Origin of the sequence: Sulfurospirillum sp. hDNRA2 (genome assembly GCF_024206095.2) — a bacterium.
Taxonomy (GTDB): Bacteria; Campylobacterota; Campylobacteria; order Campylobacterales; family Sulfurospirillaceae; genus Sulfurospirillum.
This window is the reverse complement of record NZ_CP159800.1, coordinates 626,362-682,623: the sequence shown is the minus strand read 5'-3', so window position 1 is coordinate 682,623 and position 56,262 is coordinate 626,362. Positions and strand designations below refer to the sequence as shown.

Sequence of the window (56,262 nt, the reverse complement as noted above, 5' to 3'; positions counted from 1 at the left end):
TATTTTACGCCACCTAATGCCTTTAATACCACATCTTTATTCAACATTATTCAACCTTTGAGGTAAGTGATGATGGAATTTAACACAAAAAAGATAAAAAAAAGCTTTCAAAATGTATAATATCGTAACACTTCAGAAAAAAGGACAAAGTTTGCCCGATTTAACGCTTGTAATGTTGGGAGCGGGAAGTTCCTCACGTTTTAATCGGCGTGTTAAGAAGCAGTGGCTACGCATAGGCGACCTGCCTTTATGGCTTTTTGCCGCACAAAACCTTCAACAACATCTCCCTTTTGCCCGTACCATCGTCACGACAAGCCCCGATGAGCGTTTTTATGCCGAAAAATTCAGCGATGCTATCTGTTTCGTTGAAGGAGGAGAGACAAGGCAAGCCTCTTTGAAAAACGCACTCTTACATGTCGATACGCCCTACGTCTTGGTCAGCGACATCGCGCGAGCCTGCATCGATCAAGCGCTTTTGATGCGCCTTTTGGACGCCAAAGAGAGTGCCGATATCGTCGTACCGTACCTCAATGTCGTCGATACGGTCGTATACGAACACCAAACCATCGAGCGTGAAGAAGTCAAACTGATCCAAACGCCGCAACTCTCAAAAACGGAAGTTTTACGAAAAGCGTTGGAAACACCGATTGCCTATACCGACGATAGCAGTGCGATCAAAGCGATCGGAGGAAGCGTCGCTTACGTCTTAGGCAACGCGAATGCCAAAAAGCTGACATGTCAAGAAGATTTAGCCTCTTTAGCGTGCTTGATGGCTCCTTCTTTAGATCACTTTACGGGTTACGGGTTCGACGTCCATACGTATGAAGAAGGCAAAGCAATGATGCTCGGCGGCGTTGAAGTGCACCCCGACATCGGCTTTAAAGCACATTCCGACGGCGATGTGGCAATTCACGCTTTAATCGACGCGCTTTTAGGTGCAGCGGGAGCCGGCGACATCGGCGAACTCTTTCCCGATAACGATCTACGGTACAAAAATATCGATTCGAAAATACTCTTACGCGAAGTATGCTCCTTTTTAGCCAAAGTCGGTTTTACGATCACTCATTGCGATCTTACGGTCATGGCGGAATTTCCAAGGCTAAGCGGTTTTAAAGATCCCATACGCTTTTGCCTTGCCGACATTTTAGGCATTGCGCCCGTTCACGTCAACGTCAAAGCGACGACAACGGAAAAATTGGGATTCGTGGGCAGAAAAGAAGGTGTTGCGGTCAGTGCAACGGCTACGTTAAAATACTATGATTGGAAGAATAGATGAAGATTTTAATCGTTGAAAATGAGATTTACCTCGCTCAAAGTATCGCCTCTAAGTTAATGGAAATCGGACATATCTGTGAAATCGCTACCAGCATTAAAGACGCGCTCAAAGATGAAAAGTACGACGCAATTTTACTCTCTACGAATATTTCGGGACAAAATTTTTACCCCGTCATCGAAAAGCACCGTGTGTCCATTATTATTTTAATGATCTCCTACATCAGCAACGACACCGTCACCAACCCGATCAAAGCCGGTGCCTGCGACTATATTCAAAAGCCTTTTATGATCGAAGAGTTGATTCGCAAACTTCAACATCTCAACCAATTCAAAAGCCTCAAAAAAGAGAACGAAACTTACAAGGAGTATGTTAAGAACCTCTTTAGTAGCGCGCATTTAGAGCCTTTGGATAAAAAAACGAAATTTCCGATCTTGATTAAAACAAACTTTCAAAAACATGCCGACGCCCTTGTTTTTAACTATGCCAATTCTCAAAACGAAACGTTTAGTTTCATTTCGTTGATGCATCCTAACGCCTTTGAAAAGATGACCCGTGCCGATAGTGAGGAGTTACTCTACATCGTCGATCTTCAAAACCTCAAAAAGAGCGAAAAACTCAAAATCTACGCTATGATCGAAGGCAAACGTGCTATTATATGCAGTACCGACCCGAACGAAGAGAGCGACTTGAATACGATCGAAATCACCAGCGACAGTAAAATCTTGGATCAAGGCGATATTTTATGTATCGACGATTACGTGAAATACGTAATTTGTAATTTTCAACATAAATTCCCCGATACCGAGCTCTCGAAAAAATTAGGCATATCACGTAAAAGTTTATGGGAAAAAAGGAAGAAGTATGGAATCAACAAGAAAAAATAATCGGCAACTCTTCTTAGACAAAGAGTTTATCGCCACCCTAGCCCTCGCTAAAGAAGGCATCTTGCATCCCGTAGACAAGCTAATGAACAAAGCCGAATACGAAGAGGTCGCTCAAAGCGGCTATTACAAAGGAAAACCCTTCCCGTTTCCGTTTATCATCGCACCCGCCGGAGAAAAAAACCGAGAAATTCTCACCACCGCGTACAAAGGCGAACCGCTTGATTTTATCGTCGACGGCAAAATCAAAGGAACGATCATCGTCGATGAAGTCTTTGAAGTCGATAAAAAACGACGCATCGAACAAATTTTCGGAACGTACGACGTTTCCAATCCCGAAACGCTAACCTTTTTAAAACGTCTTGGGGACGTTGCCGTTTGCGGAGAATACGAACTCGTTTTCGACGATATTAAAAACGTTAAAGCCAAAATTGCCGATGCCAAAGAACAACTCGGCGCCAAAAACGTCTCGGCGATCATGATCAACGCCAATCCTTTTCACAGAGCGCATGAACGCGTGATGCGTATTACGTTGGAAAAATGCGATATGCTCGTGATTTTTCTGCTCAAACCTTACAAACAAGACATTCTCTCCTACGATTTACGCTTTAAAGCGTTGCAGTATTTTGTCGACAACTATTTGCCGAAAAATCGCGTCGTCATCGTCCCGTTTGAGAATACCTACCTTTTTTCAAGCTATAAAAATGCCGTCTTAGATGCTATTTGCGCTTCGAATTTCGGGTGTAACAAACTGATCTTAGGGCAAAATCACAGCGGTATCGGCGCGTACTACGACAAAAACGAAATGCGATCTATTTTAAATCACTACAAAGATTTAGAGATCGACGTCGAGATTATCACCGAATTTGTTTACTGTAACGAATGCAAAACGCTGGTGAGCACCAATACGTGTCCTCACGGCGCGCATCACCACATCAAGTACCATGCCGAATCACTTTTGGAAATTCTCAAAGCCGGTATGCTACCTCCCGCGATTTTTATGCGCAAAGATATTTCGGCACTGATTTTAAGCGAGCTCTTTAAAAAGCGTTTCGAAAATATCGGTAAAATTTACGATGCAATTTTCCCGAACAGCGGCTTGTTGGAAAACCATGACGAACGCGAATTTTACCTTGAGCTGATGCGCTTGCACCAAACTACTTCTTTAACGTAATCACTTTTCTTAAATACCAATACACAATAAGTAATCCCTTTAATTAGGGATTACTTATCAACCTATCTCACATTTTCAAACATTCTACCACATCTTAACGTACACAAATTGTACACAAAATTTATTTTATTAATACATTTATTTTTTATTTTTGTGTACAATATCTTTTAGAAAGCCGAAGGAAATGAAAATGGCAGATAATAGAGAATATAAAAAAGTAGCAAATGGAATCTATGAAACACATAGTCATGATGGCAACAAAGAGTATATCGCTACGTTTAGATGCAATGCTCAAAGATTCAATAAAAAGAATCTTACTAAGCTATTTAATGCTACAACTCTTTCTAAAGCAAAAACTGCATTATCTGATGTAAAAGCAGAAATTCGTAAAGGGAATAATCCTTTTGAAAAAATATCATATAAAAAAGATAAAAAATTTGTTGATTATATGAATGAAATTATAGACAGTAAAAAAGGTGAATACCAAAAGAACATTAAAGTATTTAGCGAAAAGCACTTAAAGTCTTTACACAAAAAAAGATTAGAAGATATTAGTCGCCTAGATATCATTGAAATTATCAGTAAGCTAAAAGAAGAAGGCTATGCTTCTAGTTATATAAACAACGTCAAAAGATATGTTGGTTTTGTATTTAACGAAGCTATGAAAAATGATATTATTCAAAAATCACCTACACAATTTGTAAAAGGTGAACCCAAAGCGCAAAGAGACGTAAGAACATTAACTAATAACAATCTTCAAACTGCAAAAGAATTTTATCAAGCTATCCTAGAAATTAAAAATTTTAAATACCGTGTTTATTTTCTGATGATTCTATTCACATGTAGACGAATGGGCGAACTCTTAGAGTTAAAATGGTCAGATATAGACTTAGACAATAATACAATATTATCACGAGCTGAAATTACAAAAACAAAAAGAATACAACAATGGTCTATACCTCAATCTCTTTTAGATGAATTACACAAATTAAGAAAACAATATCCAAAAGATATTTTTATTTTTCAAAGTGATTTTGTAACAAATGTATCAAATGGGAAAATGCCAAAACCAGTTAATAAAACTCTTATAGGCTTTGAAAAGAAAAAGTTTCTTGGTAATATTCAAAGCCTACGAGATAAAAAATTTCACACTCACGATTTTAGGCATTTAGGGAGTTCTCTTCTTATAGAATTAGATATACATCCCTTCACTATTCAAGAAGTACTAAGTCATCAAAATAAAAGCATCACAGGTATCTACTCAAGGTCAACCAAAGATAAAACTTTGGAAGCACTAGAAAAACTATATGACTATATTACTAAAGATTAATTTATCCGCCCATTTTGCTCAATGAGCTTTTTTAATAAATCATTAGTTTCTACATTTTTATCTCTAATGTCTATTAAAAGGTATAGAAAAAATGTAGTACTTACAACCCCTATCATAATAGCTAATGCTGTTAGAAGTCCAAGTAACCCTTTATGAATTACAATAGCTCCAGCAGAAATCATTCCTACAATAACAATTAATCCTAAAAGCTTTTCACCCATTTCTAAAATGAAATCTTTCATTGTTTACTCTCCTTTTGCTTTATAATTTTTCGTAAAAAAATTACTTTTCACTTTGCATTTTTTCTTCTTCTTTACACAATGCTAAAAATTTAATGATATTTCCTACTTTATTTTTATTTTCCCCTAATGATTCACTAATCTTTTGAACATTAGGTCGGTTTGTGCTCTTTGTTTGATACTCTGTTCTTTTAGAGAGTGCAATAACTTCTTTAATCAATTTAGTATTTTCAACATTATTACTATCGTTTCGCATCATATAAGGGGGATAAGGAATTTCATCTTGTATATATTTTACAAATTGTTTAAGTTTTTGATCCGTTGTCTCAGTATTAAAGTAAACCTCATCTCCCATAATATTCACATTGATTTTACTAAGTAGCTCTTTAGTGATGTTATTATAGTTGTAAACAAACTCATCCATTGTGCCACACCCAATAGTGCTACGACTAAGGTATTTTCTTTTAAGGCTTATTTCGACCCTTACAATAGCATTGATGGTTCTTACTTTACCCTTTTTAATATGTTTGTTATACCAATAAATTTTAAAATAAGGGTTATCATATAAAACATATTGGGTATTATGTTCCTTATTATTTTTTGGCTCTTTAAGTTTAATACGACCTAATGAATATTTCGTAAAATAAAGATAAAATTCTTTAATATTTAGAGACTTATTATAATCATCCATCTTGAAATCAATACAATAATCAATTCGATTGAGTATTAATTGTTTACCGTATTTTATAACTAAAGCTTTAATGAAATTCCAAATAGGCGCAGAAGCAAATTGATAACTTAAAATGCCACCAATCTCAAAGGTAGTATTAACATCCCCTCTTAATCCTCTTTGGTAAACATCTCTTTTATCAATAGAATTACCATCATCAAAAAAGATTTTGTTGGTCGTGAACCGTGAGATTATTTTATCTTCGATACATTGAAATAAAAAGCTTGTAAGATTATTTTTATTTTTTTCTCTAAGAGTAATATTAAAAGAGTCTATACCAGATATATTATAAGACGTATAAATTTTAGGAACTTCATCTAAAACATCATTCATAACTTTTACCTACCTAGTAGTGAGTTACTTATATCGATTATACGTTTGAAAAGGCTTTATATGGGCTTTGAAATACAATTTTATTGTTTAAAAAAATCACTGAAACTTTTTCGAAAATTCATTATATCATTAAAGCTAAATAATTTCATTTAATAAGAACATAATGGTTTTGCACACCTCATCAATTCGTAAAAATACTCTACAGTTTATGTGAAGCATTTTATAGTCTTGCCCTAATTCCCCTACAGCCTTAGATAAGATAAGCTCACCTAAGGCTCATATGGAGGCACTTAAACCACTGTTATCTACTTGATAGCATACCCGCTTTTGATGCTTCATTCTTACCAGCAAAATTTTGACATTCTGTTGGTATTGACACATCAGTCCCCGACTTGCAGGGTAATCCATTTGATGAGCGATACACACAAGAGCCATATTTATACCACATGTCATAACAATAAGATGAATTATTTGAAGTACTTACACTTGGAGTGTTTACATTGCTTCTTATATTAGGAGTAAAATAAGAATATGCAAAATACCATATAAGCGTCATTCCTCCTGCTATAGCAAAAAGGATAGGATTACTTTTCTTCCTCATTTGATTTGCTATTTCTTTCTTCTTTTTTAATTCTTCCTCTATAATTTTTTCCCACTCTTCTTGTTTAATTCGTTCTTCCTCAATAAGTCTTAACTCTTCCTCTCTTTTATTTCTTTCTTCTAATGAAATTGGAGAAGAAATGCCACAATGTGGGCATGTGAGTGCTTGGTCTGAAACTTGATTACCACATTCTGAACAATTTATCATTGCCATTGATTAACCTTTATAAAATAAATCTTAATAATATAATTCTATTGGTAACTGGTTTCGCACACCTGATTAATTCATAAAATTAATTTATTCTCTATAAAGTTTATGTGAAGCATTTTATGGTCTTTGCCTAGTTACCCAACATCCCTAGATAAACTCGCATAGGGCACATATGACTATTAAACCACTATTTTTTATTCGTAAAATTTTTTAAAAATTACATCGTCTATATGCTTCTTCCTCACCTATAGTACCTCTTTTATAACTTGAGGCACTGTCTAAATATACAACTTGGTTATTATTAATAACTACAAAAAATGGACTTGCCCCAGTATAACCACCCATTCTATTTTTCGCATTAACATACACACAGACTTTATAGCCATAATAGACTTTTCCATTCTGAGAGTAAGGCTGTTGATACCATCCTTTTTCAGGACCTGTCCAATTTGAAAAAATTGGGCTTGTTGGGTCAATTAAATTTGCAGTAATATATTCTGTTACTAATTCTTTATATTTTTCTGGATATATTCCATAATCCGCTTGTCTTATTTGCTCAGGAGATGGCGGTTGTCTACAACCAAATATAAAAAACAATATGAAAAATGAAATGATTAACTTTTGCATGAGTGCTCCTTAAAAATATTATTTTACTAGTCTAAGTATTTTATTGGCAAAAATATTAAAAGGGGCTTATTTACCTTTTATTTTGAAAACAAAGGGCTTTATTACCTTGTTGAGATATAAAGTCTCATTTTGTACCTTTCAAATAAAAAAAGGTTTTAAATGACTCAAAGGGATATGGCTGGTTTTTTTGGGATAGATGTTAAAACTCTTAGAAATTGGAAAAAAACAAAACCAAATTTATATAAAACACTTATAAAAGGTCTTGCTTTTGATGAGTTAATCAAAACAGAAGAAAATAATCTCAAAAAACTAAAAGAGTTAGAAGGAAAACTACAGAAAGATTAATAGCGACATTATCGTATTTAGCGATACTAATATACTTAATAGCCCATCGTCCTACGCAAACGAGTGTTTCTTAACTCAACCACCCCGTATATCATACTTATTTTAGATTTGTTTCACCTCATCATCTCATACCATCATTTTAACAAACTTAAAATCTTAGTTTATGTAGAATTACAGTAATTCAAAATCTTAATAAAATGGCTAATCATGGAAGAAGAAGAATTTAGTACAATAAGTTTTTTAAATCAATGGATAGCAGATAAAAATGCCCTGATTAGTGCTAAAAAGATTAGGATAGCTAGTCTTAAAGAAGCGAATGAGGCATTAAGTAAAAAAAATCAAGAATACGAAAATCTTTATGCTACATTACAAAGCCTAGCAAATGCTTACGATGCACTAAAAGATGAGATTGGCAAACCAAGAAATCACTTTGCTAAAAAAGAATTTGCGGAATATTGTGGTATGAGTGTAAGAACATTGGAAGAGTATACGCAAAGAACTATTGACCCTCTTCCCTATCATCAATATGATACAGGGGGAAAAATTTATTTTGTCTTAGAAGAATGTACTTCTTGGTTTGAAAGAAATAATAAAAGCAGAACAAGAGATATACATAAAAAAGTACACAAAAAATAATTCTTAAACTACAAAATCACTATTTAAAGGACTTTAATGCAAAATATATATCAAACTACTTCACTGACTTAGGATTTTCATGCCCAATAGCTTTTTAACCTTTTTTTACAGCGGACTCTCCCCTAAAGCACCCGGAACGGCGGGGAGCTTGCTTGCCACCGTTTTAGGTGTCGTCCTGATACGCTATATTTCGATGGAAACGCTGGTATTGCTAACGATTTTAGTGACGATGATTGCTTTTAAACAGATTAACGCGTACGAAGAACAAAGCGGCAATCACGACGATTCGCGCATCGTGATCGATGAAGCGGTCGGCGTGTGGATCGCATTGATCCTCAGTTCGCAAACCCTGCTTCAAATCGTTTTGAGTTTTCTCTTTTTTAGGCTTTACGACATTTGGAAACCCTCGTTAATCGGACGCATCGATCGCAACGTTAAAGGCGCGCTCGGCGTGATGGGAGACGACATGTTAGCGGGCGTACTTGCGGGTATCAGCAGTGCCGCACTCTACCAACTTGTAACGCCTTTAATCTAAAAAATTACTTTTCCCCCGTAGCAGAGCCGTAAGGAAGGTACGATTATACTATAGACGTCATTACTTTACTCGAAAGGATCGTCTATGAGGCATATCGTACTTTTTTTAAGTGCTACGGCACTTTTCTTCTCGTTTGCACATGCAAAAGAATTCGTCATCGACAATACGCACTCCAATATCGGATTTAGCATCAAGCATATGATGATATCCAACGTTAAAGGTTCGTTCGAAAATTACTCCGCCGATATCGACTACGACGTCGATAAGAAGGTCTTTACCAAACTCAACGCCAAAATCAACGCCTCTTCGATCGATACGGGCATTACCAAACGCGATGATCACTTACGAAGTGCGGATTTTTTCAACGTCGACCAGTTTAAAACGATCGATTTTACGATGAGCGGCTATAAAGACGGAAAAGTCTACGGCAAGCTTTCGATGCACGGCGTTACGAAAGAAGTCGTCTTAAATGCAACCGTTCACGGAGTCGTTAAAGACTTTCAAGGACATCAACGCATCGGTTTTAGTTTGGAAGGGCAAATCAACCGCAAGGATTTTGGATTGAATTGGAATAAACTCTTAGAAGGCGGCGGCTTAACGGTCGACGAGATCGTCAAAATCGCGATAGAAGTCGAAGCGATCGAGTTATAAAAGTTTAAATCCTTCCGCTTCAAACACTCCTGCGAAGCTTACAAAAGCCTCTTTTTGAGCTTCGCTGAGCGTCATCTTCCAATAAGCCCCTTGCGTATCGAACGTGCGTTGAAATAGAAGCGTTTGCGTGCTGCAGTAATGTTCAAAACGCGCGAGAAGCGCAAAAGGCGTAAAAAACTCTACCGCGGTTTGAAACTCGAACGTCACAAGCGTCGAAGCACCGATCGCCTCTTTGGCGGCATTGCCGTACGCACGCACCAAACCGCCCGTTCCCAGTTTGATACCTCCGAAATAACGAACGATCAAAATGCCCGCATTGACGATTTCAAAACCTCGCATCACGCTTAAAATCGGAGGTCCCGACGTTCCTTTCGGTTCACCGTCGTCACTGTTATTTTCAACGATTTGACGGTATTCGTTAAAAACCCTTTTAGCCCAAACAATGTGCGCGGCTTTGGGATGTTCGTTTTTTAATCTGACATGTAAAGCCTCAAACGCTTCTATCGGGCACAAAAACGCTATAAACGTCGACTTTTTTTCTTCCGACGAAGCATGGTAAACGGCTTGCACCGTCTGCATCAGCACTTCTCGATAATCACGCGAATATCGGCGGGTTTGGCATGATAGGGCGAAGATGTCACGATACAATCGGCTCCCGCTTGAGCGTATTCGCCGATATTTTTCTCGTTCACGCCGCCCGTTGCGGAAAAAAAGACGGAGGGAACTTCGCGGCGTACCGACGCGACGCATGCGCTAAACTCTTCGGGCGTCATTTTTTCACACTGCAAAATATCCGCGCCTAAACGCGCAAAATAGAGTGCTTCGTCTGCATTTTCGACCTCGACGACGATTTTCTTTTCCAAAAATTGTTGTTTCATTTTGCGAAACTGTGCTTCAAACGATGCCTTGTCGTCGAAAAAAACGCGATGCTGTTTAAAAACCAAAATAGAGTCGTACAATCCCAAACGATGATGCGCTCCGCCGCCGGCGTATACGGCTTGAAGGGCTAATTCTTTGGTACGGGGGAAAATTTTACGCGTGGTTAACAGTTCGATATGCGGATTGTAAAGGCGTGCTTGCGTAAGCATCTCCGATGTTTTCGTCGCAATCCCGCACAAGTATTCTAAAATATTTTGACACACTTTCCAAACCTGATGAACCTGTGCCGCACTTCCGTAAGCTTCTAAAATAAGTGTATTTGCTTCCACAAAATCGCCGCTTTTACAAAAGCGTTTGACGCTCAGATGCATCTCTTTGCACATCGTCTCGACGATTTCCGCACCGCATAAAACGACCGGACGTTTCGGTGCAAAGGTAATTTTTGCATCCAAATCTCCGATGCCTAGACCTACGGTCGTTACATCCATCAAGCCGATATCTTCTCGAATCATATCCATCATAACGTATAACCTTTGTCTATTAAAATCATTTTTTTATTTTAACGAAAGTTTCTATTGCCTAACTTTAATCCATTGCTTCCGTTACTTGTAAAAAAACTTTGTTCCGATGGGTTAAAGCACTTTATCGCGGCGTTCTAAAAAATGCAATGCCGCAAATACCGCTAAAGAGACGACGATCAAAATCGTACACAAACTTAAAGCAAGCGGGTAATCTCCGTCGAAAACGGCATTGTAGATTGCAAGCGAGATCGTATCGGTTTTACCGACGATATTACCTCCCAACATCAGCGTAATGCCGACTTCACCCAAAGCGCGGGCAAGAGCGATCAACAGTGCGGCGATCAGGCTTTTACGAATGGAGGGTAAGACGATAAAACATAAGGTGTAAAGCGGCGATTTTCCGCTCATGTACGCGGCTTCTTTGATCGCCTTGGGGAAAAGTTCTATCGCCGATTGTAGCGGTTTGACCATCAAAGGAAGTGCTGCAACAAATCCCGCTAATACGAGCCCTTTAAAATCAAAAATAAAACGAATGCCTATTTGGTTCAAATACGTGCCGATCCAGCCGTATTTTCCCAGTAAAAGCAAAAGCAAAAAACCGATTGCGATCGGAGGGAAAATCAAGGGTAAGGTCACGAGCGTTTCTAAGAACCATTTGTATTTGAGTTCTTCTTTCGAGAGTAAATACGCTAAAGGAATGCCTAAAACCACTAAAAGCAGTCCGACACATCCCAATGTTTTGAGGCTTAGCACCAAAGGGTGCCAAACCTGCATCCACTCAAAGCCCATATTTTTCGAATACGGCTTTGGCTTCGGGCGTTTTCAAAAAGGCTTTAAACTGACGACATGTAGCATCGCTTTCACATGCCTTTAAACTACCGGCGACGATCTCGATTTTACCGTAGTAGTGTTCCGGAATTTTGACGTAACCGCCGATTTTATCAAAACTATCCAGCGCGGCGGTTAGGTTCATAATGCCCGCATCCACTTCGTGCGAACCGACATACGCGCTCACTTGCGGAACGGTTGCGACGACGATGAGTTTGTCTTTGACTTTGTCCGTCAATTTTGCATTCTCTAAAAATTCGATACCCGCATCGCCGTAAATCGCTTTTTTCGCTTCGGGCATTCCTACGCTCTTAATCGAAGAATCGGCAATATCTTCGGCTTTTTCCAGATGCACGCCCTTAGCGTAAGCAATGACTGCTTTGCCTTCTCCGATCGTTTGATACTCGACGAACGCTAACTCTTTTTGCTTTTCCAAAAACTTTTTATCGGCAATCACGACGGCAATATCCATCTGTTTGGCTTGGGCAAAAATTTGCGCCATATTGCCGTAAATCGCTTCGACTTTCGGATATTTTGCTTCGTAGAGTTTGAGGACTTCTTGGACGGGTTTTTTATACCCTGCACCTGCGGCGATTTTTAGCGCATCGGCATACGAACAAACCGACAATAATGCGCTTGCGAGCAAGCCAACGTACCATCTCTTCATCTTAGAGCTCCTTATTTCTTATGTAAAATCGGTGCAAATGCTTTCGTACCGATATTGACGATATCTCCCGCACGCAAATTTTGCGCCTCGCCCTCGTCCAATACGACTTCGACGATTTGTTGACCGATCGCAACGATCGCGACATAAATCACGTCGACTTTCACGATGTCTAAAAGCTCGCCCTCAAACGAAAATTTTTGACTGCCTTGCGTACGCAGCAACACGCTTTTAGCATCGCCGTCTTGAACGATTTTTCCTTGAGAGAGAACGACGACGCGAGAGCTAAGCTTATACATCTCACTTGGATCGTGACTGACCATGATCGTCGTCGTTTCAAACGCTTTGTGTAAACTGAGTATTTCATGCTGAAGCTTGGTTCGCATCGAAGGATCGAGTGCCGAGAGCGGTTCGTCCATCAATAAAAGCTTCGGTCGATTCATCATCGCGCGACACAAACTCACGCGCTGTTTTTGTCCGCCCGAAAGCGTTGCCGGTTTTCGATGCGCCAGTTCGCTTAGCTCTGTCATTTCAAGAAGTTGCTCTGCTAAAGCTTTGTCTTTTTTAACGAAAAGCAGGTTTTCCAAAACACTCATATTCGGGAAAAGCGCATAGTCTTGAAAAACAAAACCGATCCCGCGTTTTTGCGGCGCACGGTAAACGTTTTGATCGAGCCAAACCTCCCCGTCGACGCAAATACGACCTTTGGCTTTTTCCAATCCCGCGATAATACGAAGCAATGTCGTTTTACCGCTACCGCTTTGACCCGACAAAGCGACAAAGCTTTGCCGATCAATACGAAGGTCGATGCAAAGATCCATCTTTCCTAAAGAGCCTAAAAGCTCTTTTTCGATGCTGATTTCGATCATGATAGACCACCGAAATGGCTGTTCTGTTTACGGTTAAACATATACACCGATAACAAAACACAAAAACTAATGAATACCATTATGCCGCTATAGATATGCGCACCTTGGTAATCCATAATCTCAACCATCTCGTAAATGGCAACCGATGCGACTTTGGTTTCACTCGGAATACTCCCGCCCACCATTAACACAACGCCGAATTCGCCGACCGTATGAGCAAACGTAATGACGACGGCGGTAAGCATAGAGGGTTTAATATTGGGCAGCGCGACGCGAAAAAGCGTAGAGAGATTGCTTTTACCGGCAATATAAGAAGCTTCGAGCATATTTTTCGGTAGAGCTTCAAAGCCGCTTTGTAAAGGTTGTACCATAAAAGGGAGAGAATAAAAACAACTTGCTACAACCAAACCCGTAAAATTAAAAACTAATTTTATACCGAACACGTCTCTAAAAAATTGACCGATAGGAGAGTGAAACGAAAGAGTGAACAGAATATAAAAACCTAAAACAGAAGGAGGCAAAACAATAGGCAGAGCGGTTATTGCTTCAAAAATAGGCTTATAACGTGACCGAGTCTGCGATAATTTCCATGCTAAAAACAATGAAATAATCAAGAGGATAACCGTTGTGATGCTCGCAAGCTTGAATGAAATGAAAAATGGGGTCAATTCCAATGCCGTTATTTTTTCAAACATCGAGAACCTCCGTGATAAAGACTTCGCTCGCCTTCATCAATAAGACGACTTCATCGCCCACCTGTAAACGCATGCGTTTGCACGATGCCATCGTCATGAGGCTTTGCATCACAGATGAACCGACATGTAGCTCGACGTTACACAAAAGCGTTCCTTCTTCGATACGATGAACCGTTGCGTAAATTTGATTGGAGTAGCTCAATTCTCCCGAAAGATTTTTGGCGATAGCAACGTGGGAAGGTTTGACGCCTAAGATAACGTTCGAACCTACATGTACGTTTTTTGGTAGCTCCAATCCCATCATTTTGAGGGAGTAATTTTCCCCCTCAAAATGCACGATATGAAGATTTTGCGCTTCTTCGATTTGACTGATACGTGCCGGTAGCTTATTCATTCACCAAATATCCGTAGCTTTTGAAAATTTTTTTGGCGGGAGCACTCAAAATAAAATCGTAAAACGCTTTGGCTTCCGCGTTATGCTCGGCTTGTTTCAAGACGACGATACCTTGTGCAATCGGCGTATAAAGTTTGGCATCGACCATCACCCACTCTTTGCCCTCTTTATAATTTTTCATTTTATCGCTGTAAAATGCCGATGCATTGACAAATCCTACGTCAGCCGCGGTAATCGAAAATTGTAATGCTTGAGAAATGCTATCGCCGTAAACCAATTTGGGTTCGGTTTTTTCAAACACCTTGGCATTTTTAAATGCTTCAATGCTCGCCGTTCCGTACGGTGCGGTCGTTGGATTGGCAATAGCGACCTTTTCGACTTTCGGCTCGTTTAAAACTGCCATTCCTCGGCTCAGATCCAACCCTTTCGTACTCACCATCGCTAAAGCACCGCTAGCGTAAACAACCGGTTTGGTGATCGCAAAGTGTTCCGCATAAAGGTTTTCGGGGAATTTCATATCCGCGCTTAAAAAAAGATCGAACGGCGCGCCGCTTTTAATTTGCGTCGTAAATTTTCCGCTTGCCCCTAAAATCGTATTGACCTTGGTATTGGGGTTGTTTTTGGCAAACTCCGTTTTTAATACCTCAATCGCATCGCTCAGATTTGCCGCAACGGCAACGCTGATTTCTCCCGCAAGAAGAGAGACGGAAAGAAGAACGCTTGAAAGAAAAAACTTTAACATGTAAACTCCTTAGAATAATTTTATTTTCCGATTAAGATACTGCTGGATTTAATGATGGCGCATACTCGTGAGCCGACGCAAAGAGCAAGGCTTTTCACCGACTCGGTCGTGATGGTAGCGACGATCACGTCGTTTTGTCCGATGTCGACGCTCACTTGGGCATTGACTTCGCCGAGTTTGACGTCGGTGACCATGCCTAAAAGTTTATTGCGCGCACTGGTCGCAAGTTCGATTTGATTCGAAATCAATACCGAAGAGGCCTTGATAATACCGACAACCTCGTCACCGATAGTTAATCCCATCTCTTCCACTGCGCTATGCGTGATAGTCGAGACTAAAAGAACACCGCTTTTAAGGACGATGCTGACTTCCGCATTCACTTTTGCCAGCTTAATGTCGCCTATTTTTCCCATTAACTGATTTCGTGCACTGATTTGCATGGCTATCCTTTGTATGTGTTTAAGAAAACCTTTTTCAAAATTACCCACATCAGAAAGCCGATTTAAAAACCTCTCATACTCTTTTTTTAAAACGGCATAGTTGGCAATGATCTCTTGCCCAAAAGAAGTCAGCGTCGTTCCGCCGCCGCCGCTTCCGCCCGTTACGCGTACGACCAAAGGATGATCCGAGAGGTTGTTCATCGTATCGACGGCCTCCCAAGCCGCTTTGTAACTAAGACCGACGCTTTTAGCGGCACTGCTGATCGATCCCGTCGTTGCGATCGCCTCTAAAAGCCGAATCCGCTTTTCAAGGAGTGCCGGTTTATCAAAGCTTAAAAGTCCCGTACCGAAGTTTTCCATAACGTCCTCTATCCTTATGTAGTTGTAGTATATAACGATGGATCGAAATAACCTTAAAACGGTTAAACATCACTGCATTATAACGTTATTACCTTAAAAGATATAACGACTTTATGATGAATTTTTACTCACCAAAACGCTTTAACGATCGTGAAGACGCCTCAATGCTTTTCTAAAACGACGTAATTTGAGCAAAACGGCTATTTTAGCCGTTTCAAAAAGATAGACTTAAGGTTTTTTGATTAAAATGAAAAAAAATTTTTTTGAAAAGAGTCCCATGATCCGACCGTTATTGACGCTTTTTTGCGGAACAACCCTTTTAGTCACCGGTTTGAGTGCAGCCTATTTAGATAAAGAAACAGCCGACCGTATTAAAAAAAACACCGATGCGATTATCGCGAAAGATTTGAACAATAAACAGCTTATTTTTGCCAAAGACGAACAAAAAATCAACCAACCCGCAAGCTTGACGAAAATCATGACGGCGATGTTGGCGATCGAAAGCGGACGTATGAACGACGTCGTGACGATTACACGCGAGATGATTCAAGTCGAACCCACCAAAGCCAACTTGCGCGTCGGAGAAAAATTTTATTTACGAGACCTCGTCAAAGCGGCGATGGTTATGTCCGCTAACGATGCGGCAATGTCGATCGGCGTCTATCTAGGCGACGGCGATGTGGATAACTTTGTCAAACAAATGAACCAAAAAGCTAAAAAAATCGGTATGAAAAATACCAATTTTACCAATCCGTGCGGTTTTGACATCGGCAACCACTACTCGACCGCCCAAGATTTATTGGCACTCAGCGAATACGCGATCAAAAACAGCCAGTTCAACGATATGGCAAAACTCAAACGCCATGATTTTAGGGCACTCAATACCAAACGCAGTTATGCGGCATACACGCACAATAAATTGCTCAACAACTACAAATATGCGGTCGGAATCAAAACGGGATACACGCAAAAAGCAGGACCGTGCCTCATCGCACGCGCCAAAAAAGATAACAAAGATATTTTGGTCGTCATGCTCAATTCCGAACACCGTTGGAACGATATTAAAACCATTTTCGAAGACGTGCTCCCCGATATTACCGAAGATAAACCCGTTGCGAAAAAAGCGGTCGTAACGCCGAAGAAGGCGACGAAGAAGGCGTCTTCGGCAAAAAAAAAGGCTCAAAAGCTCGCTTAGCCGAGCTTTTTAAAGCCAAAAAATAAGTCGAGCTTAACGGCTCAAATCTTTTGCTCTTTCGTATGCTGCATCCATCGCTTTGATGAAACTGTCGCGCACTTTGCCCTCTTCCAATTTCATATATCCGGCAACCGTCGTGCCCGCCGGCGACATGACTTTATCTTTCAACAGTGCGGGATGTTCACTTTTTAAAAGTTCGCCGATTCCCTCAAACAGTGTCGCGATCATCGGAAACGTCAATTCCCGCTTGAGTCCCAAATTGACCGCGCCGTCGCTTAACGCTTCGGCAACCAAAGCAATCCAAGCCGGCGCACATCCTCCAAGCCCCATCGCTATATCAAGCTCTTTTTCGCTTCCAAGCCAAAAGCAGCTGCCGATCGTCTCCAAGACTTCCAAAGCGACAGGCTTTAACGCTTCGTCGCCGCATAAGGAAGTAACGGATTTACGCACCGATGCCGCCATATTCGGCATAGCGCGTACGTAATGTCGAGCTTGAATTCCCTCTTTAAGTTGCGCTAAGCTTACACCCGCCATAATCGAGATAACGCCTTGTGCGACGCCTTGCGTTCGTAAAGCGGGAAACGACTGGGGTTTGATCGCCAAAATAACGACATAGTCCTCTAGCGAAGGCGTTTCGTTCACGATCGTTACGTTCGGAAACGTCTCTTTTAAAACGTGCGCGCGTTTTTCGTTTTGTTCTACGACCGTAATATCTTTGACATGTAAGCTTTGAAGCATCGCTCCGCCCATATTTCCGGCACCGATTAACAGTAATTTCATACCCTATCCTCGTTTTTGAAAAAATTATAACGCAAATTTCGTTAAGTCCGCTTTTGAGTCTGCCGTAACCCTTGTGAAACCAAAAAACGTTATACTATGTTTACTTTATGCAAGGATCGTACAATGGCTCAAACGCTTCCGCTTGTTTCGATTTATCTTCCCAAGCCTTACCGCAAAGACGAAATTGAAATGCGTTTGACATGTTCGATGAAAAAAGGAATCGAGCAGGCGTTTTACACCGAATATAAAGAGACCTATCTTGTGTACACGCGCTTTAACGTCATTACGTTTATCAACTGGGACAAAGATTCGATCGTCAAAGCTTTGGAAAAGCTCGGTGTCGAAGATGCACCAGCGTTTGAGCGGCACTATCTTTATCAAGATTACCCTATCGAAATCGATGCCTCGCTCTCTAGCGCGTGCAACGTTTATAACGAACGCATCGTCTTAAAAGAACCCTTAACGCTTTATCTCGTTATTATCGCATTGATCGTTTCGCAAAGCGTCGGACTCGAAAAATACGAGCAAGATTTGAGCCTTCATTTTGAAGAGAGTCAACGTTTATTGGATTTAACGCAGCACTATTCGCTCTTTCGCCGTTCCAAAATCATCGTTTTCGCACGCACCTTAAGTGCCATCCAACACGCGATGGTGAGCGACCTGTTTTTACTCGACAAACCCAACATTTTATGGGACAACGCGGAAGCCGAAAAACTTTACAACCGCCTGTCGTCGATTTTGGAACTGAAAGATCGCTTTGAAATCGTCGAACACAAACTCTCGCATCTCAAAGACGATATTTCCATGTCACTCGATCTGATTAACCATAGGCATAGCGAAGTTTTAGAGTGGATTATTATCGTACTGATCGGTTTTGAAATCGTTATGGGGCTGATTGAATTCTTCAAAGCCTGATAGACGACTTTTTTTCGGCAAGCAAGCAAGTCGCCTAATGCTTCGCTACAACCTTATTCACGATCTTTCGAACAATCGGGACAACCGTTAAAACGGCAGGAAAGGCTACAACATACGCTCTCCAAAACGCCTGAAACCATTTCATCCCAAAACCGTCGATCAAACCGACGTTAATCAACGTGATCACAAACGACATCAAAAGGGTCATAAAAAAAGACATCAAAAAAGCAAAGGTGATAAACTCATACTTTTTGGGGATCAAACGTACCTCCTACGATTTGAATTTCGTGTTTAGGGTAAGAAACGGCAATGCCTTCGTGTCGCAGCGCTTGATAAATCGCCAAATTAACGTCGTATTGCGTTTTAAAATAACGCTTCGTCGGAACCCAATAACGAAGTCCGATTTCAATCGCGCCTTGCGCCAATTGCGCAATGCCGACCAAGGGTTGATGCGTTTGTGAAACGTCAGGACAAGCATTGAGCGTCGTTTGAATCAACGCAATCGCTTGAAGCGGATCGCTTTCGTATGTGAGAAACAATCGACTCTCAACAACTCGTTCCTCAAACGAATTAACCAAAATATCGCCGATCATCTTTTTATTAGGAACGCTGATGAGCTCTTCGTCTTCGTTACGAAGCATCGTATACGAGAGCTTAATCTCCTCCACCACGCCGTAAACGCCTGCAACCAAAAGCGTATCGCCGACTTTAAACGGGCGCGAAACGATCAGCAAAACTCCCGCGGCATAATTGGAAACGCTTCCTTGCAACGCTAATCCCGCCGTGAGCGAAGCTGCACCGATTGCCGCGACAAAAGGCGCGATCGAAATGCCGACTTTGCCTAAGGCAATCACGATCATCGCCGTTAAAATCAACACTTTGGCGACGTTCGCTAAAAAGCGCGACAACGTCATATCCAAGCGATATTTCGCAAACAAACGCATCAAAAGCGCGTAAACGTATTTTGCCCCGAACCATCCGATCACGACGACGATCAGCGCACCGATAAGCTGGAAACTGTACTGCGTCAAAAACTCGATCACGACGCCGTAGACTTTTTGAAGGCTTTTAAGTTCGTGTTCCACTTCGTTCTCCTTCAGTTTATTATCTTTTGACACGCCTTTGAAGCAAAGCTCCAAACGCTACGCTAACGCTGAGTTCTCTTCGGCAGAGTGCCCTGCACCTTCGGTGCTTTTTTATCTTTAACACGCCTTTAGAGCTAAGCTCCAAAGACTACGCTAACGCTGGGTTCTCCAAGACAGAGTGCCCACGCACCTTCGGTGCTTTTTATCCGACATCTTTTCCGTCATCTTTCAAATTTTAGGGTGAAGAGGTTTATTTCACTACCCAAAGCATAGCATACTCTCTCTTAACGTTTTTTTCGAAATGAAATGAACATATGTAAAAGGATAAAAAATATCTGAATATTTCTTTCTAGAGTCAAATCGTCTGGTTTTTATTAATTAAAATAAATTATTATTCTAATCAAATAAATCTATAAAAGGGAAAAATATGACAAAAACCGTTTACATGGACAAATACCCGATCTTTAGTTTGAGTATCGAAAAGAGCGAGTGTAAATACGATACGATCGAGGCTATTTTGGAGGCGTTAAAAGCGAAAGTCGAAGCCCATCCGATTGCAAAATTTATTGCCGTTTTTAACAATTACGAGCATACCAAAAGCCTTGAAGGGGAAATCGCTCCGGAAATTCTTGATGCTAGAAATCTTGTTTTTTGCTTCGGACAAGCGATTCCGAACTCTAAAATTCTAGCGGTTCGCCCTCGTTCCATCGGCATTTGCGAAACGAAAGAGCGTTTTATTCTCGATTTTCTCGAAGCTCCCAAAGAACAAATGCACGCAACGATGGAAAGCTGGGTCAAATCGCTGATCAACGTCGCCTGAGAACTTTAGGAGAAATCCATGCGCCTTTTATTTGCTTTGTTTGACTTCTATAAAGAGGGTTTTGCACACTTAACCCTCGGCAAAACGCTTTGGAAAATTCTCTTCGTCAAATTGTTGATTATGGCGGTCGTGTTTAAGCTTTTGTTCTTTAACACGACCTTGCACACGCGCTTTTCAAACGACGAGGAGCGGAGTGATTTTGTTTTAGAAAATCTTACGAAGGAGAGCCGATGAGTGAGCTAGCTTCGGTAGATTGGAGTCGCGCTCAGTTTGCGTTGACGGCGATTTACCATTTTTTATTTGTTCCTTTAACGTTGGGATTGAGTTTTATCATTGCGATTATGGAGACGATTTACGTTACCACAAAAGAGAGTGCGTGGAAGAAGATCACGCAATTTTGGATGGGTCTTTTTGCTATCAACTTTGCCATCGGCGTCGCGACGGGATTGATTATGGAATTTGAGTTCGGTACGAACTGGGCAAATTATGCATGGTTCGTCGGCGATATTTTCGGCGCGCCTTTAGCGATCGAGGGCATTTTGGCGTTTTTCATGGAGTCGACCTTTTTTGCCGTGATGTTTTTCGGCTGGAATAAAGTCGGTCCCAAATTTCACCTTCTTTCGACCTGGCTCGTCGCCGTAGGCTCCAATCTTTCGGCCTTTTGGATCTTAGTCGCCAACGGCTGGATGCAGTATCCTATCGGTATGCATTTTAATCCCGCCGCCGCGCGTAACGAGATGGCAAACTTTTTCGACGTCGTTTTTTCTCCCGTCGCTATCGCCAAATTTTTACATACCGTTGCTAGCGGTTACGTCATCGGTGCGCTTTTCGTTATCGGAATTTCGGCATGGTTTTTACTCAAAAACCGCGACGTGCTTTTTGCCAAACGCTCTTTGGTCGTAGGCGCATCTTTTGGACTTTTAACCTCTCTTTTTTTAACCATCAGCGGAGATGAGAGTGCATACCAAGTCGCACAACACCAACCGGTCAAACTGGCGGCGATGGAAGGATTGTATCAAGGAGAGTCGCGTGCGGGGATTATCGCGTTTGGCATTTTAAATCCCGACAAACGTCTCGGCGACGACGCACACGAATTTTTAGGCGATATCGAACTGCCTTACATGTTATCGTTACTCGGACATCGAAACGTCGATGCTTTCGTTGCCGGATTGGAAGATTTGGTCTACGGCAATGCGGCGCACGGATTGCCTTCGGCTCAAGAGCGCATCGATAGCGGAAAGATCGCACTCAAAGCTTTAAGCGATTTTAGAACCGCCAAAGCACAAAACGATACGGACGCGATGAAGACGCACGAAGCGATTTTACAAGCGCATATGAAAGATTTCGGCTACGGGTATTTTGAGAAACCCGAACAAATCGTACCGCCGATCGCCCTTTCATTTTACAGTTTTCACATCATGGTTTCTCTTGGCATGTGGTTTATCGTCCTTTTTGCATTAACGCTTTTCTTGACGCTCAAACGCGACGTTCAAACCAAAAAACCGCTTCTTTACGCCGCTCTTTGGAGCATCCCTTTAGGCTATATTGCCGCCGAGGCGGGTTGGATCGTCGCCGAAGTCGGCAGGCAACCGTGGGCGATTCAAGATCTGATGCCCACACATATTGCCGCGACGCATTTAGGAAGCGGAAATATCGCGCTTTCGTTTAGCTTATTTGCACTTTTATTTACGGCGTTGCTGATTGCCGAAATTAAAATTATGCTGAAGCAAATCGCTATCGGTCCTAACGGAGGTCACTGATGTTTGAAACGCTCTCGTATGTTCACCTCCAACAATTATGGTGGATGATTCTTAGTCTCTTAGGCGGCATTTTTGCCTTTTTACTCTTTATTCAAGGCGGTCAAACCTTGTTGTTTAGCCTTCCTCGCAACGAAACCGAAAAGAGCATGCTCGTCAACTCTTTAGGACGTAAATGGGAGCTGGGCTTTACGACGCTCGTTCTTTTCGGAGGAGCTATTTTCGCGGCATTTCCGCTGTTTTACGCCACGAGTTTCGGAGGGGCCTACTGGGTTTGGCTTGCGATTTTGTTTTGTTTCATCGTCCAAGCCGTCAGTTACGAATACCGCAAAAAGCCTCATAATTTTTTAGGGCAAAAAACCTACGAGGCATTTTTATACCTCAACGGTTCGCTAGGCGTAATACTCATAGGCGTTGCGTTAAGCACGCTTTTTAGCGGGGCGTCGTTTCGTCTCGACGAAAATTTCTTCGTCCGATGGGAAGGCTCGTTTCGGGGTCTTGAAGCCCTGTTCGTACCGCAAAATTATCTTTTGGCGTTTGCCCTTTTCTTTTTAGCAAGGTTGTGTGCCGGACTTTACTTTTTAAGCAATATCGCGTCTCAAACCTTACATGTAAGAATTCAATCGATGCTTTTGCGCAATACGCTTTTCTTTTTGCCGTTCTTTCTCGGATTTTTAGCATGGCTTTTTCTCAAAGACGGTTACGGCTACGACGACAACGGCGTCGTATTCATCGTCGCTTTCAAATATTTCGACAACCTTCTTGCGATGCCGCTTGTCGCTTTGATGCTCGTACTCGGCGTTAGCTTCGTGCTCATAGCGCTTTATCTTGGAATCGTCAAAGCGCATCGGCAAGCGATTAAGCTTATGGGAACGGGTATCGTCCTTGCCGTTACGTCCGTTTTCTTACTCGCGGGATTAAACCAAACGGCATTTTATCCCTCGCTCTCGTCGCTTCAAAGTTCACTGACGATCCAAAACGCCAGCGGCAGTTTTTATACGCTCGTTACGATGAGTTACGTCGCACTTTTGATCCCTTTCGTCTTATCTTACATCGCTTACGCATGGTACGCAATGGATCGAAAACACATCGACGAAGCCGAAATGACCGATCCGGCATCGCATCATTATTAAGGAGAAAGTATGGACTATACCGCATCGATTCTATGGCTTATCGCATGGCCGATCGTCATTTTTGCCGCTTATCGCCTCATCCGTTTTAACCTGAAGCAGCTCAAATAACCCAACAAAGAAGCATCGCTTAGATGCTTCTTTCAACTTTTTCGAGATTATTTTTTAAACTATATCTTACATCAAGCATTCGCGTGCTACTATCCGACCTATGAATCCTTATTTTTTAATACGATGCACATGAGCATCCTCCATTCCCTTATTTTTTTCGGTGCACCTCGGTCGGAAATCGACTCAAACGATTTAAACGATCGCATCAATCTTGAACGCGCCAAAATCTATTTCAGCCATACCAAGATCAGCCTTTTATCGCTTTTTCTCGGCCTTATTATCGGCGTCGTTTTACTCGACTTTTTTGAGGTTTCATGGACCTTAATTACGCTCTGGTCGCTGGCACTTAGCACACTCGGCATCGTGCTGTTTCGCTATGAACAACACGTACACGCTCTGACGTTAACCCCTCAAAACGTCGGAATATTAATTGCGAAACGTTTGGGCATTAGCTTTGGTATCGCATTGGTTTGGGGTCTGTTTATTCCCTTAATGCCCGAATCCTCCAAATTGGCGTACACGCTTTCGTATATCGCGATGTCGACTTTCGTGCATATCGGGTTTTTAAGTTTTAGCCTGATTCCCATGCAGTTTTGCATCAATTTTTTAGGCGTGCTTTTGCCCTTTGAAGCCACGTTAGTCAGCGAATATTTCAAAACCGACGACCCGTTTTTTGCGATCTTGGCGGCCATTTTTATGCTGTGCGAAGGGGTTTTATTTCTCAAAGCACTCGTCAACGCTAAAACCGCCGTACGCGTTATCGTCTTAAACGAAAAACTCAAAGACGAAATTCTTGCATCCGCCGAAGCCAAAAAACGAATCGAATACCTCGCATACCACGACCACCTCACCGGCGTATGGAATCGACGCTACATCGAAAACTTCATCGATGCTTTACGAAAAGAGCGTCACACGTTCGGTATTATTTTGCTCGATATGAATTATTTTAAAGAGATCAACGATACGTACGGACACGCATTCGGCGACGAACTCTTGATCGGTTTTGTTCAAACGATGCAACCTGCGTTACCGAAATCTGCGTGCTTGGGACGTTTGGGAGGCGACGAGTTTATCGTCGTCTTGAGGGAGTGCCATAGCTATACGGTGCTTGAAGAGACAATGCTCACGCTTAAAGCCCTTTTGAAAAAAGTCTACACGATCAACGCCGTCGAAATCACAAGCAGCACCAGCGTCGGAGCGGCATTATACCCGATCGACGCCAACGACGTCGAAGCCCTCATCCGCCTTGCCGACGAGCGTATGTATGCCGATAAACACAAGGATCACCGCATTTTCAATCCGTAGTCAATACCATTGGGCGTTTTTCATGCTCTCGTAGTTCTTGCATCCCGCTTCATCTCCCAAACTGCATGCTTGTTGAAACAGTTGGTACGCTTTTTTTTCATTGACGTTGATACCTTTTCCGCTTAAATACATCATACCAAGATTCGTACAGGTCGACGCGTCGTTTGCGTCGCAAGCTTTTTGGTAATACAAAACCGCGTACGCATCGTTGCCGTCTTGTTCGTACAAGGTACCTAAATGCGCGCAACTTTTCGCATCGGCGGCTTCGCAGGCTTTGTCGTAATAGTCCACGGCTTTTTGCATATTTTCGTCGGTACCGACACCGTTTTCGTACAATTTCGCCGCGCTCGCGCATGCGCTCATGTCGCCCATTTCGCAGGCTTTCGCGTACAGATCGAGTGCTTTAGCGGGATGAATGCCGGCATGTCCGTTTTCGTACATGTAAGCAAGGTGCGTACACCCTTCGGCAAGTTCAAGCTGGCATGCTTTGGTGTAAAGCTCTCTTGCTTTGGGGAAATTTTGATGGACGCCGTCGCCCACATGGTACATCGCGCCTAACGCCAAGCAGGCTTTCGCGTCGTTTTGGTCGCACAGGTTTTGAAAATAACTCTCTCGGTTGAAGTCCAAAGCAAACAGTGCGGAAGCTAAAAAGCACATTGCTATCCATGGTTTCATCCTCTTCTCCTTGCCTTCATTTGGATTATTATATTACAATACTTTTATGAATAATCCTACCCAAACCCTCACCGTGCATTATGCAACAGCGCCTTTTTTCCAAATACGCCAAACGCTGCATAGCGACCGAGCTTACGAATCCCATGCTCACTCAAGCCTCTCGATCGGCTACATGTTAGAAGGAAAAACCCGCTTTAGGCTTCCGCAAGGAGCGTTTTTACTGCAAAAAGGAGCCCTTGCGCTGATCGAACCGCATACGCAACATGCGTGCAATCCGCTAGAGCATACTCGACGTAGCTACGTAATGGTCTACTTTGACGCCGCATTTTGCCTCAAAATCCAATCCGAACTTTTCGGCCCAACCCAAACCCTACTTCCGCTTCGCACACCCTTAGTGTTTCATCAACGCTTATGCGAAACGTTTGAACATCTGATAGCTTCGCTCCTAAAGAGCTATTCGGCACTTCATGTACGTGCGCTCGAAGGATGGCTTAAAGAGTTTTTATGGCTTTACAGCGAACCTGATTCGCCGCAAAAGGTACCCTCTTCCATGCGTGAAATTGCCCGCTTTTTGGAAAGTCGCATCGACGAGCCTTTAAGCCTTTCAAGCCTCGCGCAACGTTTCGGGTACAACCCTTTTGTTCTGTTGCGTCGTTTCAAAGCCTCTTACGGTTGTACGCCCAAGCACTACGGACTCGATCAACGTATCGAACACGCCAAAGAGTTGTTGCAAAAAGGCGTTTCGATCGCGATGTGCGCGCAATACTGCGGCTTTAGCGATCAAAGCCATTTTCACCGCTTTTTCAAACGCCGTACCGCACTGACGCCCAAAGAGTATCAGGTCAATTTCGTACAATAATATTTGACGGGTTTTTTTTATACTTACATGTAAAAAAGGAACCCTATGTTCGAACCGCAATTTTTTACCCTCACCTCTCTTTATTTTTTAGCACTTCTCAGTCCGGGACAAGACTTTTTTCTCATCGTCAAACACGCTTTAGCGCACGGGTATCGCAAAGCGTGGTGGAGTTGCTTGGGTATCGCCTCCGGCAATGCTTTTTACATCGCACTTGCCTATATCGGGCATGAATTTTTAAGCACGTACCCGACGCTACTTCGCTTCGTCGAAACGGGCGGTGCTATTTTTTTAGGCTACCTTGGATGCCTCTTACTGTTCGCGCCCGCACCCGCACTCGATCGCGAAACGCGCTTCAACGTCACAATGGCTTTCAAACTTTTTGTCCAAGGAGTCTTGTCGGCACTGCTCAATCCCAAAAATATTCTCTTTTATTTCTCGTTGCTTTTTACGATTATCAAGCCCGAAACGTCTTTACATGTCAAGCTTTTTTACGCGGTATGGATGACGGCGATGTTAGTGGCGTGGGACATGAGCGTTGCGGTATTTTTCGCCCATGCCAAGCAGTCTCGCTTCTTTGCGTACCTGCATATTGTGCAAAAAATCATCGGAGCGGTGCTAATCGCTTTTAGCGTTTGGCACCTTTACCGAGATTTCGTTGCTTTCACGATAGGGTAAATATTTTTGTAGATTTGCAAACCGCTATTGATAGCGCAACGCCTCGATCGGCTCTAAATTCGCCGCTTTTCGCGCGGGATAAAATCCAAAAAAGACGCCCACGCAGGTTGCCACCAAAAAGGAGATGACGATCGAGCTTTGCGTAATCACGACGCTGATAGGGAAAAAGGCACCCACCCCGTACGCTCCGCCGATTCCGACGCACACGCCGATCAAACACCCGATAATGGAGATCATCAAGGCTTCAAGCAAAAATTGAAGCAAAATATTGCGCTGTTTGGCTCCAATTGCGATACGAATACCGATCTCGCGCGTTCGCTCCGTCACGGAAACCAGCATAATGTTCATAATGCCGATACCGCCGACCAGCAACGAAATTGAAGCGATCGCCGCCAACATCAACGACATCGCTTTGGTCGTCTCTGCGGCGGTATTGGCAAGTGCGGTTAAGTTGCGAATCGTAAAATCGTCCTCGGCGTTAGGTCGCAATTTATGATTTTCGCGCAACAAGACTTGCATCTCCTCTTCGGCTTTATCCATCACGCTCTCCGAAACCGCTTCCACCATAATAAAACGCACAACGCCTTTAAACTGACTTCCGAATAACTTGGTTTGCGCCGTCGTAATCGGAACCATCACCGTATCGTCTTGGTCGCGCCCGTCCAAACTCTGTCCTTTGGGAGCAAGCACGCCCAAAACGATATACGGACTGTTTTTGATACGAATCGTTTTCCCGACGGGATTTTCGTCGCCGAACAGATTGGTCGCGACGGTTTTACCGAGTACCGCGACACGCGTCGCACTTCTGACGTCCGAGTCGGAAAAGACGCTTCCCTCTTCGCTCGGCCAATCCCGTACCTCGAAAAACGCCGGCGTCGTTCCGGAAACTTGCGTATTCCAGTTGGAAGACTGATACACCAGCTGCGCCGTACCCGGAACGACCGGAGCGGCGGCTTTAATACCGGAAAGCTCCTCGATCGCACTTGCGTCGTTCATCTTCAAGGTTTGAACCCCGCCGCTTCCGATACGAACGCCTCCGGATGTCATCGAACCTGCCAAAACGATAAACAAGTTGCTTCCCATCGACGCAATCGACTCTTTGACTTTTGCTTGCGTTCCGGCTCCGATGGAAGACATCAAAATAACCGCCCCTACGCCGATGACCATACCGAGCATCGTCAAAAACGTCCGCAAACGGTTGGCACTCATCGCACTCCATGCCTCTTGCAACATCATAAAAATCATACGAGACTCGCTTGAAAATGTTCGGTCAATCCGTCGTGTTGAATGCGTCCGTCGACAAAATTGACCAAACGCTTGGAATACGCGGCAATATCCGGTTCGTGCGTAACCAAAACGATCGTAATTTTTTCTTGATCGTTGAGTTTGCAAAACAGATCCATAATCTCTTGACTGGTTTTCGTATCCAGATTTCCCGTCGGCTCATCCGCTAAAATCAATTTTGGACGATTGATCAGTGCGCGTGCAATAGCGACGCGTTGCTGTTGACCGCCTGAAATCTGATTGGGAAGATAGGTCGCGTACGCTTCGAGCCCCACGCTTTTGAGCACTTCAAGTGCGCGTACTTTGCGCTCTTTAGCACCAATACCGGCGTACACTAAAGGCAAAGCGACGTTATCGATCAAATTTTTACGTGCTAAGAGGTTAAAGCCTTGAAACACAAAACCGATGACATGATTGCGAAGCGACGCAAGTGCATCTTTATCCAAGGTCGTCGTATCCGTTTCGTTAAGAAAATAGTTTCCCGAGGTCGCCTTATCCAAACACCCCAAAATATTCATAAACGTCGATTTCCCCGAACCGGAAGGTCCCATAATCGCCACAAATTCGCCGCTTTGAATCGTAATATCGACACCTTTTAGCACACAGACTTCGCCAGCATCGGTATGATAATTTTTCGTTAACGCTTCGATACGAATGACTTCAGCCATTAAAACGGCCTTCCCATCGGCGGTGTTGCGACCTTTTTTGCCGAAGCGTCTTTGACCTCTTCCACGATAATTTGATCGCCTGCGTGAAGCTCATCGCTAATAATCTCGCTCAAACGATTATCCGTAATGCCGACTTTAACCTCGATAGGCTTCGGTAAACCGTTTTCTAACATGTACACCGTCGAAGTCTTTTTCTCTTTTTTATCTTTATGTTGCGTTAAAGCCGTTCCTTTAGCATCCGTGCCGATCGGTTTGGGTTTAAGGCTCGTCGGTTTATAGCGTAACGCCGCGTTGGGAACCAAAAGAGCGTTTTGACGTTGTGCCAATACGACGTTCACGTATGCCGTCATACCGGGTGCTAAAATTTCTTCGGGATTTTCAACGGTCACGACGACGTCGTAGGTCACGACGTTAGAGGTTGTCGTCGCATTAAGGCGTACTTGCTTGACCGTACCTTGAAAGATGCGATCGGGAAAAGCATCGACCGAAAAATTGACGCTTTGACCTTCTTTAATCCGCCCGATGTCCGCTTCGGCAAAGCTGGAGTCGATTTGCATTTGCCTTAAATCTTGAGCAATTTTAAAAAGCGTCGGAGCTTGTAAGCTTGCCGCAACGGTTTGCCCGACATCGATTTGACGGTCGATCACGACACCCGAAACCGGCGATTTAATGACGGTATACGCTAAATTCGTCGCATCTTTTTGGCGTTGCGCCGTGGCTAAATCCACGGCGGCACGTGCGGCCTTTTGCGCTTGGATCGAGCCATCGAGTTCTTGTTTGGAGATATACGCCTGTGCGAACAATTCACGCATGCGTTTTAAGTTGGCATTGGCAAGTTCTAAGGAAGCTTGCGCACTTTTTAAATTCGCATCGCTTTGCGCCAATTGCGCCTCAAACAGTGCCGGATCCAATTCGGCAAGGACTTGCCCCTCTTTAACGCGATCGTTGAAATCGGCATATAAACGAATGATTTTCCCCGAGACTTGCGATCCTACCGTAACGAGAACCAAAGGGTTAAGCGTGCCGTTGGCAGAGACCGTTTGCGTCAAATCACCTTGCGTAATCGTTTGAAACTTGTATTTCGCTTCTACGGGAATATCGTGAAAGCGTTGCCACCACATGTAAGCACCGATCGTTACTCCGATGAGAAGGAGAAAAAACGTCCATCGGTTCCAGAGGTATTTTTTCATTCGTTTTCTCCTTTAATCGCTGACAAATTTAAGACGCCGATCGCTTTGGCAAGCGTTGCTTTTTCGATATACCAATTGTACAAAGCCTGAATGTACTCTTGCTTGGCATTGGCAAGCGCACTTTGAGCACTCAAAAGATCCAAAATGGAACCCACACCCGCTTTGTAACGCCCTAACGCTACGTTGTGCGAGGCTTCGGCACTGATGAGCGTATCTTGACTTGCTTGAATCGTTTGCGTCTCGCTTACAAGCGTTTGATAGGTTTGATAAACGTTCAAAGCAACGTCTTGGCGTGTTTTTTCGTATTGCGCTTTACTCAAAAGCAATTGCTCTTTCGCGGCTTGGACTTTATATTTGGTAGCGTATCCCGTAAAAATAGGAATCGTAACGTACAGCCCGATCGTCGATACGCGTGAATCTTGATCGCTGATTTTTGAATCGGTATGTCCGATCGAAGAGCTGAGTGAAAAATAAGGCTTCCCGTCGGCTTTAGCGGCTTTAACGTCGGCTTCCTTGGCTTTAATCGTTGCCTCGGCGGCTAAAAGATCGGGGTGTTTTATTTGTGCTTCGTCCATCATAGTATGGACGTTTTTCTCAAAATCGTGCGTCGGAGGATTCATAGAGGGTTCAAACAACGCGACGCTCGTATCGGGAGCAAACCCTAAAACCGATGCCAATGTTCCCTGCGCGCTTCGAAGGTTGCCTTCGGCTTTAATACGCGTCAATACCGCTTGCGAATACGCCGTTTTTGCCTGCAACATATCCGCTTGGGTTGCCGTTCCGACGCGAAGTCGGACTTCGGAGGCACTCAAACTCTCTTTGGCATAACGTTCCGCTTCGACGGCCGCGTTCAAAGAAGCTTTAGAACCGAAAAGCGAATAATAGGCCTGCAACGCTTCTAAAAAAACCGCCTGAACGGTACCGTCGTTTGAGGCGGCGGCGGCATTTAAAAGCTGCCTTGCGCTTTGCTCGTTAGCATCGCGTTTTCCAAAGTCGTATAGTAAATACGAAAGTTCCAACGCCGCTTTATCGACGCGACCCGAAGAGTATTTCTCGGAACTTTCGGTTTGAGCACTCGAACCCGTCGCATCGATCGTCGGTAAAAACGAGGCTTTGGCTTGTCCGACAAGTGCGGCTTGGTACAAAAGCGACTGCCATGCAATTTGCGTTTGCGGATTGCGACACAACGCTAGATTGACGATGTCTTCAAGGGATAACGTCCGCTTGGTATCGACATTTTCACACGAAAGCACGGAAGAAGGAGGAAGTAATTTGTGAGTTTCAAAAGGATCGTTATCGCTTGCATACGCTAAGCTTACGACAAGTATGAATCCCCATCCATATAAACGCATCGGCACATCCCATACACGAATTCAATTTACGTAATTATAGCCATTGAAATGTTAATGCATTGTTTACGAAACGATTTTATCGCATCAAGCAGGCACGGAATCTTTCTTGCATTATCAGGCATTGATCGTATGGTACGTTTACAAGTTTAAGGACATCTTAACGAAAGGAATTTTACTATACCGTTATATTATTATTAATATAGAGTAAAATAAACCTTCTTTTCTGAACGTCTCGGGTATCCACGCTTTTAAACATTCACCCTTTACGTGCGCAACATCAAAAGAGGCGATCAACCATGATTCGATTGTTATGCGTTATATATAAAAATACATAAGTTGGGGGTTCTTTGTAATGAAAAAACAGGTACAAGCAGCATTCGTGCTGAGCCTTGTCGCCGCATGTACGCTTCACGGAGAAGATTCGTACACGCTAGGAGAAGTCGTCGCGACGGGAAAGACGGGAAGTGCTACGGCATTTGAAACGCAAAGTAAAGAGAATATCAATTCTCAGGGTTACAATAAAGACGCCATCGAGCTTTACAGCGGACCGATCGGTATGTCCTCACTCAAAGTCGTCGGTATGTCGCCCTCAGTCGATTATCAACCAGCAGAAGTCTTCGGATCGAACGAGACATCGTTCCATGATCCTTTACGTATCCGCGGTAAAAGCCAATCGGGTCCCGGCGGCGTTTACATGTTAGAATCGCTTCCAATCAGCGGAAATCCTGGCGGCGGGAAAACGATGTTCGATCTGGAAAATATCGCATGGATCGATTTGTACAAAGGCTACATGCCCGCCGATAAAAGTCTTGGTTTTTCAAACCTCATCGGAAAAGTCGATATGATCGTCGAGCGACCGAAAAAAGAGATGGAAACGACGGTCTCCCAAACGGTGGGTTCGGATAACGCTTTACGCACCTTCTTACGTTTCGATACGGGTCAAATGGGTGACGTTTCGGCTTTTGGATCGGTTTCTAAAACCACGGGCGACAAATGGAAAGGCGAAGGCGATCTGGATCGAACCAATGTTATGTTGGGTATGACCTATACGCCAAACGACAATTTCAAAAGCGAGCTCTTTTTCGTTCATAGCGAAGACGATCACCATAACTACTATAGTCTTTCTTACGCTGAAGCAAAAAATCTTGACATGTACTCTAAAAAAGATTGGAATACCGCATATCCGACAACGAAAAATGCGAACTATTACGATTGGAACCGACAATCTTTCACCGATGATGTCGTAACCGCCAACTTCGAATACCGCTTTGCCAACGACTCTGTTTTAAGCTTCAAACCGTATTATTCAAAAGATAAAGGCGAATATTGGTTTACCAATACTCCGACAAGCCCTACAACCTCACCCGTTACGCAATGGCTAATCGATCACGAACGTTACGGAGCGGTTTTAGCGTACGAAATACCGATTATCGAAGAGATGGCGATGAAAATCGGTTACTGGTACGGGAAACAAGACTTACCAGGACCACCGACGAGTCGTAGAGTCTACGGCGTAACATCAACGGGAGCACTCAAATACAACGGCTGGGGAATGCTAGCTGAAGAGTCTTCTCACAAATTTAGCTCACCGTTTGTACAACTAAGCGGCGATATTAACGACTTTAGTTACGCTTTCGGGTTGCGTTACCTTGACTTCACCTTGGCAAAAATCAACAGCCATAGTGCCAATGCAACCGGTTCGACGATCAGCTCCGATTACGATACCGCTTTAGGACAAATTCCGCTTGATCCGTGGTCGAGCGTTGCTTCAAAAAATTTTACCGAATGGCTACCGAGTGCGTATTTAGGCTATAAACTCACGCCTAATACCGAAATCTATTTTGATTACGGCAGAAGCTACGGATACGACGTAAACCTCTTCCCTTCGTATATCTCCGGACGCGCGACGTATGTCGGGAAACACGTTACGCTTCAACAATTATGGGATAAACAAGAGTTAGAGATCTCGGATAACTTCGACATCGGGCTTAAGTATAAAGTAGGCGACATCGTCTTGGCACCAAATCTTTTTTATACCAAAGTTTCCGGTAAACAAGCCATCGTTTACGACACGCAATACGGCGTCAAATACCCGACCAATAACATCGATGCTGCCAGCTACGGTGCCGAGTTTGCGATTAGCGGTGCGTTGAGCGAACATTTCGACTTCTTGGCAAGTGCGTTTTACAATCGTTACTACTATACCGACGAGTTCCAAACAACGGCAACCGCTACGACGTCTATTAAAAACAATCAAGTTCCCGACGCTCCGATGCACGGACTTAAAGGTTCAATGACGTATAAAATCGGAAGTTGGAAATTTACGCCGATCGTTCGCTACACGGCAAGCAGATACGGAACGGTCGATCATACGGAAGAGATTCCCTCTTTTACGACGGTCGATTTCAACGTCGATTACAAATTACCTAAAATACAAGGGTTTAAAGAGGGTAACGTACAGTTAAATCTGGTCAATCTTTTGGACAGAGAATACATTGCGTCCATTATTACCCCGGACAATGCTCTTTCTGCCGACGGTGTAACCACCTCTTACTTAACAGGTGCGCCTTTCGGTGCTTACGTAAGCGTTACGCTTAAATTCTAAAACGCGTTCACTTTGCCTTACAAAAGTCATGATGTTGAGGCAAAGTGTTCTCAAAAATGCGTAAGCTACTTCTTGAGCTTAGGCTTGCCGAACGGTTTGAAAAAGAGAACCAAAAACGGCGAGAAAAGTAAATCCGAGACGATGGCAACCAATAAAACAAGTACCGTCAAAAGACCGAAAATCAGCGTCGGAATGAAGTTGGACGTAACCAAAACCAAAAATCCGATAATCGTCGCCAACGAGTAGTAAAACATACCGAAGGCTATCGTACCGTGCGCACGATGCATCGAAGCGACATAATCGCCATCACGCGCAAGTTCTTCTCTAAAGCGGTAATAGTAATGAATAGTATTGTCCACCGTAATACCCAAGGCGATCGAGGCGATCGTAATGCTCATCATATCCAAAGGAATATCGAAAATTCCCATAATGCCGAAAATAACACTTACGGGAACCATATTGACGATCATCGCAACCGTCGCGATTTTAAACGAGCGAAATAAAAATAAAAACATACCGCCCAAAGAGAGCAGTGCAAAGCCTAAGGTTGAAATTTGCGAGCTGAAAAGCGATTGAAGCATATTGTTGTACAGCACCATCATACCGACCAGTTTATAATTCTCGACCTCCAAACCGACTTTCGTATGCAACTCGGTTTGAATACGCTTTAAAAGTTCGTTACGATGCAAATTCGGATTGGAGTCCACGACGCGAATCACGAAGCGCGCTTCGTTATGTTCGATATTGACAAAAGGCGAAATCAGCAATCGTTTGTCTTTTTCGGGAAGTTGGTTGTACAAAAGTGCCAACTCTACGCCGTCAAAATCCTTTCCGTCCTTTAAAATACGTCCGACTTTAGAGAGTGTCCCTAAAGAGGAAACATGCCCGACTTCGGGCAGTGAGAGCAAATAGTCGTGTACTTTTAAAATCGTCTCCATTTTCTGCGCGGTAAACCAATACTGCGCTTTGTCGTCCATAGCGTTAAATTCGGCTTCAAAACTATCCATCGGCGTTGCCGCACTCGAATTTGACGTCGTCTCTTCTGCCGTTTTCGGGAATTTTATGACCACTTCAAGCGGTGTCGTTCCGCCTAAATTATTGTCGATTTTATCCATACCTTTATAAATTTCGGTACCTTTTTTAAAATAGTTGATAAAACTATTTTCTACGACAAGATGCGTAACGCCGTATCCGCTAAAGACAAAAAGCCCGATCACGACGGTAATAATGATTTTTCCGTGATGCTCGACGATACGGGCAAACGTTTGGTTGAGCGTAAAGAGATGATCGAAAGTCAATACCGGAGGCTCTTTTTTGAGCAACATCATCATCGCCGGAAAAAGCAAATACGCGGCGATCAACGAAACGGTCACGCCGATATTCATCATATTTCCCAAATCGATGATCGGTAAAATATCACATGTCATTAACGAACCGAACCCCGCAACGGACGTTAAAATAACGAATACGGAAGGAACGCTCATCCGACCCAACGTAATTTCGAGCAATTCTTGTTGCGAAGCGTTCGGATAAAGCGCGTACTCTTCGCGGTAACACACAATCAAGTGAATGACCAAGGAAAGCGTGGTAATCAGCTGCATCGCGACGTAATTCGAAGAGATGACGGTCACTTCCAAACCCAAAAGTGCGTTAATTCCCGTCGTTACGACAACGGCGACGAACGATACGACGATGGGAAGCACGACAAAGCGCATCTGCCTAAAGATGACCCAAAGCACCAAAAGCATAATGACCAAGATAGCCCCGCCGTAGATAGCGATGTCGTCTTTAACGAAATGAATCATATCGTCCGCGATCATCATGACGCCGCCTAAAAAGAGTTCACCCGTCGGCTGATAAGGCTTGAGCGCCTCTCGAACGTTAACGATCAGTTGGTGCGTGGACTCGCGCGAACTGTCGCGGTACGCCTTAAACTCGGCTTTGACGGACTCGAACGCTCGGGTTTCTTCCGCAGTTAAAGCGCGTTCTTGCGAAAGCATCAACCATTCGTTACGCTTACCCAAAAGCTCCGTATACCGCGCGTCGTCTTTGAGATTGACCACTACGGCCGTTGTTTTAAAATCACGGCTTACAAGATTAGCGGCATACAAAGGGCTCGTCGTCAGCTCTTCTTGAACCATACTTTTATTGATGTCGGAAGTAGCGATCGTTCGTACGTTGGAGACGACGTCTTGAACTTTTTGCGGCGGACTTTGCAATAAGGGAACGTCAAGAAGCGACGTGACACTTTCAACGCCTTCAATTTGGAGCAAATCGTTTTTAAGACTTTGAATCGTCTTAAGGGTTGCATCGTCTAGCAAATACGCTTTCGGGCTAAACGAAATAACAAGATAATCGGGACTAATATAGCGTCCGTGAACTTCCCGCGTTAACTTTAAATCTTGATCGTTTTCCAAAAGCAACGTCTCGGCCGAAGCGTCGATACTTAAATCGCGGGCATAATAGCCGAAAATGCCCGTTAAAATTGCTAATGCAAGCAAAACGACTTTAAAATGCGTCGTAATAAAATGAATGTACAGTTTGATCATATTATGAACTCTCGTTTCTAAATCGTGACATGTAAGATAATTGGGCTTCAAAAGAGGCGAAAATGGTGACGAGCCCTGTGATTTTGCGGTATTTTAGCCTAAATTAACTTATAGGAAATACGCAACGTCGGTCTTAAACAAGCAATGCCCTTGAAAGACCGACGCCGAGGTTTAATCCCACTTCCAAACAAGACCGATGCCGCCGGTTTGCTCATTGCTCGAATGCTTCGTTCCTTTCATGTCGGTATCGACCGATTTGAGGTAAAACGAAAGTTTGACATCTGCCCATAAAAGATCTAAAGCGAGTTTTTCGCCGACCATATCGTCAAGCTTATCGAGTCGATACCCTTCGTCGATTGCCTCGTCGATTAAATAGTAGGTATGAAATTTATTGTAAAATACCCCCAAAGACACGGCCCACGTAAAACTCTTTTGCGGTTCGTAATTAAGAAGCGAGCTTTCGTTGGCGCCGATGAAATTCCCTGCCGTACTGAAACTACGCATTGCTTTACTGCTAAGCCGCAACGTCGTACCCACCAACGCTCCGGTATAAAAATTTCCAAGATCGGCTTTGGCGTTTGTCGTCCAATCAAAGCTTAAATCACCGAGCGATACGGGATCGGTTTTATACCCTATTTGATACGACGCGCCGTACAAAAATTCATCTCGAAGCTGATTGTCCCAGCCTTCGGGTTTATCGAATCTAAAGACGGTATGAAAACGCTTCTGAAGAGTATCGGCTTGCGTAGAAGGCCCGACCATTCCTACATTAAGCCCAACCTCATGGAAAACATTGGCGGAAGATTTATACGCAAGAAAATTGAAATCAAGATAACCCGCATAGGGTAAGTCATCTAAATCCCGCGTACGGATATCTTTATTTTCGGGAGTAAATATCGCATGCGAAAGCGACAAAGCGACATTTTTCTGCCCCAAATCGATAAAACTCAAAAGATCCGGAAACGTCGTATCGGCATCACTCATCCACGTCATATACATTCCGTTGGTATAATGATGATCCTGCCCCACGATAGCGTCGTTTTCCAAGACCAAAGAAACGGTATCGGCTCGTGCCCATGAGCATATTAAAACCGCCAAACTTACAGTCAAGATATTTTTTTTCATTCGTTACCTAACATGCTGAACATTTTAAAAGCTAAATTATATCCCAAGAGTCCTATTTTCAGACTTATACACTATAAATTGCCCTCACTCAACACGCCTCAAGGCTTGGGTACAATTTTACCGGGATGATATTGTGTATTAGAAATTGTGAGCAAATATGTGTAATTATCTTATAGGGAAGAATGATGCAAATATTAAACGCCGAATCTGTTGGGTCATAAACTCCGTTCAATGATACTCTAAAAATATGCTCGGTATTGCAGAGGGCTAAAGAATCGAAAAAGAGCAACATTTTTGAGCAAGTTGCGTAACGTTTTGGGCACAGTAAAATTTCGACTGTCTCAAAGTGCCTATTTATGGGGAATAAAAACATGGTGGCGGACAGAGAGGGAAGCTTAAAATAAACTTAATAAAACAATAAATGCCCTAAAATAGCACTTTTGCAACTCTGTATTTTTCATCATTATGCGTTTTTTTGTTAATTTTGGGCACGTTTTGGGCACAGCAAATTTACAATTAAAATTCATAAAATCACCTTTTTGTTACGCTATAGACTAGTTACCCTATAAGCTTTTATTGAATTAAGTAAATATAAATATTCATTTATGTACATTCAATAATAAATTTATGAAGGGGAGTGATGGAAAAGTTTGTAATTTTGCTAAGTTCAGTATTGTTTTTAGTCGGTTGTGCATCAACTTATAATTATAGAGCTAGTGATTTCAACGATTTGAACAAAGATTATATCGTTGATGCAAAAATGAAAAAAGTCTTAGAAACTCAATTTTTTGGCACTACTACAAAAAATATTCTCTCCTTATATATTAACAATCAACTGATTTTGGAAGGTGCTTTAGATATTCAAGAAGCAGGTACTTTTAAAAGCATGTATGATGGTAAACAACTTACTTTAGAATGCTATAAAGTTGGTGCATTTTCAATAGAGCCATATTGTCAAGTTCATTTAGATCAAAGAAAGATAGGTAGTTTCAAATTAAAAATGGATAGGTAGTGTCTAATATATTTCTCCAAAACAAGAATTTATTCGCTAAAATTAATTAGTATCTCTTTAACAATTATTGTGATATTAAAGGTATAGAATGAGTAATATATCACCACAACGTTTTGTTTCTAGATCCAAAAATAAAATTTTTTTCTTTGCTAAAATTAATGCCTATACACATGTGCAATTTATGGGCATATTAAAATATTGCCTAGATGAAAATCCTGATACCTTAATTTTTGATTTTTCAAAAGTTAAAAGTGCATACCCTGACGGGATGATTCCTATCATAAATACAATCGATATTTTGAGACGACAAAAAATTAAAATTAAATGTATTTATCCATACAATGATGATTGCAAGACTCTTTTTATTAGAGCAAATTGGGCACATTTAATAACTCCTGAAGATTTTCAGCCTGAAGTCATAAAACATGAAAAACATCTCATTGCTAGAAGATTTGTTTCTTCCCAAGAACAGCAAGAAGTTGTTAACGATTTTGTAAAAATTGTTTTAAGTACCTTAGATGTTACTAGATCAGTTTTATCTGGCTTAGAGTGGTCAATAAATGAAATTACTGATAATGTTCTTAATCATTCAGGAAGCTCTATTGGTGGTATTATTCAAGTGAGTACATATCCAAAAAATGGTAGCGTTTCATTTGCGGTCGGTGATTCAGGAAGAGGTATATTGACATCTTTAAAAGAAGCTATTCCTACGCTACGAACAGATTTAGAAGCACTTGGTGAAGCAGTCAAATCAGGAGTTACGCGAAACAATCAATTCGGGCAAGGTAATGGTCTTGCTGGTACGCTTAGAATAGCAACTATGACGGGAGGAAGCTTTAGTATCACGTCAGGGCAAGGATACATTAAAGTTTTTGATAACGACTCAAATAAAAAACAAAGATATACGCATCAAAATTTTATAGGTACCTTAGTTTGTGCAGATATTAAAACTAATACTCCTTTTAACTTATCATCTGCACTTGAGTTTGAAGGGTATCAAAATTCTACCCCTGTTGATATTATTGAAACAAATTATGAAACTGAATCTTCTTTGTTATTATTGATTTCAAAAGAATCCACAGGATTTGGTAACAGGGGAGCGGGAAAACAACTTAGACAAACTGTTTTAAATCTTTTAAAAATGGATTTATCTAGACCAATTGAGTTAAACTGGAGTGGAATTCCGCTAATTTCAAGTAGCTTTGCTGATGAATTTTTAGGTAAATTATTTTTAGAACTTGGTCCAATGTCATTTGGTGCTAGAATTAGAAATACAGGAATGGAAACATTAATCCGAGATTTATTAGAAAAAGCGATTACTCAAAGATTAACTCAAGCAAATGATTAATTTTAGATTTAATATATCTAATTATTAATTTAATGATCTCGAAATTTTTTAATCACGTCTTCTATAACAATCAACCCTTTAGCAATTTTCATAAAACCTGAAAAATCTAAAGCTTTATAGACATCAAATCCCGTTTCAAATGTGACGGGTAAAACTTTTTGCATTTTAATCTTATATTTACTCACAAGCTCTAAAAGTTTACGGTATTTTTTTGCATCTACGTAAAAAGCGATTAAATATTGATCTCTTTCATGTTTATAGTTAGTAATTTCATCAAAACCTCTTTCTAAACATGCTCTATAAAATTCTGATTTATTAATAGATTGACAATTTATTTCTTCTTCAATTTTTTGTAACAAATCATCTTCTATTTTGAAATTTATGAGTTTCAATAGTAAGACCTTTAAGTATTTATTAATATTTATATGAGATAATTATCGATAAGACAATTAATACTATATTAAGTTATATTAAAAGGATATAAAACTATGAGTTCAACTAAAAATATAGTCAATTATCTACCGACGGAACAAGAACTTATTCAAGTCAAAACAGCTTGTGATGATCTTAAAAAATATCTTATTACATATAAAATCAACTCTTCAATGTCTATTTTTAAAAATATTTATCCTAATGAAACTAAAATTAAATATACAATCAATGAATTTTTTAATTCTAGGAAAGAAATCAATAAAGTCAAGCAACGAATTATTAATCAATTAGCTCATGATTTTTCATTCATACAAAATCATGATTTTATTTACACTATAGATCAAACAAAAACATGTGCATACCATACAATGCGATTACTCTGTTTTATTTACGATGCCTTGCATGCATATTCTTTATCGATAAATAAACAATATCTTGCTAGAACTGTTGCAAAAGAGCGAACAACCAAAGCAAATTTAATTAAAAGTTGGAGACACCATAAAAATCAACTTGACGATCCTTCAATTATCATTAAAACAGAACATTCAATTAAATATGATGTGTATGATATGCTCATACATAACCCCAAACTAATTAAATATTATTTAGGAGTTTTTTCATTAATTCCTCTTCATCAAATCAAAATATTTTACGAAGAAGATGACGCTACGCAGCTTTTAATTCAATTTTTATCATTTTTTTCATCTGCAACATTAACGAAAAAACAAATAGCACTTAGCTTAGCAATAGCTCTTAATTTCTACATGCGTCTAATTATGCATATGAAGCCAAAAAATATAGAAATATTCATCCAATATATTATCAATACTTGCTTTTCAAACGGGAAAGAGGATTTAAAAATAGGCTATAAAAGTTCTGAACTCTTACAAAATATACATTTATCTGACACTATTGGCTTCATCCCCATTTTTTCGATTGCTACAAAACAAGAGCAATACTACAATGATCGTGAAATACGAACATTATGTACATTACACAATAAAGCCAAAAGAGAATGTAACATTGTTCTAGATTTACCAGTTGAGTATCAAAAAGATTTAATTACAAATCCTCTATACCTTTATTCCGCACGATTTCCTTCGGAAATGCTAGAAGAAATTTTATAAATTTTCCGAAAATTTTATTTCATATCTCTTTTAAACTTTCATCACTATAGTAAATCAAACACCAAACTAGCGCTAGTTTCCAAAAGGAAACATCATGTTAACACTCAAAGGCACGCTCTTAAATATCTTCACGTCCAGTGATTATATGAATCAAGAGACAAAAGAGATCACAAAGGGCAAGACGAAATTACAGCTCTTAGTGAAAGTTCCGTTGAAAAACGGCGGTCATAAAAATACCTTATACGATCTGACCGTACCGCCTGAAAAGGTTGCTAAGTATTCCAACTCGATCAATAAAGAGATCGATGTGGAAGTCGGCATTATGGGCGAATACAAGTTCTACGGCATTTAGCCTTAGGGGGACTCCGACGAAGTCGGGGGAAGAAGGCTAAAACCAAAGACGCATGAAACACTTGAAAAGCGAAAGATGCGCTTCGCGTCTCTTGAGCGTTCACGTGCTTTGATGCGTCAAAGGGGTATATAGTAATACCCCTTCCCAAACGTATAAGGAAAACAATGATGATGAAAAATTTTGAAGAGATACCATACGTATGCGGCATTGATACGCTGTATTACTTTTGTGAGAGTTCATTAAACTATGATGATCTCTTTTTGGATATCTTAGATCAGATAGAGCGTATCAAAGGTAAGTTTGAGCAAAAGGAGATTGAATATGACAATGCTGATATTAGTATCAACATCAATCAAATCACGCTTTCCTCTCTTGGAAAAAGTGAAGGCTATCATTGGTTTAAAGACATCAATGAATTTTTTAAGATCGGATTCAAAGATACTCTAACCAATCGAGGCTTACACGATATTCGAGTACAGTTACTCGGTAACGGAATTTACACCGTCGGTCTCAAATCCGTGATTGCGTTTATCGATGAAATGTTAGAAGGCTTTATCACACAAGCGCATCCCGTGACGCGAATCGATTTGAATTGTTTTATTCAATACGATTTTGGCTTTGTGGATAAGCGTATGTTTGTGACTAAAAAAAGAAATTATGCTGCTATTAGCGAAATCGGAGATTCAAGCACGATTCAAACGCTTTACGTGGGTAAGCCTCCCTTTCGTCTCAGACTTTACAATAAATCGCGTGAACTCAAACAATCCAAAAAACAAGAGCTTATGGAAGCGTATTTTAGGCTCAACGGGTTTGACTTAACACAACCGGTCTTTAACGTTGAATTTGAGATGCATAGAAGCCATTTAAGAGCTTTTAACATCACGACCCTAGAAGAAGCATTGGCAAAGGCGCAAACGCTCTTTAAAACGGCAATGGACGAAATAAGACTCATTGATCTAAACTCGATCGGCGAAAAGGATAGTGACAACAATACCAAAAACAGAGCGAAAAGCTTACCGATTTGGGACTTTATCAAAGAACGCTACCGCCTCGAATCTTTTTTACAAATCACGTCACCGCTAGAGAGAATCAAACGTAAAGCCTACCTATACGATGAAACTCGTTTTATCACAGAATATAAGCTTTTAATTCGTAAAGGGTTAATCAATTCCGTACCGATTAACGAAACAATGCTGATTCACAATTTGAACGAAACCGTCAATGAATTACAAGAGCCGAAACGTCCAAGCCCTAAACCGTTTCACTATGCCAAAGCTTTTATTCCTATCGAGATTAAACAGTTTAACGGAAGCGTTCAACATTTTAGATTATTAAGAGACGGGCAACTTATTAAACCCGTTAACGTGTTATCGGTCGATAAATTGAGCGATTACGAACTGTTGAGCTATTTAGAAGATATCAGTCAAGATTTTAATCAAGAACATATCGACTCAAAACAAATTTATCATCGTTATAAAATCGCTTATGCCGAAGCCGTTAGGCGTAAGCTCAAACCTGATATTCCGTTTTAAAGGATATGCCATGATCGAGATGGAAAACATAAACCTTATCAAAGAGATGGCAAAAGATATCGAGCTTATTAAAAAAAGTTTGATGAGACAAACGGAAAAACGCTGGCTGACGGTCAAAGAGCTTGCACAATATTTAGGGTACTCAAAAGATCACATCTATCACCTCAAAGAAGAGACGTTTTTAGAGGACATTCACTTTTATAAAAAAACGGGTAAAATTCTCTTCGACAGAGTTGCGATTGACTCTTGGGTATTGGAAGGATTTAGAACCAATGACACTCGTAAATCGCGACGGCAAATTGTGGATAACGTTTTATCATCAATCAACAAGATACCGTAAATCACTCAACTTGATTGATACAAAACAAAATCGCAAATATGCCCAACAAACCCTTATCCCTGAAATTCAATACAAACTGAATTCAGGGGAGTTCTTTAACAACGATGAAAAGAAAGTTCCAACGGTTGGGGAGTTCGCTCAAATCAGCTTTGAAATTCATCAAAATGAGCGAAGAGAGTTTACACAAAAGCGTTACATCAGGCTTTATGAAATTCATATCAAACCTCATTTTGAGAAAAGACGTTTAGATCAAATAAAACCATCAGAATTGGCACGTTGGCAAAATAATCTCTTAACAAAGATTACGGGTAAAACAGTTAAAGGCATACGTACCGTCTTTTATACACTTTTTGAAGATGCTAGAAAAGATGAAATTATTACACGTAATCCTTTTAGCCTTATTCGCTCTCCAAAAGATGAAGAGTTTAGAGTAAAAAACCCTTTTTCGAAAGAAGAGATTTTTGCTATTTTAAAGGCAATGCCTGAACATATCAAAGCCTTTTTTGCTATTGGTTTTTTTACAGGTCTTAGGACAGGTGAAATTATTGGTCTAAAATGGGAAGATTTTGATTTTGACGATAGAAGTTTTTATGTCGAACGAAGTAGAAGGCAAGGCACAGAAACACTCCCTAAAACCAAAAACAGTGTACGCACCGTTGAGATCATAGACGTTCTCATGCCTTTTTTACTACGGCATAGAGAAATTTGCTCTCAAACAAATGTATATGTGTTTGAAACTTATGAGGGCTTACCTTACAATACGTGTGATAAAATTAGCTCACACTATTGGAAGCCAACACTTGAAAGACTGGGTATCCCTTATCGAAATCTTTATCAAATGAGACATTCATTCGCAAGTTTAATGATCTCTAACGGAGAAGATATTTTATGGGTTTCAAACATGTTAGGTCACAAACACTCTTCCATGACTTTGGAAAAATATGCGCGATATTGTAGGCTAAAAAATAGGAAAAGAGCTACGTTTTTAGAGCAAGTTGCGTAACGTTTTGGGCACGTTTTGGGCACAGTAGGTTTTTGCTGTTCTCAAAGTGCCTAGAAATGGGGGTTAAAAACACGGTGGCGGACAGAGAGGGATTTGAACCCTCGGTCAGGTTGCCCCGACGCACCCTTAGCAGGGGTGTGGTTTCAGCCACTCACCCATCTGTCCAAGAAAAAGTAGAGTGCAATTATAGCAAACATAGATAACAAAGAGCTTAAAGCCTTTCTTAAGCTCTTTGCGACGGTCAAATATAGACCGGATCTTTGGATTGTAAGAGCTTATCAAGCAGTTTTTGAAGTTTTTTGACCGAATCTTGATCCGTTTTTTTCGCCTCTTCTATTTTACTTTTGAGCATTACGATAAGCTCGACACCTTCTATAAAATGCATAGGGTACTCCTTTTAAAGATCGTTTACGAGCTTTAAAAAGCAAAACCTATTCCAGCTTCGTATCTTCTTTCAACGGTACGGGCTGGGCAATAACGCCTTCGTAAAAAACCGTACAATTACTATCCGCCGTACTTTTATCGTTTTTGGTAAAAAACGACAATGCCACATTGGTTAAAATTTTCGCGTTCGATTCGTCCATTTTGACCTTCGGTTTTGCAAACGTACCGCTTATTTTTTGTTCAAAAACGCTGCATCCTTTGGCATTGAGTAACGCAGCTTTCAAATCGACGAATTTCTCTTCGACGATATTGATTTTACCTTTTAAGGCGACTCTGTTCTTTGCGGTACTAAAGGCTACGTCGCTGAGCTCGATTTCGGAATAACCGATATCGACCCGCATACTGATCTCCTGAACCGTCGTTTTTCCGCCTTGCACTCCGTTTAATGAGCTGTTAAGAATAGTGCCTAAATTTTTTGAAGCGTGCGTATCGACAAGAGGAGCGATTTGATCGAGGTCGTAGCCTTTTAGCGTGACGTTTTTACCGAAAAGATTGACGTACCCGTTAAGCGTTGTTTTGAAACTCAGTGCATCGCCCGCCGTAAAAGAAAGCTTCAAATCACCTTCAGCCGTGCCTTCTGCAATATCTTGCTGAAACATCCCTTTGATAAACGGTGCCAGTTTTAGACCTTCAATTTTATGCTTTAACGAAATTTTCGGCTGTTTCCCGCTAAAGTCAAATTTTCCGCTTCCTTGAAAGAGTGTATCAAAAAGCGTGTATTTAAGGTTTTCACTGACACCGACCGCATCTTTCATCTCCATCGACATGGAAACGTCGTTAAAGACGTAACGATCGTAAGAGATTTTATCGATATGCATTTGAGATAAAAAGACAAGCCCGTTTAAAGAGTGCTTACTCGGATCAAAATGAATATCGTTCATCTCGACGTCGATATTTTCAAACATCATTTTAGCGTTATCGCTCAAGTCCGTATAGGTCATCGAAGCATGAGTAAATTTAACCTTATTTACGTTAATAAAAAGAGCATCTTCTTCAGCTTCGATTTCTTCCACTTTTTTACTTTTGGCGGAAGAGCTTTTATGCGCGACTTCTTTGGTGACCGGAGGCAAAAGGTAATTCAATTTACCCTCTTTATTCTTTTCAATCGACAGAGCAAGGTTATCGATAACAAGATACTTGATCTTAATCTCTTTTTTAAGCAATGCCGCAATATCAAGGGCTACGTCAAAGCTCCCGAGCTTGGCAAACGAGACGTCGGAGCGGTAAGAGGGATTGGCGACTTCGATGTCGGAGATGCTAACGCCGACCGGAGATAGAGAGAGCGTGATGTCGCCTCGAATCATAATCTCGTATCCCGTACTCTCTTTAATGGCTTTTTGAATTTTCGGTTTATATTCGTTAAAATCGATAACTTTGATCAGTAAAAAAAACGCAACGATCGATACTGCACAAAACAAAACGATACTTAGCACAATTTTCTGAATCATATTTACCTCTTTATGCGATAGACTCTAAAATTTTTCGAACAACACTTAACGGATCGGCGTGATGATAGATCGGTCGACCGACAACGATAAAATCAGACTTTTGAGCCTCGGCTACCTTCAGATCCGCGACGCGTTCTTGATCGTTGCTTGCCTCGTTGAACGGACGGATACCGGGCGTTAGCGTTAAAAAATGCTCGCTCGTATGCGCTTTAATATCCAAACTTTCATATGCCGAGCATACGACGCCGTGAATACCGCTTTCGTACGCATCCGTGGCAAAATCAACGGCTTTTTGCGCAATCGGCGTACGGTAAATCGCCTCGAACGAAGCGTTATCGAAGCTTGTCAAAGCGGTAACCGCCAAGACGATCGGAGGGTTGGCAAGCGTGTTGACGCGTTGCATAACCGTTTGCATCGCTTTTTTACCGCTTGAGGCGTGAACGTTGAACATGTCGACGTTCAACGCGACGATCGACTCCGCCGCGTCCGCCATCGTATTGGGAATATCGTGAAGTTTGAGGTCTAAAAAGATTTTAAACGAAGGATTGATTGCTTTGAGCTCTTCTAAAAGAGGTTTTCCGTCGCGAATAAACGAGCGAAGACCGACTTTGAGCCAAATGTCTTCGCTTTTTAAGGTACGTGCTAACGCAAGATTGTCGGATTTTTCAGCTAGATCGAGGGCAACGCATAGCTTCATGCACTCACTTCCTGCTCTTTACACACGGCATCCAAAACGCCGTTGATAAATTTCGGACTGGTTTCGTTACACAGTTTTTTTGCCAATTCGATCGCTTCGTTGATTACGACGGCATTGTCCAAAGAGGTGTAAAGAACCTCGTAGCAACCCAAACGTAAAATCGCCCGTTCGATCGTTCCGATTTCGCTCAAATTCCACTCTTTTAAATGGCGGTTAATCGACGCATCGACATTGATTAAGTGCTCTTTCACGCCGTGGTAAAGTCCTAAAGCAAACTCTTTTTGCTGATTGCGAATCTTTTTGTCTTCGAAAAGCTCGTCCATAAATTTTTCGATACCGGCATTACCGATATCCTCGGCATACAAAATGCCGATAATCGTTTCTCTTGCTTGATGTCGTGTTGCCAAACGTTTTCCTTAAAAATTAAAAATGTTTATAAAGACTGATCAGTTCGATCAATCCCGTCATCGCCTCAAAACCTTTATTGCCGGCTTTGCTGCCCGCTCGTTCAATGGCTTGTTCGATCGTATCGGTCGTTAAAACGCCGAAAGTGACCGGTTTTTGGTACTTCAAAGCCGTATTGGCGACGCCTTTGGTCGTTTCCGCGGCAACATAGTCAAAATGCGGCGTACTTCCGCGAATAACGGCACCGACGCAACAAACCGCGTCGTATTTTCCACCGTTTAAAAGCCTGTCCAAAGCCATCGGAATTTCAAATGCACCCGGAACCAAAATAAGATCTAAATTTTTCTCGTCGCCGCCGTGACGAATAAACGCGTCACGCGCACCTTCGACCAAGCGATCGGTGATAATGTGGTTAAATCGGCTATTGATAATGGCGACCTTTTCCGTGCCGTTTAACGATAATTTTCCTTCAACGATATTCATAGCAATCCTTTAATAAAATGGATAAAGTCTTTAATCATACCCTATTTTTCGTTAGGGACGCTTTAGCGCTTTTTCCAAACACTGACATGTAAGGTTTTTATCACGCTCTTACGTTCATTTTCATAGCGTATTAAAGGCATGTCAAACGCTTTTTGTGCCAATTCAAACGTCGGTTCCAAATGCTCGTGTAAAGCATCGAACGTGCTATATTTTTCGCCGTTTTTCTTAAAGCCGCCCAGCCATTTTGCGCGAGGTGTTTTACTTTCGTCCCAGTCGTAACCGCTCGCGATGACTAAAAACGCCCCCGTACGCATGCGTGTGCCGATCGTTTTGAGAAAAAGTGCCGGATCGTAAAGCGTGTCCAAAGCATCGTTGAGCAAAACCAAATCGTATCCGTCGAAATAGGGCTTCATATTGTGCGGATCGGCTTGCCAAAATTCGACTTTTTGCCGCGCGGGATCGATGTTAAAATCGCTCAAATCGCGCTCCTCAAAACAGCACAATTCGCCCTCGACTTTGAGCGCGTATTTGAGCTTTCCGCTCTCTTTGAAATTCGTCGCCAAACGAACCACGCGTGCGGTAAACTCTACACCGTGCACCATTTTGTAATCCGATGCCAGCGCAAACGTCGCTCGTCCCGCGCCGCATCCGATTTCCAAAGCTTTGTTCTTTTCTCCTTCAAGCCCTTTGCAGACACGCGCTATCGCTTCATAATAGTTATTTTCTTTCTCTCCGAAATGCGCATGGCATAGTAAAGAGAGCTGCGGATCGGTTTCGTAAAAGACCGAATGCGTCTCAACGCTTTCTTCCGACTCGACGTAGCGAAATCCCGCATGTTGGTAAAAATGGCGGCGAAACGCATAACGCGAAGCGCGAATGAGCTCATTTCCCGTGCTGATCCACGAGCCGCCTTTGATGAGATTGTGTCTGTCGTCAAACGTCGGTACGGAAAAATCGTCGTACAGCGGATGAACGCTAAATCCGTCAAATCCATTGATCGGCGTTTGCGTCCATTGCCAGACGTTACCGATAATATCGTAAAAATCGCCGAACGCAAACGTATCCACGGGTACGGAAGAAGCGAAGTATTCGAGGTTCACGTTACCCGGTGCTTTGTCCCAAAACGGTTCGTCGTTTTGTACATGTAAGTCTCGAAGCACGTACCATTCGTCCTCGCTCGGTAAGCGAATGCTTTTAGCTTCTTTGGCACTTTTCCAGTTGCAAAACGCCTCGGCTTCGAGGAAGTTAACGTCTACCGGCCAGCTCCACGGCATTGCGATCTCTTCGACCATCGTTCGCAAGTAATAACCCGCATCGGTTTTTCTCCAAAAAAGCGGCATTCTCGCCTCTTTGTAGGTTCGCCATTTCCAACCTTCTTCGCTCCAAAAACGCGCCTCTTCGTATCCGCCATCTTCCACAAACGCCAAAAATTCGGCATTGGAAACAAGAAATCGGGAAGCTTTGAAGTCGTGAACCTCTTTGACATGTAAGCCGTATTCGTTATCCCAACCGTAAAGCGCATCGTCTTTGCGTTTTTCCAAACGAAGCGTCGTGCCCGCAACATCGATCAAACGGTTTTGCACGACGGGCGTGTCGATCGGACATATTTTCCAAAACGGATGCGTTTGCACGTACGCTAAGGGCAATTGGCGTATTAAAACCGAAGAGGTCTCCAAGTGAATCCGCTCATGCTCGATCCCCATCAAGATCGCCCAAAACGGGCTTTCCCACGTTATAGGCATGGAAAGAGGCAAGGTGTCGATCAGCTCTAATACTTTGGTTTTGACCGCATCGCGGTAAGCACGAATTTCGGCAATTTTAGGCCATTGATAATGCGCTTGATCCAGATCGTCCCAGCTCATTTCGTCCACGCCGATCGCAAAAATCGACTCGTAGGTCGGATTAATGCGCTTGTCGATGAGCTTGGCAAGCACCAGTTTGTTAATGAAAAACGTTGCCGTATGTCCGAAATAAAAGACCAAAGGATGCCGCAAAGGATCGGCGGTCACGTAATAACTTTCGTCCTCTTTCATCACCTCGAACAATCTTTCGTAAACCGTATAGGTTTTCAGAAAATAGTCGCGTATCTCTTGCCTTTTTTCTGCCGCACTTCCGACGTTGAGCAGGATATTGCGCGTGGGGACGAGTTGCATGTTAGGCCTTTAGGCTGTTTTGAATCGCTTGAATGTCTTTAATCGCCGCGTCTAAGTCTTCCAAGTAGAGCATATTCGGTCCGTCGCATAACGCGATGCACGGATCGAAATGGGTCTCAAAAAAGAACCCGTCCACGCCCACGGCAGCCGCCGCACGCGAAAGCGGACGCACGAACTCGCGTTTTCCTCCGCTTTTACCGCCCTCGGTTCCGGGCATTTGAACCGAATGCGTCGCATCGAAAATGACCGGAGCAAACGAGCGCATAATTTCGAAACTGCGCATATCCACGACCAAATTGCCGTATCCAAACGTCGAGCCTCGCTCGGTCAACCACACGCCCGCTTGTTTGGCGGCATCGTACCCTTCTTCTTTCACGCCGCGCGTATCCAACACTTTTTTGACCGAATAACGCATATCGGCGGGATTTAAAAATTGACCTTTTTTAATGTTCACGACGCATTTCGTCTGCGCGGCGGCAACCAACAAATCGGTTTGGCGGCATAAAAAAGCGGGGATTTGCAACACGTCGACGACTTCTCCCACAGGCTTTGCCTGCGTGTAGTCGTGAATATCTGTCAAAAGCTTGTAGCCAAACTGTGTTCTAACTTCTTCGAGCAACTTAAGTCCCGCGTCAAGCCCCGGACCTCTGAAACTGTCGATGCTGGTGCGATTGGCTTTGTCGAAACTGGATTTAAAGTAAAAATCGATAGTAGAATCTTCATGGTACGTCATCAATTTTTCGGCAACCCGAAAAAGATTTTCGCGACTTTCGATAACGCACGGTCCTGCAATTAAAATCATTCTTTCTCCTTAGCGACGATAACGCCGCTCAAAATAACCAAGAGTATACCAAATAGACCCATAAAATCCGGTAAAGGATCGCCCAAAAACAATCCGATCAAGAGCGAAAAGAAGATAATCGAATACCCAGCCGCCCCGACGATACCCGCTTTGGTCGTCCCGAACGCTTTGGTCATATACAATTGCCCTACCGCACCCGAAAAGCCCATCAAACCGATGTAAAGCCACTGAACGCCTGAGGGCATTTTGAAATTTCCGAGCATAAAATCAAACATCGGCGTATGGTAAAATTCGCTCAAAAGCATAAACAACGCCGGAAAAACCGTTCCGGTCGAAACAAACGCCAAAACGATAATGCGCGTATCGTAAACTTTATTGAGTTCGCGAACGCTCGTGTACGCCAATGCTGCGCCTAAACCGCTCATGATGCCGAAAAAATCAGTTTTAGAAAGCATCAATTCGCCGGGTTTCATCACCATGACGATACCCACAAAACCGAAGAAAACCGCAACCCAACCTTTCCAGCCAATATGTTCTTTCAAAAAGAAAAACGCCAAAATTGCGGTAAAAATAGGCGCGGTTCGTGAAAACGTCATCGCATCCGCAAGCGGAATATGCGCGATATTGTAGAAAAAAACTAGCATCGAAAAAAAGCCGATGAGTGCACGGAAGAGAAGTAACCAAGGCTTTCCGCCGACTTGTTTGAGAGGTTTTCGTAAAAACGTCGCCGCCATAAGGCACATCGTAAGTCCGTTACGGAAAAAGACCACCTCGACCGAATCGAAATCCTGACTCAGCACTTTTGCAAATGCTCCGTCGATTGCAAAACTAAACGATGAAACGAGCATAAACAAAACGCCGCGATTCATCCCTGAAATAAAAGCTCCCACACCGACTCCACATGTAACCTAAAATACGTTATCTTAATCCTTTCCGTGTTAAAATTCGTTGATTTTTACCTCTTAGCTTGGAGACGTCATGAATATTGAATCCATCTTGAATTATTCGCTTTGGGGCTTTCCGATCGCCAACGTCGGTATCGCGCTACTCATCTTTTTCTCGTCGCTGCTCTTTCGTCGCATCATCAGCAAACTGTTGCTCAAACCGCTGCGTAAGCGTTCGCATCAAGGCAAAAAAGAGGACAACCAAAATAAAATTCTCGACGTTATCGAAGAACCGCTCAAACTCTCCATCGTCTTATTCGGTCTTTATTTTGCGATCAAGTGGTTGCCGTTTAAAAATATCGACCGCTTTTTAGAGCTGTTTGTGCGTTCGTGTCTTAGCTTCGTCGTTTTTTGGATTTTGTACCGTTTGGTCGAAGCGTTTTCAAACCTTTTCAACCTCTTTTCGTCCAAATTCGGCAAAGAACTTCACTCGGACATTCAAAACTTTTTGATTAAAACGCTTCGCGTTCTTATTATTGCTATCGGCGTGATGGCGATTTTACAAGAATGGGGCATTAACGTAAGTGCGTTTGTCGCCTCTTTGGGCCTCGGAGGTTTGGCATTTGCATTGGCGGCCAAAGACACGATCGCCAATTTATTCGGCTCGTTGGTTATCTTCAGCGACCGCCCGTTTAAAGTCGGCGATTGGATTCAAACGCCCGTCGTAGAAGGTATTATCGAAGAAATCGGCATTCGATCTACCAAAGTGCGCACCTTCGCGCAAGCCTTAGTGAGCGTGCCCAACGCCACGGTCGCCAATACGCCCATTACCAATTGGACGCGTATGGGTAAACGCCGCATCAATACCCGCATCGGTCTGACGTATGCTACCGGCGTCGAGCAAATCCAAACGATCGTCGAGGAAATTACCGCGATGCTCAAGAACCATCCCGATATTCACCAAGAGACGATTTTGGTCTATTTCGACGAATTTCAAGACAGTGCGCTCAGCATTTTTCTTTACTTTTTTACCAAAACGACGGTTTGGGCGGAATTCTTACATGTCAGACAAGACGTCAATCTTAAAATTATGCGTATCGTCGAGCGTAACGGCGCGCAGTTTGCGTTCCCTTCTCAGACGCTCTACGTCGAGAGTTTACCAAAATAACAGCAAAGCAACGCTATAATGTATCTCATTTAGGTTATCTTTACAAAAGGTTCGTATGAAAAAAATAGCCATTATCGGGCTGCCCAACGTGGGCAAAAGCTCGTTATTCAACCGCATCGCCAAACAACGTATCGCTATTACTTCCGATTTTAGCGGCACGACACGCGATATCAAATCCCATGAAGTCTTCATCGGCGAAAAATCGTGCATTATTTTAGACACCGGCGGGCTCGATCGCTCTTCGGAATTGTTCGCCAACGTTCACGACATGTCGATGGAAACGTCCAAAAAAGCCGACATTTTACTCATGGTCGTTGACGGAAAACGGCTTCCGAGCGATGAAGAGAAAAAGATTTTTTACGCCCTACAAGCACGCAATAAACCGATCGCGCTCGTCATTAACAAAATCGACAACGACAAAGAGATGGAACGCGCTTGGGAATTTAGCGAATTCGGCGCGGAAAACGTTTTTCCGATCTCCGTTTCGCACAATAGAGGCGTAAGCGCACTCTTAGAGTGGATCGCCGCATATCTGCCGACACCGGAAGGATCGATCGTAAGCGAAGCGAGCGAAAGCGACGAAGAAGACGATGACGAGGATTGGGACGAAGAGGACGATTGGAATGAAGAAGAAGAGCTTCCCGAAGCGATCGAAGAAGAAACCGTCCCCGACAACCGCATCAACGTCGCGATTATCGGACGCGTCAACGTCGGGAAAAGCTCACTACTGAACGCTTTAGTTGGAAAACAACGCGCCGTCGTCAGCAGCATCGAAGGAACGACGATCGATCCGGTCGACGAAGCCATAGAGTACAACGAAAAAATCATCAATTTCGTCGATACGGCGGGACTTCGCCGTCGCGGAAAAATCGAAGGTATCGAAAAATTCGCTTTAATGCGCACCAAAGAGATGTTAGAGCGTGCCAATATCGCTTTATTGGTGTTAGACGCCAGCGAGCCTTTTAAAGAACTCGACGAACGCATCGCCGGACTCGTGGAAGAGAACAATCTCGCATGCATCATCGTTTTAAACAAATGGGACAAAGCGAGCGTCGAGTATGAAGAGATCATGAAAGAAGTCAGAGATCGTTTTAAATTTCTCTCTTACGCGCCGCTGATTAGCGTTTCGGCATTGACGAAGCAACGCGTCTCCAAGATCAAAGAGATGCTTTTGAGCGTTTACGAAAACTATGCGCAACGCATTCCGACCGCGCGTCTTAACGAAGTCATCAAAGAAGCGACGATCAAACATCAAATCCCGAGCGATCACGCCAAAGTCGTTAAAATCTATTTTGCCACCCAATACCAAAGCAAACCGCCGCGCATCGTACTGGTAATGAACAAACCGCGATCTTTGCATTTTAGCTACCGACGTTATTTGGCGAACCGCCTTCGCGACACGTTCAACCTCGAGGGCACGCCTATTTTGATCTACCCGCGCGCCAAAGGCGAAAAAGACGAACAAAATGAGCAAGACAATGCTTGATCCTAAAAATAAAAATATCGTTTTTATCGGCTTTATGGGCGTGGGAAAAGGAACAATCGCGCGTGCGTTGATTCAAGCAACCGATCGTTTCGGACTGGACACGGACGATCTGATCGAGAGCATGGAAAACCGAAAAATCAAAGAGATTTTTGAAAAAGACGGCGAAGTAGCGTTTCGAAAACTCGAGAAAAAGACTGCCAAATGGCTTCAAAAAAACGTTCAAAATGCCATCATCTCAACCGGCGGAGGCTTTTTTAAAACCGACAATTTGGAGAAAATCGGCACCGTCGTCTACCTCCGATCTTCGTACGAAGGCATCATGGCGCGACTGCTCTCACACGAAAAAGCCGACCTAAAACTTGCCAAACGACCGCTTTTAAGCGACGAGGCAAAAGCTAGGGCTTTGTTTGAAGAGCGTGCTCCTTTGTACGCAAAAAAAGCCGACGTGATGATCGACGTCGAAAACCGCTCTGTCCAAGAGATCGTCGCGGAAATCATCAAAGTTTTAAAATTAAAAAGGATTAAAAAACGATGCGAGTCTTAACGGGAATTCAACCCTCCGGTGCCCTTCATATCGGCAATTATTTCGGTGCGATCAAACAAATGGTCGATTTACAGGAAAAGAGCGATTTGTTTATTTTTATTCCGAACTACCATGCGCTAACTTCGTTAAAAAACGCTCCGGCACTTAAGCAAAACACGCTAGACGCGGCGATCAATTTTATGGCTTTAGGTATCGATCCTTCCAAGTCCACGCTATGGGTACAATCGGACGTCAAAGAAGTATTGGAGCTCTATTGGATTCTCTCCGGATACACGCCGATGGGCTTATTGGAGCGTGCGCACAGCTATAAAGACAAAGTCGCCAAGGGCATTGCCGCAAACCATTCGCTCTTTTCGTATCCCGTCTTAATGGCGGCAGATATTTTGCTCTACGACGCAGACGTGATTCCCGTCGGCAAAGATCAGATTCAACATGTCGAAATCGCACGCGACATCGCCATCAAATTCAACAACGATTTCGGGGAAATTTTTACCGTCCCTACCTTTAAAGTCGAAGAAGAAGTCGCCACGGTTCCGGGTATCGACGGTGCGAAAATGAGTAA

62 protein-coding genes and 1 tRNA gene (2 of these 63 cut by a window edge) are annotated in these 56,262 nt (G+C 42.5%); 29 read left to right on the top strand and 34 right to left on the bottom strand.

Translation table 11 applies throughout. The features are described from left to right. Positions 1–47: the 5' portion of an Mrp/NBP35 family ATP-binding protein gene (locus NL930_RS03615; RefSeq protein WP_039674119.1), read on the bottom strand. 1,078 nt of this gene lie to the left of the window's left edge; only the first 47 of its 1,125 coding nucleotides appear in the window; the start codon lies at positions 45–47; its stop codon lies beyond the left edge, outside the window. Positions 48–151: 104 nt separating this feature from the next. Here NL930_RS03615 and NL930_RS03610 point away from each other — a divergent pair, with 104 nt between their 5' ends. The 4 genes from NL930_RS03610 (at position 152) to NL930_RS03595 (ending at position 4,661) form a co-directional block, all read left to right on the top strand. Further along, positions 152–1,276, top strand: coding sequence for a bifunctional 2-C-methyl-D-erythritol 4-phosphate cytidylyltransferase/2-C-methyl-D-erythritol 2,4-cyclodiphosphate synthase (locus NL930_RS03610; RefSeq protein ID WP_254377443.1), 1,125 nt, complete (start codon positions 152–154; stop codon positions 1,274–1,276). After that, positions 1,273–2,160, top strand: coding sequence for a response regulator (locus NL930_RS03605; protein ID WP_254377368.1), 888 nt, complete (start codon positions 1,273–1,275; stop codon positions 2,158–2,160). Before NL930_RS03610 ends, NL930_RS03605 begins: the two co-directional genes overlap by 4 nt. Continuing rightward, positions 2,138–3,331 (top strand): sulfate adenylyltransferase, encoded by a 1,194-nt coding sequence (locus NL930_RS03600; protein WP_039674123.1) that lies wholly within the window; start codon positions 2,138–2,140, stop codon positions 3,329–3,331. The genes NL930_RS03605 and NL930_RS03600 overlap by 23 nt, the downstream gene beginning before the upstream one ends. Before the next feature lie 190 nt (positions 3,332–3,521). Next, complete coding sequence (locus NL930_RS03595; RefSeq protein ID WP_254377369.1) at positions 3,522–4,661, top strand: tyrosine-type recombinase/integrase; 1,140 nt, start codon at positions 3,522–3,524, stop codon at positions 4,659–4,661. Here NL930_RS03595 and NL930_RS03590 read toward each other — a convergent pair. From NL930_RS03590 to NL930_RS03575, 4 genes are all read right to left on the bottom strand, one after another. Beyond that, positions 4,658–4,903, bottom strand: a complete 246-nt coding sequence (locus NL930_RS03590) for a hypothetical protein (protein ID WP_060825458.1) — start codon at positions 4,901–4,903, stop codon at positions 4,658–4,660. The genes NL930_RS03595 and NL930_RS03590 overlap by 4 nt on opposite strands. 40 nt (positions 4,904–4,943) lie before the next feature. Then, complete coding sequence (locus NL930_RS03585; RefSeq protein ID WP_060825457.1) at positions 4,944–5,963, bottom strand: hypothetical protein; 1,020 nt, start codon at positions 5,961–5,963, stop codon at positions 4,944–4,946. Between the two features lie 301 nt (positions 5,964–6,264). After that, on the bottom strand, positions 6,265–6,777 hold the full coding sequence (locus tag NL930_RS03580) for a zinc ribbon domain-containing protein (RefSeq protein WP_060825456.1): 513 nt from the start codon (positions 6,775–6,777) through the stop codon (positions 6,265–6,267). A 207-nt stretch (positions 6,778–6,984) separates the two neighbouring features. Further along, positions 6,985–7,401: a hypothetical protein gene (locus NL930_RS03575; protein WP_060825455.1), complete on the bottom strand. Its 417-nt coding sequence runs from the start codon at positions 7,399–7,401 to the stop codon at positions 6,985–6,987. Positions 7,402–7,560: 159 nt separating this feature from the next. Between NL930_RS03575 and NL930_RS03570 the strand changes: the two genes are divergently transcribed. The 4 genes from NL930_RS03570 to NL930_RS03555 all read left to right on the top strand — a co-directional run bounded on the left by NL930_RS03570 (position 7,561) and on the right by NL930_RS03555 (position 9,568). Beyond that, a complete protein-coding gene (locus NL930_RS03570; protein WP_060825454.1) occupies positions 7,561–7,746 on the top strand; it encodes a hypothetical protein in 186 nt (61 codons plus the stop codon). Between the two features lie 207 nt (positions 7,747–7,953). Next, positions 7,954–8,382, top strand: a complete 429-nt coding sequence (locus tag NL930_RS03565) for a hypothetical protein (protein WP_060825453.1) — start codon at positions 7,954–7,956, stop codon at positions 8,380–8,382. 79 nt (positions 8,383–8,461) lie between these two features. Continuing rightward, entirely contained in the window at positions 8,462–8,917 is a 456-nt protein-coding gene (locus NL930_RS03560; RefSeq protein ID WP_060825452.1) for a phosphatidylglycerophosphatase A, read from the top strand. 84 nt (positions 8,918–9,001) lie between these two features. Beyond that, on the top strand, positions 9,002–9,568 hold the full coding sequence (locus NL930_RS03555; RefSeq protein WP_039674127.1) for a YceI family protein: 567 nt from the start codon (positions 9,002–9,004) through the stop codon (positions 9,566–9,568). On the opposite strand, the gene NL930_RS03550 is transcribed toward NL930_RS03555, so the two are convergent. The 9 genes from NL930_RS03550 to NL930_RS03510 form a co-directional block, all read right to left on the bottom strand. Continuing rightward, positions 9,563–10,147, bottom strand: coding sequence for a YigZ family protein (locus NL930_RS03550; RefSeq protein ID WP_254377370.1), 585 nt, complete (start codon positions 10,145–10,147; stop codon positions 9,563–9,565). The genes NL930_RS03555 and NL930_RS03550 overlap by 6 nt on opposite strands. Next, on the bottom strand, positions 10,147–10,968 hold the full coding sequence (gene modD, locus NL930_RS03545; protein ID WP_039674131.1) for a ModD protein: 822 nt from the start codon (positions 10,966–10,968) through the stop codon (positions 10,147–10,149). Before modD ends, NL930_RS03550 begins: the two co-directional genes overlap by 1 nt. Before the next feature lie 111 nt (positions 10,969–11,079). Beyond that, the gene (modB, locus tag NL930_RS03540; RefSeq protein WP_231964805.1) at positions 11,080–11,742 is read right to left on the bottom strand and encodes a molybdate ABC transporter permease subunit; all 663 of its coding nucleotides are present in this window, start codon (positions 11,740–11,742) and stop codon (positions 11,080–11,082) included. A gap of 4 nt (positions 11,743–11,746) precedes the next feature. Continuing rightward, a complete protein-coding gene (gene modA, locus NL930_RS03535; RefSeq protein WP_254377371.1) occupies positions 11,747–12,463 on the bottom strand; it encodes a molybdate ABC transporter substrate-binding protein in 717 nt (238 codons plus the stop codon). An 11-nt stretch (positions 12,464–12,474) separates the two neighbouring features. Continuing rightward, entirely contained in the window at positions 12,475–13,329 is an 855-nt protein-coding gene (locus tag NL930_RS03530; protein ID WP_039674136.1) for an ABC transporter ATP-binding protein, read from the bottom strand. Continuing rightward, positions 13,326–14,024, bottom strand: coding sequence for a molybdate ABC transporter permease subunit (gene modB / locus NL930_RS03525; RefSeq protein ID WP_039674137.1), 699 nt, complete (start codon positions 14,022–14,024; stop codon positions 13,326–13,328). Before modB (NL930_RS03525) ends, NL930_RS03530 begins: the two co-directional genes overlap by 4 nt. Beyond that, positions 14,017–14,418, bottom strand: coding sequence for a molybdopterin-binding protein (locus NL930_RS03520; RefSeq protein ID WP_060825447.1), 402 nt, complete (start codon positions 14,416–14,418; stop codon positions 14,017–14,019). The genes modB (NL930_RS03525) and NL930_RS03520 overlap by 8 nt, the downstream gene beginning before the upstream one ends. Further along, positions 14,411–15,160 (bottom strand): molybdate ABC transporter substrate-binding protein, encoded by a 750-nt coding sequence (modA, locus tag NL930_RS03515; RefSeq protein ID WP_254377372.1) that lies wholly within the window; start codon positions 15,158–15,160, stop codon positions 14,411–14,413. Before modA (NL930_RS03515) ends, NL930_RS03520 begins: the two co-directional genes overlap by 8 nt. Positions 15,161–15,180: 20 nt before the next feature. Continuing rightward, entirely contained in the window at positions 15,181–15,960 is a 780-nt protein-coding gene (locus NL930_RS03510; protein ID WP_254377373.1) for a TOBE domain-containing protein, read from the bottom strand. A 277-nt stretch (positions 15,961–16,237) separates the two neighbouring features. Between NL930_RS03510 and NL930_RS03505 the strand changes: the two genes are divergently transcribed. After that, positions 16,238–17,155, top strand: a complete 918-nt coding sequence (locus NL930_RS03505; RefSeq protein ID WP_254377374.1) for a D-alanyl-D-alanine carboxypeptidase family protein — start codon at positions 16,238–16,240, stop codon at positions 17,153–17,155. A gap of 33 nt (positions 17,156–17,188) precedes the next feature. Here NL930_RS03505 and proC read toward each other — a convergent pair whose 3' ends face one another. Continuing rightward, entirely contained in the window at positions 17,189–17,935 is a 747-nt protein-coding gene (gene proC / locus NL930_RS03500; RefSeq protein ID WP_254377375.1) for a pyrroline-5-carboxylate reductase, read from the bottom strand. A 123-nt stretch (positions 17,936–18,058) separates the two neighbouring features. Here proC and NL930_RS03495 point away from each other — a divergent pair, with 123 nt between their 5' ends. Next, the gene (locus NL930_RS03495) at positions 18,059–18,850 is read left to right on the top strand and encodes an RMD1 family protein (RefSeq protein ID WP_254377376.1); all 792 of its coding nucleotides are present in this window, start codon (positions 18,059–18,061) and stop codon (positions 18,848–18,850) included. 34 nt (positions 18,851–18,884) lie between these two features. On the opposite strand, the gene NL930_RS03490 is transcribed toward NL930_RS03495, so the two are convergent. Both NL930_RS03490 and NL930_RS03485 read right to left on the bottom strand, forming a co-directional pair. Further along, a complete protein-coding gene (locus NL930_RS03490; RefSeq protein ID WP_060825442.1) occupies positions 18,885–19,112 on the bottom strand; it encodes a DUF2798 domain-containing protein in 228 nt (75 codons plus the stop codon). Beyond that, complete coding sequence (locus NL930_RS03485) at positions 19,093–19,935, bottom strand: mechanosensitive ion channel domain-containing protein (RefSeq protein ID WP_254377377.1); 843 nt, start codon at positions 19,933–19,935, stop codon at positions 19,093–19,095. Before NL930_RS03485 ends, NL930_RS03490 begins: the two co-directional genes overlap by 20 nt. A gap of 427 nt (positions 19,936–20,362) precedes the next feature. Between NL930_RS03485 and NL930_RS03480 the strand changes: the two genes are divergently transcribed. The 5 genes from NL930_RS03480 to NL930_RS03460 all read left to right on the top strand — a co-directional run bounded on the left by NL930_RS03480 (position 20,363) and on the right by NL930_RS03460 (position 25,058). Continuing rightward, entirely contained in the window at positions 20,363–20,755 is a 393-nt protein-coding gene (locus tag NL930_RS03480; protein ID WP_039674154.1) for a DUF6858 family protein, read from the top strand. A gap of 18 nt (positions 20,756–20,773) precedes the next feature. After that, the gene (locus NL930_RS03475) at positions 20,774–20,989 is read left to right on the top strand and encodes a DUF4492 domain-containing protein (RefSeq protein ID WP_039674156.1); all 216 of its coding nucleotides are present in this window, start codon (positions 20,774–20,776) and stop codon (positions 20,987–20,989) included. Beyond that, positions 20,986–22,515 carry a cytochrome ubiquinol oxidase subunit I gene (locus NL930_RS03470; protein ID WP_254377378.1) on the top strand — a complete coding sequence of 510 codons (1,530 nt, stop codon included), beginning with the start codon at positions 20,986–20,988 and terminating at the stop codon, positions 22,513–22,515. The genes NL930_RS03475 and NL930_RS03470 overlap by 4 nt, the downstream gene beginning before the upstream one ends. Next, positions 22,515–23,645 carry a cytochrome d ubiquinol oxidase subunit II gene (cydB, locus tag NL930_RS03465; RefSeq protein ID WP_254377379.1) on the top strand — a complete coding sequence of 377 codons (1,131 nt, stop codon included), beginning with the start codon at positions 22,515–22,517 and terminating at the stop codon, positions 23,643–23,645. The genes NL930_RS03470 and cydB overlap by 1 nt, the downstream gene beginning before the upstream one ends. A 237-nt stretch (positions 23,646–23,882) precedes the next feature. Beyond that, a complete protein-coding gene (locus tag NL930_RS03460) occupies positions 23,883–25,058 on the top strand; it encodes a diguanylate cyclase (protein ID WP_254377380.1) in 1,176 nt (391 codons plus the stop codon). On the opposite strand, the gene NL930_RS03455 is transcribed toward NL930_RS03460, so the two are convergent. Further along, on the bottom strand, positions 25,059–25,733 hold the full coding sequence (locus tag NL930_RS03455; RefSeq protein ID WP_254377381.1) for a tetratricopeptide repeat protein: 675 nt from the start codon (positions 25,731–25,733) through the stop codon (positions 25,059–25,061). A 46-nt stretch (positions 25,734–25,779) separates the two neighbouring features. On the opposite strand from NL930_RS03455, the gene NL930_RS03450 reads away from it, so the two are divergent. After that, positions 25,780–26,592 (top strand): AraC family transcriptional regulator, encoded by an 813-nt coding sequence (locus NL930_RS03450; RefSeq protein ID WP_254377382.1) that lies wholly within the window; start codon positions 25,780–25,782, stop codon positions 26,590–26,592. Positions 26,593–26,637: 45 nt separating this feature from the next. Next, complete coding sequence (locus NL930_RS03445) at positions 26,638–27,267, top strand: LysE family translocator (RefSeq protein ID WP_254377383.1); 630 nt, start codon at positions 26,638–26,640, stop codon at positions 27,265–27,267. Positions 27,268–27,291: 24 nt separating this feature from the next. Here NL930_RS03445 and NL930_RS03440 read toward each other — a convergent pair whose 3' ends face one another. Genes NL930_RS03440 through NL930_RS03425 form a run of 4 tightly spaced genes read right to left on the bottom strand, consistent with a single transcriptional unit; the run spans position 27,292 to position 31,761 of the window. Further along, positions 27,292–28,512, bottom strand: a complete 1,221-nt coding sequence (locus NL930_RS03440) for an ABC transporter permease (RefSeq protein WP_039674167.1) — start codon at positions 28,510–28,512, stop codon at positions 27,292–27,294. Beyond that, positions 28,509–29,219 (bottom strand): ABC transporter ATP-binding protein, encoded by a 711-nt coding sequence (locus tag NL930_RS03435; RefSeq protein ID WP_039674168.1) that lies wholly within the window; start codon positions 29,217–29,219, stop codon positions 28,509–28,511. Before NL930_RS03435 ends, NL930_RS03440 begins: the two co-directional genes overlap by 4 nt. Beyond that, the gene (locus NL930_RS03430; RefSeq protein ID WP_254377384.1) at positions 29,219–30,409 is read right to left on the bottom strand and encodes an efflux RND transporter periplasmic adaptor subunit; all 1,191 of its coding nucleotides are present in this window, start codon (positions 30,407–30,409) and stop codon (positions 29,219–29,221) included. The genes NL930_RS03435 and NL930_RS03430 overlap by 1 nt, the downstream gene beginning before the upstream one ends. After that, the gene (locus NL930_RS03425; RefSeq protein WP_254377385.1) at positions 30,406–31,761 is read right to left on the bottom strand and encodes a TolC family protein; all 1,356 of its coding nucleotides are present in this window, start codon (positions 31,759–31,761) and stop codon (positions 30,406–30,408) included. Before NL930_RS03425 ends, NL930_RS03430 begins: the two co-directional genes overlap by 4 nt. Positions 31,762–32,113: 352 nt before the next feature. Between NL930_RS03425 and NL930_RS03420 the strand changes: the two genes are divergently transcribed. Then, complete coding sequence (locus tag NL930_RS03420) at positions 32,114–34,366, top strand: TonB-dependent receptor (RefSeq protein ID WP_254377386.1); 2,253 nt, start codon at positions 32,114–32,116, stop codon at positions 34,364–34,366. A 65-nt stretch (positions 34,367–34,431) separates the two neighbouring features. Here NL930_RS03420 and NL930_RS03415 read toward each other — a convergent pair whose 3' ends face one another. Then, complete coding sequence (locus NL930_RS03415) at positions 34,432–36,915, bottom strand: RND family transporter (RefSeq protein WP_254377387.1); 2,484 nt, start codon at positions 36,913–36,915, stop codon at positions 34,432–34,434. 171 nt (positions 36,916–37,086) lie between these two features. Beyond that, positions 37,087–38,040 (bottom strand): lipid A deacylase LpxR family protein, encoded by a 954-nt coding sequence (locus tag NL930_RS03410; protein WP_254377388.1) that lies wholly within the window; start codon positions 38,038–38,040, stop codon positions 37,087–37,089. Between the two features lie 640 nt (positions 38,041–38,680). On the opposite strand from NL930_RS03410, the gene NL930_RS03405 reads away from it, so the two are divergent. Together NL930_RS03405 and NL930_RS03400 are read left to right on the top strand one after the other, a co-directional pair. Next, a complete protein-coding gene (locus NL930_RS03405) occupies positions 38,681–39,052 on the top strand; it encodes a hypothetical protein (RefSeq protein ID WP_254377389.1) in 372 nt (123 codons plus the stop codon). An 88-nt stretch (positions 39,053–39,140) separates the two neighbouring features. Further along, complete coding sequence (locus NL930_RS03400; RefSeq protein WP_254377390.1) at positions 39,141–40,400, top strand: STAS-like domain-containing protein; 1,260 nt, start codon at positions 39,141–39,143, stop codon at positions 40,398–40,400. Between the two features lie 29 nt (positions 40,401–40,429). On the opposite strand, the gene NL930_RS03395 is transcribed toward NL930_RS03400, so the two are convergent. Next, positions 40,430–40,792 carry a hypothetical protein gene (locus NL930_RS03395; protein ID WP_254377391.1) on the bottom strand — a complete coding sequence of 121 codons (363 nt, stop codon included), beginning with the start codon at positions 40,790–40,792 and terminating at the stop codon, positions 40,430–40,432. Positions 40,793–40,888: 96 nt separating this feature from the next. Here NL930_RS03395 and NL930_RS03390 point away from each other — a divergent pair, with 96 nt between their 5' ends. From NL930_RS03390 to NL930_RS03370, 5 genes are all read left to right on the top strand, one after another. Next, positions 40,889–41,959 (top strand): hypothetical protein, encoded by a 1,071-nt coding sequence (locus NL930_RS03390; RefSeq protein WP_254377392.1) that lies wholly within the window; start codon positions 40,889–40,891, stop codon positions 41,957–41,959. Between the two features lie 94 nt (positions 41,960–42,053). Then, positions 42,054–42,311: a hypothetical protein gene (locus NL930_RS03385; protein ID WP_254377393.1), complete on the top strand. Its 258-nt coding sequence runs from the start codon at positions 42,054–42,056 to the stop codon at positions 42,309–42,311. Between the two features lie 167 nt (positions 42,312–42,478). Continuing rightward, positions 42,479–43,843, top strand: coding sequence for a hypothetical protein (locus tag NL930_RS03380; protein ID WP_354672763.1), 1,365 nt, complete (start codon positions 42,479–42,481; stop codon positions 43,841–43,843). A gap of 10 nt (positions 43,844–43,853) precedes the next feature. Next, positions 43,854–44,183 (top strand): AlpA family transcriptional regulator, encoded by a 330-nt coding sequence (locus NL930_RS03375; protein WP_254377395.1) that lies wholly within the window; start codon positions 43,854–43,856, stop codon positions 44,181–44,183. Continuing rightward, positions 44,116–45,186: a tyrosine-type recombinase/integrase gene (locus NL930_RS03370; protein ID WP_254377396.1), complete on the top strand. Its 1,071-nt coding sequence runs from the start codon at positions 44,116–44,118 to the stop codon at positions 45,184–45,186. Before NL930_RS03375 ends, NL930_RS03370 begins: the two co-directional genes overlap by 68 nt. Positions 45,187–45,261: 75 nt before the next feature. Here the strand turns inward: NL930_RS03370 and NL930_RS03365 are convergent. From NL930_RS03365 to NL930_RS03325, 9 genes are all read right to left on the bottom strand, one after another. Then, positions 45,262–45,351 (bottom strand) — tRNA-Ser (locus tag NL930_RS03365). A gap of 76 nt (positions 45,352–45,427) precedes the next feature. Beyond that, the gene (locus tag NL930_RS03360) at positions 45,428–45,571 is read right to left on the bottom strand and encodes a hypothetical protein (RefSeq protein WP_173636952.1); all 144 of its coding nucleotides are present in this window, start codon (positions 45,569–45,571) and stop codon (positions 45,428–45,430) included. A 46-nt stretch (positions 45,572–45,617) separates the two neighbouring features. Next, on the bottom strand, positions 45,618–47,078 hold the full coding sequence (locus tag NL930_RS03355; protein WP_254377397.1) for an AsmA family protein: 1,461 nt from the start codon (positions 47,076–47,078) through the stop codon (positions 45,618–45,620). A gap of 10 nt (positions 47,079–47,088) precedes the next feature. Beyond that, entirely contained in the window at positions 47,089–47,775 is a 687-nt protein-coding gene (gene pyrF, locus NL930_RS03350) for an orotidine-5'-phosphate decarboxylase (RefSeq protein ID WP_254377398.1), read from the bottom strand. Continuing rightward, positions 47,772–48,182 carry a transcription antitermination factor NusB gene (gene nusB, locus NL930_RS03345; RefSeq protein ID WP_039674192.1) on the bottom strand — a complete coding sequence of 137 codons (411 nt, stop codon included), beginning with the start codon at positions 48,180–48,182 and terminating at the stop codon, positions 47,772–47,774. The genes pyrF and nusB overlap by 4 nt, the downstream gene beginning before the upstream one ends. 16 nt (positions 48,183–48,198) lie before the next feature. After that, the gene (ribH, locus tag NL930_RS03340; RefSeq protein WP_039674194.1) at positions 48,199–48,663 is read right to left on the bottom strand and encodes a 6,7-dimethyl-8-ribityllumazine synthase; all 465 of its coding nucleotides are present in this window, start codon (positions 48,661–48,663) and stop codon (positions 48,199–48,201) included. A gap of 62 nt (positions 48,664–48,725) precedes the next feature. Further along, positions 48,726–50,816: a 5-histidylcysteine sulfoxide synthase gene (ovoA, locus tag NL930_RS03335; RefSeq protein ID WP_254377399.1), complete on the bottom strand. Its 2,091-nt coding sequence runs from the start codon at positions 50,814–50,816 to the stop codon at positions 48,726–48,728. Between the two features lies 1 nt (position 50,817). Continuing rightward, positions 50,818–51,618, bottom strand: coding sequence for a 3-deoxy-8-phosphooctulonate synthase (gene kdsA, locus NL930_RS03330; RefSeq protein ID WP_039674197.1), 801 nt, complete (start codon positions 51,616–51,618; stop codon positions 50,818–50,820). Beyond that, on the bottom strand, positions 51,615–52,487 hold the full coding sequence (locus NL930_RS03325; RefSeq protein WP_039674313.1) for a DMT family transporter: 873 nt from the start codon (positions 52,485–52,487) through the stop codon (positions 51,615–51,617). Before NL930_RS03325 ends, kdsA begins: the two co-directional genes overlap by 4 nt. Before the next feature lie 109 nt (positions 52,488–52,596). Between NL930_RS03325 and NL930_RS03320 the strand changes: the two genes are divergently transcribed. The 4 genes in view from NL930_RS03320 to trpS are tightly spaced (at most 55 nt apart) and all read left to right on the top strand, a layout consistent with a single transcriptional unit that may run on beyond the window. Beyond that, positions 52,597–53,670 carry a mechanosensitive ion channel family protein gene (locus tag NL930_RS03320; RefSeq protein WP_254377400.1) on the top strand — a complete coding sequence of 358 codons (1,074 nt, stop codon included), beginning with the start codon at positions 52,597–52,599 and terminating at the stop codon, positions 53,668–53,670. A 55-nt stretch (positions 53,671–53,725) separates the two neighbouring features. Then, positions 53,726–55,156: a ribosome biogenesis GTPase Der gene (der, locus tag NL930_RS03315; protein ID WP_254377401.1), complete on the top strand. Its 1,431-nt coding sequence runs from the start codon at positions 53,726–53,728 to the stop codon at positions 55,154–55,156. Next, entirely contained in the window at positions 55,137–55,700 is a 564-nt protein-coding gene (locus NL930_RS03310; RefSeq protein ID WP_254377402.1) for a shikimate kinase, read from the top strand. The genes der and NL930_RS03310 overlap by 20 nt, the downstream gene beginning before the upstream one ends. Next, a protein-coding gene (gene trpS, locus NL930_RS03305) for a tryptophan--tRNA ligase (RefSeq protein WP_039674203.1) crosses the window boundary here: on the top strand, positions 55,688–56,262 show its 5' portion. Its footprint extends 391 nt past the window's final position; the window shows 575 of its 966 coding nt (coding positions 1–575); its start codon is at positions 55,688–55,690; its stop codon lies beyond the right edge, outside the window. The genes NL930_RS03310 and trpS overlap by 13 nt, the downstream gene beginning before the upstream one ends.

What these genes read in the sequence shown, in the direction of transcription:
- NL930_RS03605 (WP_254377368.1), top strand. Translation starts at nt 1,273, where the DNA reads ATGAAGATTTTAATCGTTGAAAATGAGATTTACCTCGCTCAAAGTATC.
- NL930_RS03600 (WP_039674123.1), top strand. Translation starts at nt 2,138, where the DNA reads ATGGAATCAACAAGAAAAAATAATCGGCAACTCTTCTTAGACAAAGAG.
- NL930_RS03595 (WP_254377369.1), top strand. Translation starts at nt 3,522, where the DNA reads ATGGCAGATAATAGAGAATATAAAAAAGTAGCAAATGGAATCTATGAA.
- NL930_RS03590 (WP_060825458.1), bottom strand. Translation starts at nt 4,903, where the DNA reads ATGAAAGATTTCATTTTAGAAATGGGTGAAAAGCTTTTAGGATTAATT.
- NL930_RS03585 (WP_060825457.1), bottom strand. Translation starts at nt 5,963, where the DNA reads ATGAATGATGTTTTAGATGAAGTTCCTAAAATTTATACGTCTTATAAT.
- NL930_RS03580 (WP_060825456.1), bottom strand. Translation starts at nt 6,777, where the DNA reads ATGGCAATGATAAATTGTTCAGAATGTGGTAATCAAGTTTCAGACCAA.
- NL930_RS03575 (WP_060825455.1), bottom strand. Translation starts at nt 7,401, where the DNA reads ATGCAAAAGTTAATCATTTCATTTTTCATATTGTTTTTTATATTTGGT.
- NL930_RS03570 (WP_060825454.1), top strand. Translation starts at nt 7,561, where the DNA reads ATGACTCAAAGGGATATGGCTGGTTTTTTTGGGATAGATGTTAAAACT.
- NL930_RS03565 (WP_060825453.1), top strand. Translation starts at nt 7,954, where the DNA reads ATGGAAGAAGAAGAATTTAGTACAATAAGTTTTTTAAATCAATGGATA.
- NL930_RS03560 (WP_060825452.1), top strand. Translation starts at nt 8,462, where the DNA reads ATGCCCAATAGCTTTTTAACCTTTTTTTACAGCGGACTCTCCCCTAAA.
- NL930_RS03555 (WP_039674127.1), top strand. Translation starts at nt 9,002, where the DNA reads ATGAGGCATATCGTACTTTTTTTAAGTGCTACGGCACTTTTCTTCTCG.
- NL930_RS03550 (WP_254377370.1), bottom strand. Translation starts at nt 10,147, where the DNA reads ATGCAGACGGTGCAAGCCGTTTACCATGCTTCGTCGGAAGAAAAAAAG.
- modD (WP_039674131.1), bottom strand. Translation starts at nt 10,968, where the DNA reads ATGATGGATATGATTCGAGAAGATATCGGCTTGATGGATGTAACGACC.
- modB (WP_231964805.1), bottom strand. Translation starts at nt 11,742, where the DNA reads ATGCAGGTTTGGCACCCTTTGGTGCTAAGCCTCAAAACATTGGGATGT.
- modA (WP_254377371.1), bottom strand. Translation starts at nt 12,463, where the DNA reads ATGAAGAGATGGTACGTTGGCTTGCTCGCAAGCGCATTATTGTCGGTT.
- NL930_RS03530 (WP_039674136.1), bottom strand. Translation starts at nt 13,329, where the DNA reads ATGATCGAAATCAGCATCGAAAAAGAGCTTTTAGGCTCTTTAGGAAAG.
- modB (WP_039674137.1), bottom strand. Translation starts at nt 14,024, where the DNA reads ATGTTTGAAAAAATAACGGCATTGGAATTGACCCCATTTTTCATTTCA.
- NL930_RS03520 (WP_060825447.1), bottom strand. Translation starts at nt 14,418, where the DNA reads ATGAATAAGCTACCGGCACGTATCAGTCAAATCGAAGAAGCGCAAAAT.
- modA (WP_254377372.1), bottom strand. Translation starts at nt 15,160, where the DNA reads ATGTTAAAGTTTTTTCTTTCAAGCGTTCTTCTTTCCGTCTCTCTTCTT.
- NL930_RS03510 (WP_254377373.1), bottom strand. Translation starts at nt 15,960, where the DNA reads ATGGAAAACTTCGGTACGGGACTTTTAAGCTTTGATAAACCGGCACTC.
- NL930_RS03505 (WP_254377374.1), top strand. Translation starts at nt 16,238, where the DNA reads ATGATCCGACCGTTATTGACGCTTTTTTGCGGAACAACCCTTTTAGTC.
- proC (WP_254377375.1), bottom strand. Translation starts at nt 17,935, where the DNA reads ATGAAATTACTGTTAATCGGTGCCGGAAATATGGGCGGAGCGATGCTT.
- NL930_RS03495 (WP_254377376.1), top strand. Translation starts at nt 18,059, where the DNA reads ATGGCTCAAACGCTTCCGCTTGTTTCGATTTATCTTCCCAAGCCTTAC.
- NL930_RS03480 (WP_039674154.1), top strand. Translation starts at nt 20,363, where the DNA reads ATGACAAAAACCGTTTACATGGACAAATACCCGATCTTTAGTTTGAGT.
- NL930_RS03475 (WP_039674156.1), top strand. Translation starts at nt 20,774, where the DNA reads ATGCGCCTTTTATTTGCTTTGTTTGACTTCTATAAAGAGGGTTTTGCA.
- NL930_RS03470 (WP_254377378.1), top strand. Translation starts at nt 20,986, where the DNA reads ATGAGTGAGCTAGCTTCGGTAGATTGGAGTCGCGCTCAGTTTGCGTTG.
- cydB (WP_254377379.1), top strand. Translation starts at nt 22,515, where the DNA reads ATGTTTGAAACGCTCTCGTATGTTCACCTCCAACAATTATGGTGGATG.
- NL930_RS03460 (WP_254377380.1), top strand. Translation starts at nt 23,883, where the DNA reads ATGAGCATCCTCCATTCCCTTATTTTTTTCGGTGCACCTCGGTCGGAA.
- NL930_RS03455 (WP_254377381.1), bottom strand. Translation starts at nt 25,733, where the DNA reads ATGAAACCATGGATAGCAATGTGCTTTTTAGCTTCCGCACTGTTTGCT.
- NL930_RS03450 (WP_254377382.1), top strand. Translation starts at nt 25,780, where the DNA reads ATGAATAATCCTACCCAAACCCTCACCGTGCATTATGCAACAGCGCCT.
- NL930_RS03445 (WP_254377383.1), top strand. Translation starts at nt 26,638, where the DNA reads ATGTTCGAACCGCAATTTTTTACCCTCACCTCTCTTTATTTTTTAGCA.
- NL930_RS03440 (WP_039674167.1), bottom strand. Translation starts at nt 28,512, where the DNA reads ATGATTTTTATGATGTTGCAAGAGGCATGGAGTGCGATGAGTGCCAAC.
- NL930_RS03435 (WP_039674168.1), bottom strand. Translation starts at nt 29,219, where the DNA reads ATGGCTGAAGTCATTCGTATCGAAGCGTTAACGAAAAATTATCATACC.
- NL930_RS03430 (WP_254377384.1), bottom strand. Translation starts at nt 30,409, where the DNA reads ATGAAAAAATACCTCTGGAACCGATGGACGTTTTTTCTCCTTCTCATC.
- NL930_RS03425 (WP_254377385.1), bottom strand. Translation starts at nt 31,761, where the DNA reads ATGCGTTTATATGGATGGGGATTCATACTTGTCGTAAGCTTAGCGTAT.
- NL930_RS03420 (WP_254377386.1), top strand. Translation starts at nt 32,114, where the DNA reads ATGAAAAAACAGGTACAAGCAGCATTCGTGCTGAGCCTTGTCGCCGCA.
- NL930_RS03415 (WP_254377387.1), bottom strand. Translation starts at nt 36,915, where the DNA reads ATGATCAAACTGTACATTCATTTTATTACGACGCATTTTAAAGTCGTT.
- NL930_RS03410 (WP_254377388.1), bottom strand. Translation starts at nt 38,040, where the DNA reads ATGAAAAAAAATATCTTGACTGTAAGTTTGGCGGTTTTAATATGCTCA.
- NL930_RS03405 (WP_254377389.1), top strand. Translation starts at nt 38,681, where the DNA reads ATGGAAAAGTTTGTAATTTTGCTAAGTTCAGTATTGTTTTTAGTCGGT.
- NL930_RS03400 (WP_254377390.1), top strand. Translation starts at nt 39,141, where the DNA reads ATGAGTAATATATCACCACAACGTTTTGTTTCTAGATCCAAAAATAAA.
- NL930_RS03390 (WP_254377392.1), top strand. Translation starts at nt 40,889, where the DNA reads ATGAGTTCAACTAAAAATATAGTCAATTATCTACCGACGGAACAAGAA.
- NL930_RS03385 (WP_254377393.1), top strand. Translation starts at nt 42,054, where the DNA reads ATGTTAACACTCAAAGGCACGCTCTTAAATATCTTCACGTCCAGTGAT.
- NL930_RS03380 (WP_354672763.1), top strand. Translation starts at nt 42,479, where the DNA reads ATGATGAAAAATTTTGAAGAGATACCATACGTATGCGGCATTGATACG.
- NL930_RS03375 (WP_254377395.1), top strand. Translation starts at nt 43,854, where the DNA reads ATGATCGAGATGGAAAACATAAACCTTATCAAAGAGATGGCAAAAGAT.
- NL930_RS03370 (WP_254377396.1), top strand. Translation starts at nt 44,116, where the DNA reads ATGACACTCGTAAATCGCGACGGCAAATTGTGGATAACGTTTTATCAT.
- NL930_RS03360 (WP_173636952.1), bottom strand. Translation starts at nt 45,571, where the DNA reads ATGCATTTTATAGAAGGTGTCGAGCTTATCGTAATGCTCAAAAGTAAA.
- NL930_RS03355 (WP_254377397.1), bottom strand. Translation starts at nt 47,078, where the DNA reads ATGATTCAGAAAATTGTGCTAAGTATCGTTTTGTTTTGTGCAGTATCG.
- pyrF (WP_254377398.1), bottom strand. Translation starts at nt 47,775, where the DNA reads ATGAAGCTATGCGTTGCCCTCGATCTAGCTGAAAAATCCGACAATCTT.
- ribH (WP_039674194.1), bottom strand. Translation starts at nt 48,663, where the DNA reads ATGAATATCGTTGAAGGAAAATTATCGTTAAACGGCACGGAAAAGGTC.
- ovoA (WP_254377399.1), bottom strand. Translation starts at nt 50,816, where the DNA reads ATGCAACTCGTCCCCACGCGCAATATCCTGCTCAACGTCGGAAGTGCG.
- kdsA (WP_039674197.1), bottom strand. Translation starts at nt 51,618, where the DNA reads ATGATTTTAATTGCAGGACCGTGCGTTATCGAAAGTCGCGAAAATCTT.
- NL930_RS03325 (WP_039674313.1), bottom strand. Translation starts at nt 52,487, where the DNA reads ATGAATCGCGGCGTTTTGTTTATGCTCGTTTCATCGTTTAGTTTTGCA.
- NL930_RS03320 (WP_254377400.1), top strand. Translation starts at nt 52,597, where the DNA reads ATGAATATTGAATCCATCTTGAATTATTCGCTTTGGGGCTTTCCGATC.
- der (WP_254377401.1), top strand. Translation starts at nt 53,726, where the DNA reads ATGAAAAAAATAGCCATTATCGGGCTGCCCAACGTGGGCAAAAGCTCG.
- NL930_RS03310 (WP_254377402.1), top strand. Translation starts at nt 55,137, where the DNA reads ATGAGCAAGACAATGCTTGATCCTAAAAATAAAAATATCGTTTTTATC.